The organism is Leisingera sp. ANG-M1 (genome assembly GCF_000813745.1).
GTDB lineage: Bacteria > Pseudomonadota > Alphaproteobacteria > Rhodobacterales > Rhodobacteraceae > Leisingera.
In genome coordinates, this window is record NZ_JWLC01000006.1 from 220007 (window position 1) to 275059 (window position 55053).

Here is a 55053-nt window from a genome sequence, read left to right on the forward strand (position 1 = left end):
ACATAACGCTCATCCACAAGCAGCCAATATCGGCCGGACAGGTCATTGGCGGTCCACTCGGTCTGGCCCGGACGCTGGACCATGGGCAGCGCGGCCAAGCCCTGGTCCCGCATGCCGCCCATGAGCTCCTCTCAGCGCAAACATTCTTCCGGTTACTCCTACAGCAGTTGGATGTCGAACTTCAGTTCCAGCTGCTGGATGACCGGTCAGGGCTGGAACTCTGCCACCGAGGCGGAACGGGCACCGTGCCCATAGCCCGGATGACGGCCTCAACATCCGCGTCTTTGATCTGCGGTACAAAAGTCATTTCACGTGCTCCCAAAGTTCGTTCTGATCGCGAGTGGTGATGCTTTTGACGCCATACTGACAGGCAGGTGTTCCCAAACTATCTTGCAAGAAAAGCAACAAGCAGCAGGGCAATCCCATACGCCGCAATATCCCGCCATCTCTGCCCTGCTGTATTTCGAGGCCGCCGCCCGCTCCGGCAGCTTCACCGCAGGCGCCCGGGCGATGAACCTGTCGCAAAGCGCCTTCAGCCGCCAGATACAGAGCTTGCAGGTACAGACCGGCCAGACCCTGTTCAAACGCGCGCGACAGCGGCTGCAGATGACCGATGCCGGTGCGAAATGCTGATCGACGCAGTGAGGTACCGCCATGGGCGGCCACCCACCCCAAGCGGCTGGTGCAGGGAGAACTGGCCGAGAGCCCGCTGCTTCAGGTGCACGCGCACCGCTGCTTCCTGAGCAGCGCCTGCTATCTGCTGACACCGCAGGCCAAGACCGGCACCAGCCTGATCGAGAGTGTCCGCGACCGGCTGCTGCGCAAAACCGCCAGCAGCACCGGCCGGCAACGCCTTACTCTTCGTGCAGGTGGATTGTCATATCGCAGGCCGCATCGCGCAACGGAATCAGCGGCTGATACTCCGGGCTGCTGTAAAACCGTTCTGCCGCCGTCATGTCCGGGTAGCGGAAAACGGCCGCCACCTCGCCGGAACAGGCCTCGCCGCGCAGCACCCGGGCGAAATTTCCGCGCGCCAGCACTTCAACACCCATCGCTTCCATCAGAGGCGCCGCCCGCTGGACATAATCCCGGAACAGATCCGCATTCCGGATCTTTGCATAAGAGAAATTCAGCACGGGCATACGGACACTCCGGAAACGGCGTTGCTCACCAATCTGCCCGCAGGATTGGCGCCGCCTTCTGATTCCGTCAAAGAAGAACTTGTACCGGCACAATGCCAAGCCCCGGTGCCAAAACGGCGGCGTCACAACTGCCCCCCCAGGCAGCTGCGCCTGCGCGCTCCGGGGTCCGCCCGGCGCAGCCGCGCCGCGCGCCAGCGCGGCGCCGGGCCCAAGGCTGCCAAAGCGCTCCGCCAGGGGCGCCTGCAGGCACGGGAGCCTCCCGGCCGTTTTAGCCGCCGGGCCGCTGTTGCCGTCAGCGGAACACAGCCCTGTACAGCTTTTCCTTGGTGAAGGGTTTGTCCAGCACCTGCACATCGGCAAGCTCCGGGAACCCCGCTTCCACTGCGCTGACCGCAAAACCGCTCATCATCACTGCGTTCAATCCCGGCTGCAGATGGCGCAGCTGCGCCAAAGTCTCCCAGCCGCCGCGCCCCGGCATGCTCATGTCGATCACTGCGCCATCGAAGGGCGGCAGCCCCTGCAGCAGCGCCAGCGCCGCGTCGCAGCCGTCCGCCAGCACCACTTCGCAGCCGCGCAGCTGCAGCAGCCCGGCCACCGCCCGGCGCACAGTCTCTTCATCGTCCACCACCAGAATGCGCCGCGCCTCCGCACCGCGCCCCGCCGCAGCCGGGGCCGCTTGCAGAGCCGCCTCGCCGCCGCAAGCCGGAAAGTAAAACCGGAAGGCGCTGCCCTCGCCTTCGCGGCTTTCCACCGCCAAAGCGCCCTGGTGCCGGCTGATAATTCCAAGTGCCGCGGCCATGCCAAGCCCGCGGCCGCCGGGCTTCGTCGTGAAAAAAGGATCGAAAATCCGGGTCACCGTCTGCCGGTCCATGCCGGCGCCGGTGTCCCGCACCTCTAGCAGCAGGCATTCGCCAGCAGCCATCTCCTGCCCCTTCAGCAGCTTGCGCCGCTCCGCTGCCCCAAGCCGGGTGCGGCGGGTGGTCACCGCAACGGTCCCGGCGCCGGGACCGATGGCCTCCACCGCATTGAAGACCAGGTTCATCAGCAGCTGGCTCACCTGCGCCGGATCCATCCGCGACGTCAGCGCCCCATCCGCCAGGTCCAGCGCCACCGCCTTGCCCATTTTGCGTTCAACGGGAACCAGCGCCAGCGTCTCCTGCACAATCGCGTTCAAATCGCAAACCGACTGCTCATGGCTGCTGCCGCCCCTGGCATAGTTCAGCAGCTGCCGCACCAGCGCCGCCGAGGCCTGCAGCCCCTGTTCCGCCACTTGCATATGCTCGTGCGCCGGATGGCCGGCCTCGAGATGCGCCAACGCCAATTCAGTGCGCCCCTGCATCGACGCCAGCAAATTGTTGAAATCATGCGCAATGGTGCCCGCCAATAGGCCAAGGCTCTCGGTCTTGTGCTTGATCAGCAGCGCCTCTTCTGCCCGGGCGCGCTGCCGCTCGGCCTTGCGGCGGCGCAGCTCCAGCCCGATACGGGCCGCAAACAGCGCGATCAGATCCGTCTCCAGCTTACGCTGCTGGATCTCCCGGTCATGCTGCAGTGCAAAATGGCCGATCACTGCGCCATCGGCATCTTTCAGCGGGATTCCCAGATAAGAATGCAGGTTCCGGGTCCGGAAATGCGCCTGGCCGGGAAAGGCCTCCTGCAGCCCCTCCGGCACCAGAAACTTCTCCCGGCCCTTCAGAAACGCGCAAGGGGTGCCCTCGTACGGCACAACCGCATCCTCCACCTCAGCCATCTGCTGCCCTTCAAAGCAGCAGGCCAGCACCCGGAAGCACTCCGGCTGGTCTTCAAGGCACTCGGCAATGAAGGCAGAGCGCACCTTGAGCGCCCCCTGCAATTGCTCGGCAAGCTGGCGGAAAGCCTCGCGCGGCGACGTGCTCTCAGGCCCTTCGGCCAGCACCGCCAAAGTGGTCAGCGTCTGCAGGCTCGCGATCTCGGCCCCAAGACGGGCGGCGAAGGCCTCCATGGCTGCCACCACCCGGCGGCCGAACCCGTCTTCGATCTCCTGCCGCCAGGACGCCTGGACCAGGCCGATCGCCTCGCCCTCGGCATTTTTCAGCGCCACTCCGATATAGCTCTGAATGCCTTCTTCGATGAACATCGCATCATCCGGGTACAGTTCCTGAACCCGGCAGGGGAACACATGCGGATCGCCGCTCAGCACCACATCGTGGCAGGGCGTCACGCAGCTTTCATATTCGAAATCCCCCAGCTGCAGCCCATCAAAGTAACTCGCCAGAACCTTGATGCGCTCGGTCTCCATGACCCGCAGCTCGCCCACGGTGACCAGATCGGCGCCGAACACAGCCGCCAGCTGATCCACAATTGCCTGGCAAAATTCCAGCCCGCTGAGCCGTGCCAGCACCTCCAGATCCAAACCGCAGCCGTCCCCAAACGGCAGTGCCCCTGCTGCATCCATAACCTGTACTCCTGCCATCCCTGCGCGTGCCGGCTTCCTGGCCCGGCCCGCTGGCAATACTCACTAACTCCCTGTCCCTGTTTCTTAGGTAAACCGCCTCCCTGCTGAAGGCGTTTCCCGCACCCCGGTCATTTCAGGCAATCTGGAACACAACTGCCCCGCAACACGATGCTGCGCAAAATGCGGCCGTATAGTCAACATTTTGTAGTGCTGACACCTAATTCTAACAGAAAAAGCCGCAAATCCAGAGCAAAGGATCTGCGGCTTTTTAAGGAAATACCTGTGCAGGCCTATTGGGCCCACAGCGCGGCAGACCGGATCAGAAGCGCGGATCCTCGTCGTCTTCCTCGTCGTCGCCGCCGCCGGACGGCAGATTGAAGAAGCTGTCGGCATCGAGGATTTCCTCGTCCTTCTTCTCTTCCTCATGGTCAGAGCTGCCGCCCAGAGTGAAGGTTTCCAGCCCCTCGATGGCGCTCGGGATCTTCGGCTCGGCATCCATCTCCAGCGACTGCTCGGTGGAGACCAGCTTGCGGCGCTCGTCATCGCTCATCACGCCGCCTTCAGCCGCTTTCTTGGCCGCGGCTTTCTGGACTGCGGAGTCGAGCTCGGACTGTTTGCACAGGCCCAGCGCCACCGGATCGATCGGCTGCATGTTGGCGATGTTCCAGTGGGTGCGCTCGCGGATCGACTGGATGGTCGGCTTGGTGGTGCCCACCAGCTTGGCGATCTGGCCGTCCGACAGCTCCGGGTGGAACTTGACCAGCCACAAGATCGAGTTGGGGCGGTCCTGGCGCTTGGACAGCGGGGTGTAGCGCGGGCCGCGGCGCTTTTCCTCGCCGGCTGCGGCCGGGTTGAACTTGAGCTTCAGCTTGTGCAGCGGATTGGCCTGCGCCTTGTCGATCTCTTCCTGGGTCAGCTGGTTGTTGGCCATCGGGTCGAACCCTTTGACGCCAACCGCCACTTCGCCGTCGGCGATGCCCTGGATCTCCAGCTCGTGCATGCCCACGAAGTCCGCAATCTGCTTGAAACTGATCGTGGTATTGTCCACCAGCCACACGGCGGTTGCCTTGGCCATCAACGGTTTTGCCATGTGCTCATCTCCTTAAAACACTCAGGTCCCCGGATACATCTCTCCCGCCGCCTGAAAGGGCGTCCCCGGCTGGCGGGGCAGGTTTCCGTTGTCGGGGAACTTCCGCCCTATATAGTCGGCATCGTTGCATAAGGAAAGAGGCCAATGCGCAAGTTGTTCACAGGGGTATTTGCGGCTGTCCTTGCCTTGCTGCCCGTCCTTGCGCCCGCCGAGGGCGAGCCTGCGGGCAAGTTCGACTACTACGTGTTGGCGCTCAGCTGGTCGCCGAACTGGTGCGAACTAGAGGGCGACTCCCGCGGCGCGGAGCAATGCGAGGCCCGCCACGATTACGGCTGGACCGTGCACGGTCTCTGGCCGCAGTTCCACCGCGGCTGGCCCAGTTACTGCCGGACGTCCGAAGCCCCGCCCAGCCGCGCGATGAGCCGCAGCATGGCGGACATCATGGGCAGCCCTGGCCTCGCCTGGCACCAGTGGAAGAAACACGGGACCTGCACCGGCCTCAGCGCCGCCAGCTACTACGCCCTGACGCGCGAGGCCTACGGGCGCGTCACCCGCCCCGCGGTCTTCCGCAGGCTGGAACAGGCAGTCACCCTGCCCGCATCCCTGATCGAGGAAGCGTTCCTCAAGGAAAACGCCGCTCTGACGCAGGACAGCCTCACCATTACCTGCCGGGACGGAAGGATCCAGGAGGCCCGCATCTGCTTGTCCAAAGACCTGCAGCCAGTACCCTGCGGCCGGGATGTGATCAAAGACTGCACCCTGAAAAACGCCCGTTTCGCACCGGTGCGCTGACCGGGTAGGGGCGCTGCCCCTCTTGGCTTCCGGCCAATTCACCCCGGGGTATTTGGAACCAGAAAGAAGCCCTGGCCGCGCAATTGCCAGGCTCTGTGATCAGCTGTGCGGTCTCATCTTCCTCTTGCCCAAAAAATCCCCGCCGGAGGCAGGCGCCGCCAGGCGCCACTCCCCTCGCGCGGCAATAAATGGCCTGTGAAGCACACTTTACCCGGTTTTGTGCTACTATCAGGATAAGTGCCGCTCCCGGCCCCGCATGAGCCCTGCCTGAACGGCACTTCCGTTGTGGTCAGTGAGGAGGAGAACGCATGGCAAAAACAATCGGAAACCCACTCAGCTGGCTGTTGCAAGGGGCTGAGACAACCGGCGAGCATATTGGCCATACAGTCGAAGAGATGGGGGGCGCAGGCGTCAAGGAAATCCCGGAGGCCCGGACCTTGACCATGGACGATATCATCCATTCTCTGGCAGCCGGTCTGGAGGATTTTGCCGCCTGCCGCTCGGACGCGATGTTCCTGGTGCTGTTCTACCCGCTCATTGGCATCGCCATGGTGGTGATGAGCCTGTCGATGAATCTGCTGCCGCTGATCGTGCCGATGATCATGGGCTTTGCCATCCTCGGCCCGGTCGCTGCGGTTGGCCTTTACGAGATGTCGAGGCGCCGCGAGGCCGGCGCCGAGCCGCAATGGCTGGATGCCTTTGCGGTGCTGCGCTCGCCCGCCTTCGGCGCCATCCTGGTGCTCGGCCTGTATCTTGCGGGCCTGTTCATGGTCTGGCTGGTGGCCGCCGACATGATCTACAGCCGCACCCTGGGGCCGGAGCCGCCGGAATCTATCGCCAGCTTCGCAGCCGCGGTGGTGACCACCCGCGAGGGCTGGATCATGGCCATTGCCGGCGGCGCCGTGGGGGCAGGATTTGCCTTTGCCGCATTGGCGGTGAGCCTGGTCTCTTTCCCGCTGCTGCTGCACCGCCATGTGGGCCTGCCGGTGGCAGTGGCCACCTCGCTGAAAGTGTTCCGCAAAAGCCCTGTGGTCTGTCTGACATGGGGCTTCATCGTCGGCACCGCGCTGCTGCTGGGATCGATCCCCTTCCTGGTCGGGCTGATCTTTGCAGTGCCGATCCTGGGGCATGCCACCTGGCACCTGTACCGCCGCGCAGTGCAGTAAAGGGCAGTATCAAACAAGAAAGGGCCGGCGCATCTGCCGGCCCTTCTGTTTTGCAAGGTTCCGCAGCTCAGCCCACTTTCAGGACAATCTTGCCGATGTGGCCCGAGCTCTCCATCCGGGCATGCGCGGCTGCGGCCTCCTCCAGCTCAAACTCGCTGTCCATCACCGGCGCCACCTTGCCGGCGGCAAGCAGCGGCCAGACAGCCTCGCGCAGGTCCTGGGCAATCTGCGCCTTGGCCAGATCGCTTTGCGGCCGCAGCGTGGATCCGGTCAGGGTCAGCCGCTTCACCATCATCAGAGCAAAGTTCAGTTCCACCTTCGGCCCCTGCAGGAAGGCGATTTGCACCAGGCGGCCGTCCTCGGCCATCGCCTTGATGTTGCGCGGGATGTAGTCGCCGCCGACCATATCCAGTACCAGATTGGCGCCGCCTTCCTCGCGCAGCACCTTGACGAAATCCTCATCGCGGTAATTGATTGCACGCTCGGCACCAAGGTCCAGGCAGGCCTGGCATTTCTCGTCCGATCCGGCGGTGGCAAACACCCGGGCACCGAATTCGCGGGCCAGCTGAATGGCCGTTGTGCCGATGCCCGACGAGCCGCCGTGCACCAGGAAGCGCTCCCCGGCCTTCAAGCCGCCGCGGGTGAAGACGTTGGACCAGACGGTAAAGAAGGTCTCAGGCAGGCAGGCCGCTTGTTTCAGATCCATCCCTTCCGGCACCGGCAGGCAGTGCGCCGCAGGCGTTGCCACATATTCCGCATAGCCGCCGCCCGGCAGCAGGGCGCAGACCTGATCACCCGCCGAAATCCCGTCAACGCCTGCGCCCACGGCCACCACCTCGCCCGAAGCTTCCAGCCCCGGCAGGTCGCTGGCGCCCTTGGGCGGGTCATAGGCGCCGGCGCGCTGCAGCGCATCGGGGCGGTTCACGCCGGCATAGGCCACTTTGATCACCACTTCGCCGTGGCCCGGCTGCGGCACCGGGCGCTGGCACAGCTGCAGCACTTCCGGCCCGCCGGGTTTGGTGATCTCCACCGCGCGCATCATCTCTGTCATCGGAATATGTCCTCCTGATCCTTGCCCCTGCCTAGCATCCGGCCCGGTGCCCGCAAACAGCAAAGGCGCCGCAGTTGGGGCGGATTGCGGAGTACCACCGCAAGAAACCGAGAGTATGATGCAGCTGCCCGCTAATAAGAACAAACACCGGCCGCAAACGGATTAATAGAAATCGCAACGCAAATGCCAAGCAGCGCTCGCTTTGCTTCGGAACAGATAGATTGACCCGCTATCTCCAAAACCGATCCGGCCCTTGGCAGTCGAGTCGATCTGCAGCACAAAGTCTTCGTTGTGTTGGGCCCTATCCCATTGCGATCCTTGGATCCAAGTCGGCCAACCGCCGATTTTAACCGGGTAAGCACTCTGCAATTCAAATGCACGCTTAGAACTCGGATTATCGTAGAACCAGGCCGATGTGTCAGACCAAGCGACGCGATCTGGAATTTCGGCCGCAAAATCTTCCCACGAAGGTTGCTGAGGCACTGGTGTTTGCCATCGCACAGGAAAGGTGACGAGAGCGTCGCTCTCTCGATAACCCGGCCCCAGCGGAACCAGTCCGTCCATTCTGGTATAGGTGGACACCTTGAAGTCTATGCCCTCCACCGCTTCGGACAAATTGCCTTCAAGGTCGAGCCAGAGCGTCAGCAGTTCGGTATTTTCCAATCCGGGGATGGACATTTCGACTTCATCAGTTCTTATCTGAAGAAGCGCCTGCATAGGCTTTCCGCTCCGGCCCAAGGGAACTTCTTCACCCGGCGCCGCCAGCGCGCAGCCGCCCCACCAACTAGAATGTCTGTTTGTCGTCTTTGGACGGAATCCTCCCAGTTCACCAAAGACAGCAGGGCGAAGCATAAGATGCAGCGTACGGTCAGCTTCTCGCGCTTCGGTTGGGCTCGGTGGCACTTCGGTATTTCGGATACGCCCCAACAAATGCAACAGGCGCCCTCGCAGATAGCCGGTCCAACTCGCGCGAAGCGGCGGAATATTGGGGGCAGTCATAAAAATCCTAGCTTCAAACAAAACCTGAGTAGGCCCGAGCGGCCTGACTACCCCTGAGAGCAGTCAGCTGGATAGTCAAGAGGACTACCGCTTCAAAGAAAAGTACGGCCCGTCTCACCGCCGCGGGTCAATCGACCCCGGCAGATCATCGCGGCCTTTCGGCGGTTTAATCTGCTCGGCCAGCCAGTTCGGCCCCGCCAAAAGCGGCTTCAGCAGCGGGTTCTTCTGCAGGCCGGCCTTCAACTTCTCAAAGTCCATCACATTATCAATGCGCCGGTCCAGGAAGTCCCAGGTTGCCTGATGGTCCAGGCTGTCATCGCCCAGCCAGTAGAGAACGGTGGCGGAATAGACGCCCGCCAGCGAGGCGCGCTTGGTGTACCAGTTCAGATCGTCGGAGCCATCGCCCAGCGCCTCCCAGATCAGGTCGCAGGTGCCCCAGATTGCCTTGACGCCATCACCCGCATACTGCGGCAGCGTCAGCAGCGTGGTGCCGCGGCGCACCGCCTCCTTGTCGTCGACCGCCTCCAGCCGGAACCGAACGGCTGCCGCCACCTTATCGCGGAAGCGCAGGCCCGACAGATCCTCGGCCTCCAGCCGCGCCAGCATCAGCGAATCGCCCCGCGCGTGATAGGCCAGCGCCAGATCCACACCGCCGCGCGGGCAAACCGCATGGCCCAGCACCTCGGGCACATCCGCATCCTGGCAGGCAGCGCGGAAGGTCACCTCGGACCAGCCGTCAAAGGGCACATGCATCAGCGCCGCATCCAGCAGTTTTTCCTTGATATCTTCCTGTGCGTGATCCTGGTCTTCAGCCATGGCACCCTCCCGCTGGCAGCGTTCTGACACGTCCTGACACCCTACTAGACAAATTAGACGCGCTTTGCTATACGGCCACCTCCTGCAATTTCCTTGCAACTCAAAACTTAGAAAGGTGGTGAAAACCACATGCAGGTTAGTGTTCGCGACAACAACGTCGATCAGGCGCTTCGTGCCCTGAAGAAAAAGCTGCAGCGTGAAGGCGTCTTCCGCGAAATGAAGCTCAAGCAACATTTCGAAAAGCCGTCCGAGAAAAAAGCGCGCGAGAAAGCTGAAGCGATCCGCCGTGCCCGTAAACTGGCACGCAAGAAAGCCCAGCGCGAAGGTCTGCTGTAAGCACACCTTGCTCTCCAGCTTTGGACAGCACGACGGCAGATCCTGTGATCCGCCGGAAAAACTCAGACGACCCCCGCGGCCCTGCCCGGGGGTTTGTCATTTCTGCCTCCTCCGGATGCACCGCTCCCAAACGTAGGCACTGTGCCGATGAGACACTCCGCCTGCCCTAGGTTCGTTCGAATTACATCTTTAGGGTGTATTCTTTAAAAGATTTCTGCTATACAGAGATCACGGCAGGGTAAATCTGATGCGTTTCCCTAACCATTGTCCCGCCGTCCGGGCTTGGAACACCCGGTTTATTGAAACCCGGAGCAGGCCGCGTCCCCCCCATCAATACCGGCGCCTGTCTTGGTCCCTGCAAACAAGGCACTGCCTCTCCGGGTTTCCTTTAATCCCCCAATGCCGCCAAGTTCCGGCCAAGGAACCGGTAAGCCTGCCGTGCAGCAGCGCAGCCCGGGCCGAATCCGCGGCGCCTGCCGCCCGCTGCACTCTCGGCGCATCTCCGCCACCCGCCGTGCCGCCGCCTCGGCAGCGGGGAATGGGCCCGGCACGCGCAGTTTTCCGCGTATCAGCCGCCATGCTTCGGGCAGAGCTTTGCCGCAAACCGGCTTGGGCACAGGACTGCCCTTTTAGCGCCTTAAAATTCCGTTAACGGGATAGGGCACCGCCGCTCAGCCGGCCCACTCACGGAGCAGTCTTAATGTCACAGGCAAGTGAACTCGAGCGCCAGATGCTCGACCTGATCAACGCCGAGCGCACCTCGCGCGGGCTCAACCCGGTGCAGCTGGAGCTGCGTCTCAACGATTCAGCTGAAGAACACAGCGAATGGATGCTGCAGCAGGATGTGTTCTCCCACACCGGCGCCGGAGGCTCCAGCGCGGGCGACCGGATGGAAGATGCGGGCTTTCAGTTCTCGGGCAGCTGGACCTGGGCCGAGAACATCGCCTGGCAAAGCGAACGCGGTGCGCCCGGCCTCGCCGATGATGTCATCGACCTGCACAATTCCCTGATGAACAGCCCAGGCCACCGCGCCAACATCCTGAACGCCAACGTCGAAGTGATCGGCATCGGCATCGAGCAGGGCAACTTCAACGGCTGGGACGCGGTGATGGTCACCCAGAACTTTGCCCGCACCAGCGCACCCCTTCAGCTGGACGATGGCTCTGGCGGCGGCTCAGGCGGCGGCGATACAGGCGGCAATAACCCGCAGGCGACCGAAGGCAATGACACGCTGACCCTTTCCAGCGCCGGCAGTTTGAACGGGCTGGGCGGCCATGACGAACTGACCGGCAGCAGCGGCGGCGACGATCTGCAAGGCGGCAGCGGCCGCGACACGGTCAAAGGTGAAGGCGGCAATGACGAACTGCGCGGCGGCAATCAGAACGACCGCCTGTTTGGCGGCAGTGGCAACGACAGCCTCTATGGCGGCTATGGCCAGGACCGGCTGCAGGGCAATGGCGGCCACGACGATCTGACCGGCGGCGGCGGCAACGACAGGCTGTGGGGCGGCAACGGCTCCGATACCCTGAAAGGCGGCAGCGGTGCCGACATGCTGCACGGCGGCAAAGGCAACGATGTGCTGACCGGCAACAGCGGCGGCGACCGGTTTGTCTTCACTTACGGAGACGACACCGTGACCGATTTCAACGTCGGCACCAGCGGCGAGCTCATCGACCTGCGCAAGGCCGATGGCATCAGCAGCTACAACGATTTGATGAGCAACCACACCAGCCAGACCTCCCAGGGCCTTCTGATCACTGACAGCACCGGCGACAGCCTGCTGCTCAGCGGCATCACGGCTCAGGAGCTGAACTCAGGCGACTTCCTGTTCTGAGTTCCAATCCCCACCGGGCACCAGCGGACAGGGCGCGCCAGCCGGCGCGCCCTGTCCTGCTTTTGAAGCTGTGCTTCAATACACTTTCGGCACATACAGCTCGTCGGGCAGAATCTGCCGCTCGTAGTCCGGGTTGTACTCCCGGTCCGGCAGCGCCACTTTCTCGTGCTGCACTTCCTCGTAGGGGATTTTGGTCAGCAGATGCTCGATGCAGTTCAGCCGCTCGCGCTTCTTGTCGTTGCCCTCGACAATATACCAGGGCGCCTCGGGGATGTTGGTGCGCGCCAGCATCTCCTCCTTGGCCTTGGTGTACTGCTCCCAGCGGATCCGGCTCTCCAGGTCCATCGGCGACAGCTTCCACTGTTTCATCGGATCATGGATCCGCATCATAAACCGCAGCTGCTGCTCCTCATCGGTGATCGAGAACCAGTATTTCAGCAGGATGATGCCTGAGCGCACCAGCATCCGCTCAAATTCCGGAACGTCCTGGAAAAACTGTTCTACCTGATCGTCCGAGGCAAAGCCCATCACCCTCTCGACGCCTGCCCGGTTGTACCAGGAGCGGTCGAACAGCACGATCTCGCCGCCTGCAGGCAGATGCGGCACATAGCGCTGGAAATACCACTGGCTCTGCTCGCGGCGGTTCGGTGCCGGCAGCGCCACCACCCGCGCCACCCGCGGGTCCAGCCGCTGGGTGATCCGCTTGATCACCCCGCCCTTGCCGGCGCTGTCGCGGCCCTCGAACAGGATGCAGACCTTGGCGCCGGTATGCTGCACCCAGTCCTGCACCTTGATCAGCTCGGCCTGCAGCCGCAAAAGGTTGCGGAAATAGACCTGCCGGTCAAGCATCTCCGGATGCTGCGCGCGGTAGATCTTGCGGATCTCCTGGCTCAGCATCGGCTCGGAGAACTCAATCTCAATGTCCTCGTCCAGCGTGTCCTGCAGCTCCGCTTCCAGCCAGTCGAGGGATGCGGTCTCAAATTCGCGGGTCACGGGCGGGTTCCTTCCTTGGTCAGTTGTGCAAGCGCCCCCTTTACAGGCAGCCTGTAAAGGTTTGATGTCAGCCTTTGGAAAGGGGCGGGCATTCCTCAGGCAAGCGGAATTCCCGGCAAGGTTCAAGCGCAAAAGCCGCCGCTCCCTGCTGCTAATCCGGTGGAACTGCCCGCATTGACCTGATTATCTGCGCCCCATGACCTTCATAGTGAACGCCTTTCCGCAAATCTGGCCCTGGCTGATTCTGATGGCCGCCCTCGCCGCCGGCTGGAGCGGCGCCCGCCGCAGCTCATTTCTGCTGCTGGCTGCAGCCGCTGCCTTTATGATGGCAAAGGGCCACCTTTCGATAGCAGGTCTGGCCTTGATCGGGACCGGCCTGGGTGCAGCCGCCTTGCTGCCCCGCCTCACTGGGCGCGCTGCCGTCGCCGGGCACGGCCTTCTGATCCTGGGATGCCTGACGCTTGGCATGCATATTGTCCCCGGCGTTCACAACCTGCTGATTCTCGACCAAATTACTTCTGGCCCGGACAGCGCCCCCTATTCGCTGCACCTGAACCTCGACAAGCCGCTGGTTTTCTTCGCCCTGCTCCTAGCATGGCCGCCACTATTGCAATTTTACTTACGCCCGGCGGCACGCCGGGCCGCGCCCTCCCCTCCCCCCGGGAGGGCGCTTCGCACCCACCCAGGCTCGGGCGCGGCCCTTCCCGCGAAACAGCTCCCATCAAGCAACTTGGCGATTCTGGCTGGCTTGCTGCTGCTCACTGCCGTGTTCCCGCTGGCCCTCGCCGCCGGCGCCCTGCAGTTGGAGCCGGGCCTGCCCGCATGGACCCTCCTGTGGATTCTGTCGAATCTGCTGCTCACCTGCCTTGCCGAAGAAGCCTTCTTCCGCGGCTACATTCAGCAGGGCCTCACCCGCCGTTTCGGCGCCGCCGCGGGGATCATTGCCGCCAGCCTCCTGTTCGGCTTCGCCCACATCGGCGCCGGACCCGCAGTGGCGGCGTTCGCCACGCTGTTAGGCCTGGCGTGCGGGCTGGGCTACTGGGGCAGCGGGCGGTTCCGCATACCGGTGCTGATGCATTTTGCCTTCAACCTCGCCCACCTGTTGCTGTTCACCTACCCCGGCCCGGCCTGAGCACCGGCACCTCCCGGTGCACAGGGGGTGTACAGGCGGTGCACGAAAATCACCCCCGCCATTATAGGATCAAACCGGCAGCGCCGTGGTCTTGAATACGGTGCGCAGCGCAAAGCTCGACTGCATCTGGGCCACCCCGGGCAGCCGCGCCAGATACTGGCGATGGATGCGGGCAAAATCCTCGGTATTCTCGGCCACCACTTTAAGGATATAGTCCGCGGTCCCCGCCATCAGATGGCACTCCAGCACATCCGGGATCCGCGACACTGCCTTTTCAAATGCATCCAGCACTTCATCCGCCTGGCCGGACAGGGTAATCTCGACAAAGACCGTGGTCGGCACCGCCATTTTGCGGGCATCCAGCAGCGCCACGTAATCGCGGATATACCCCTCCGCCTCCAGCCGCTGCACCCGCCGGTGGCAGGCCGATGCTGACAGGTTCACGCGCTCCGACAGATCGGCGTTGGAGATCCGCCCCTGCTTTTGCAACACCGAGAGAATGCGACGATCTGTTTCGTCCAGCGACATTTTGCGAAGATCCTTGCTGTATATTGCCTATATAAACGAAGAATCTTCGAAAGCCATGTTTTAATTCTGCTCAAAAAAGCAGCACATTTTGTCGCACCTCCCCCAGACTCGCAGGCAGAGAGTTTGGAGGAGATACTCAAATGAAAATCGGCTGCCCCACCGAAATCAAACCCCAGGAATTCCGCGTCGGCATGACCCCGGATGCGGCCCGCGAAGCCGTCAACTGCGGCCACGACGTCGTCATCCAGAAAGGCGCCGGCATGGGCGCTGGCTTCACCGACGAAGACTACGCCGCCGCTGGCGCTGTCATCCTGGACACCGCTGAAGAGATCTTTGCCACCGCCGACATGATCGTGAAGGTGAAAGAGCCCCAGGCGGTTGAGCGCAAGATGCTGCGTGAAAACCAGCTGCTGTTCACCTACCTGCACCTGGCACCCGATCCGGAGCAGACCCACGACCTGCTGGAAAGCGGCTGCACCGCCATCGCTTACGAGACCGTCACCGACGACCGCGGCGGCCTGCCGCTGCTGGCGCCGATGTCGGAAGTTGCCGGCCGCCTGGCACCGCAGGTCGGCGCCTACACCCTGCAGAAGGCCAACGGCGGCCGCGGCGTGCTGATGGGCGGCGTCCCGGGCGTTGCTCCGGCTAAGGTTGTCGTGATCGGCGGCGGTGTTGTCGGCACCCACGCCGCCAAGGTCGCTGCAGGCATGGGCGCAGATGTCACCATCCTGGACCGTTCGCTGACCCGTCTGAAGTACCTGGACGACGTCTTTGGCCGTGAGTTCAAAAACCAGTACTCCACCGCCGGCGCCACCGCCGAGCTGGTGCGCGACGCCGACATGGTGATCGGTGCGGTTCTGATCCCGGGTGCCGCAGCGCCGAAACTGGTGTCCCGCGCGCAGCTGTCTGAAATGAAGCCAGGCGCCGTGCTGGTGGACGTTGCCATCGACCAGGGCGGCTGCTTCGAAACCTCCCGCGCCACCACCCACGCCGATCCGATCTATGAAGTCGACGGCATCATGCACTACTGTGTGGCCAACATGCCGGGCGCCGTGGCACGCACCTCGACCCAGGCTCTGGGCAACGCCACCCTGCCCTTCATGCTGAACCTGGCCAACAAAGGCTGGCGCCAGGCCTGCGAGGACGACCCGCACCTGCTGAACGGCCTCAACGTGCATGCCGGCAAACTGACCTACTACGCGGTTGGCGAAGCCCTGGGTCTGGACGTGCTGTCGCCGAAGCTTGCCCTGAAGCAGTAATCCAGCCAGCCAAGGCAACCAAATTCTGCAAAGCCCCGCCATTCCGGCGGGGCTTTTTCCGTTTGGGCTCGGCCTGCGCGCAGCCCAAGGTCTCTCTGCCGCATCCGGAATACCGGGAAAACTGATGCACCCTATGCGAACAGGCCAAGGCAAACTTCCGTAAATTTTCAAAGTTGACAAATTACTCTGTATTGTTATTTGTCAAAATTGAAAATTAACGGAGATGCCATGCCCCGCCCCAGTTTGCAGGACCAGCGATCCGAGGAGATCCTCGACGCCTATCTGACATGTGTAGCCCGGTTCGGGCTTGAAGGCGCAACGCAGGAAAGGATCGCTGCCGAGGCAGGCGTAAAGCGGCCCTTGCTGCGCCATTACCTCGGCAACCGCGATCAGATGGTTGCCGCTTTGAACACCCATGTTGTTGACTCCTTCAACCTCCTGACAGGTCGGCTGGACGCGACTCTTGCCGGTATCACCAGTGCTGCAGAGCTGACCGATCTGCTGTTTGCCGAAGACGCCGGAAACGACCCGCGCTTGCTGCTTGCCTGGCAGGCACTGTCCGTCTCGGCGGCCGGCCAGCCAGAGATGCGCGCAGCCCTGCTGGATAGTCTGCAGCAGTTTCTGGATGTGCTCTCCGCCGCCCTGCACCGGATTGCGCCCGCGGCGGATCCTGCCCGGGTCCGGGCTGTGGCGCAGGGGATTTCCTCCAGCTTCGTGACTCTGGACTCCCTGTCGCCGCTCAACCCGCCTGCGGGATGGCGGCAGGAGCTGAAGCAAGCGGCCCTGCTGCTCGCCGGCACCCTGGAACATAGCCCCCGGGCGGGCGGCTCATGAACCGCCAGCGACTTCTGAACTACATCGCCTTCCCCGTCCTGACCGGCGCCGCTGTACTGGGCATTTACTGGATTTGGGGCCTGCTGTTCCTGTGGTGGCTGGTGCCTGCTGTGATCAGCGGCCAATCCTTCTTTGTCTTTGAAATCAGCCGCAGCGAAGACCCCCTGCTGTTCTGGGCGGTGGCCGCTCTCTGGGCTCTGTTCGGAGTGATGATGATTGCTGCCAGCCTGTTCCCGCAATACGCCGCCTGGCTTGTCTGAGGATGTGCAAATGACTGCCATGTACCACCGCCTCCCCGTCTCCGCCTACACCAGCCAGGACTGGTTCGACCGCGAGCAGGCGCTGATCTTCTCGCGCAGCTGGCGCTATGCCGGCCTGGCCGAGGACGTGCCGGAACCGGGCCACTATATTGCGGTGCAGGCCGGCCTCAACAACCTGTTCATCGTGATGGGCCGCGACCGCCGCCTGCGTGCCTTCCACAACATCTGCCGCCACCGCGGCACCCAGCTGATCCGCGCAGTGGGCAAGTCGCAAAAGGCGCTGACCTGCCCCTATCACGACTGGACCTACGATCTGGAAGGCAACCTGGTTTCGGTCCCCGATGAGGCCCGCGAATACCCGGGCGGCCTCGACAAAAGCTGCCTCGGCCTGAAACCCGCCAGCGTCGATATCTGGCGCGGCATGCTGTTCGTGCACCCTGACCCGCGGGCCCCCGGCCTGGCCGAATGGTTCGGTGCCGTCGACCCGCACCTCGGGCCGCATAAGTCAGACCAGCTCGCAGAATACCCCGAAGCCCGCCAAACCTATGAAATCAAGGCCAATTGGAAGATCGTCGTGGAGAATTACATCGACGTCTACCACCTCAGCCACCTGCACGCGAACACGCTGCATATGTACGACCACGCCAAGGCCGAATACGGCTGGAAAGGCCCCCACTACCACTTCTGGGAGCCCCCCAGCGCGGCTTATGCCAAGGACCTGGAAAAGAACCTCCCCACCCCGCGGGTGATCCCGCAGCCTCATACCGGCACCTGGGTCCCGATGCTGTTCCCCGGCATCGGCATCGGCGCCAGCGAGGACAGCTGGAACCTCTTCATCATCACCCCGCTGGGCCCAAAACTGACCCGGGTCGAAAACCGCACCAAGCTCGCCAGCGCCTCGGAGTGGGAATTCAGCAAGCAGGCCTGGAGCAGCCAGGGTTTCTGGAAGAATTTCGGCGGTCCGAAATACAGCGGCAGCGACGCCTCTGGCGAAGACGACCCGATGGCCTCCGGCGATTTCACCGCCGAGGATATCTACGCCTGCGAGCAGCAGCAAAAGTCGCTGCAAAGCCCCTACTTCGAGGTTGGCCCGGCCGCGGCAGGCGAAAGCCCGGTTATCCGGCATCAGCAGGCGGTGCTGGACTTTCTTGCAGCGCAGGAGACCCCGGCGCCATGAGCGGTTTCCACAGCCTGACAGTAGCCGGTATCCAGCAGGAAGCCGGCGGCAGCGCAACCAGCGTGACATTTGACCTGCCGCCGGCGCTTGCGGAGACCTTCCGCTGGCAGGCCGGGCAGCACCTGCCGGTTCGCTTTGAAACCGGAGGCCGGGAGTACCGCCGCTGCTACTCCATCTCCAGCCCGCCCGGCGCACCGCTGCGCATCACCGTCAAGCGGGTCAAAGGCGGCGTGGTTTCAAACCGCATTTCAGACAGCCTCGCACCCGGCAGCACGGTTGAGGCAATGCCGCCCGCAGGCCGGTTCGTGCTCGCCCCTGCCGCCTTGGCCCGCCGGACCCACTACTTCTTTGCCGCCGGCAGCGGCATCACCCCCCTGTTTGCCATGATCCGCGCCGTCCTGGATCACGAACCGCACTCGGCCGCCCATCTGATCTATGGCAACCGCTCGGCCCGCGGCATCATCTTCCGGGAAGAACTGGAGGCACTCGCCGCAGCCTTTCCGGACCGCTTTACCCTGCGCCATGTGCTGTCCTCTCCCCGTCTGTGGAGCGGGTTCACCCCCTGGCGCAGCGGCCGCATCACCCGCGATGCCATCAGCGCAGCCTTTGCGGGCACCCCGCCGGTGGCGCAGGATGTGCAGTACTGGATCTGCGGCCCGGGAACGATGAACGCCGGGATACGTAAGGCTCTGATGGAGCTGGACGTGCCAGCCGGCCGCATCCGCATGGAAAGCTTCGGCCTCAGCAGCCCCTCCGGCAGCACCGGACCTGCCGGCGTCGCCGCTACCGCATCCGTGACCGTGAACGGCAGCCGCCGGGAGATTCCTGTTGCCGCCGGGCAGACCTTGCTCGAAGCCGCCCTGGCCAGCGGCCTCACCCCGCCGCACAGCTGCCAGTCCGGAGTCTGCGGCGCCTGCCGTGCCAGGCTGACCTCAGGCCGGGTGGAAATGCGCGCGCAAATGGCCCTAAGCAGTTCCGAAGTGGAACAGGGAGACATCCTGACCTGCCAAAGCCTGGCCGAAACCAGCGAACTGGCGGTTGTTTACAAGGATTGACCCTGAACAAAAAAGGCCGGGCGCGATGCCCGGCCTTTCCAAGTCGTACAGCCTTTGGCCTTAGTGGCCCAGGATCTGGCTGAGGAACAGTTTCGTCCGGTCGCTCTTGGGGTTGTTGAAGAACTCTTCCGGTTCGTTCTGCTCCACGATCTGGCCCGCGTCCATGAAGATCACCCGGTTCGCCACCTGGCGCGCAAAGCCCATCTCGTGGGTCACGCAGAGCATCGTCATGCCCTCTTCCGCCAGTTCGATCATGGTGTCGAGCACCTCCTTGATCATCTCCGGGTCGAGGGCCGAGGTCGGCTCGTCGAACAGCATGATCCGCGGCATCATGCACAAGCTCCGCGCAATCGCCACCCGCTGCTGCTGGCCGCCCGACAGCATGCCGGGGTATTTGTTGGCCTGCTCCGGGATCTTCACCTTCTCCAGGAAATGCATCGCCCGCTCCTCGGCCTCTTTCTTGGGCGTCTTGCGGACCCAGATCGGCGCCAGGGTGCAGTTCTCCAGGATGGTCAGATGCGGGAACAGGTTGAAGTGCTGGAACACCATCCCCACTTCGGAGCGGATTTTGTCGATGTTTTTCAAGTCGTTCGACAGTTCGGTGCCATCGACGACAATCTTGCCCTGCTGGTGCTCTTCCAGCGCATTGAGGCAGCGGATCAGCGTCGATTTGCCGGAGCCCGAGGGGCCCGCGATCACGATCCGCTCGCCCTGATTGACGGTCAGATTGATGTCGCGCAGCACGTGGAACGAGCCGTACCACTTGTTCATGCCATTGATTTCGATGGCGACCTCGTCGCTCACCTGCATCTTGGAGCGGTCGATTTGACGGTCGGACATAAGTTCAGACATTGCGGGTCTCCTGGGTCGCGGTGATGGCGGCGGCAAGATCCATCACCGCATTGCCGACGGATTTGAACAGGGTGATTTCTTCGGCGGTGCCGCGCCCGGCCCGGCCCTGGGTCAGGGCATGAAGGTCGCCGAGAATATCCGCTTGGGCGATGGCGCCGGTTTCCAGGGGCGTCTTCAGCTCGCCCGCCTCAATGGCGGCAAACCTGGTGTCCACGAACAGCCGGGCCCGCTGCAGGGCGCGGTCGTCGGCCTCGCGCATGGCCGGGGTAAAGGCGCCGATCAGGTCCACATGCTGGCCCGGCTGCAGCCAGTCGCCCATCAGCAGCGGCTCGGTAGCCAGGGTGGCGGCGCTGATGATATCGGCCTGCGGCACTGCTGCGGCCAGATCGCTGACGGCCTCAGCATCCCAGCCTTTGGCGCGTAATTCCCCCGCCAACCGTTCCGCCGAGGCGGAAGAGACATTCCAGATCCGCACCTCGTCGACCGGACGCACATTGCGGAACGCCTCCGGCAACTGCGCCGCCACCTTGCCGGAACCGAGGATCAGCAGTCTGCGGGCATTCTCCCGCGCCAGGTGTTTAGCGCCGAGCGCCGAGGCGGCTGCCGTGCGCCGGGCGGTCAGCACCGCCCCGTCCAGCAAGGCCAGATGCGCGCCGGTGGCGCGGTCGAAGACCAGCACCGATCCGGCGATGGCGGGCAGGCTGCGGGCTGCATTGCCGGGAGTGGCGGTCACCACCTTCACGCAGCCCACGGTACCGGTCCAGGCAGGCATCAGCAGCAGCGTGGCGTCCGGTTCCCCTTGCATCTCCATCGTATGGTGATGGCGGTCCGGCGCCGCCAGACCGCTGGCAAACAGCGCCTGCATCTGCCCGATCAGCGCCTCAAAGGGCAGCGCTGCAGCGGTGGCCTCAGCATCAAGTATCTTCATGGCTCAGCTTTCAAAACGGGAGGGAGAGAACAGCGCCGGGTCAACCCCGGCCTCCGCCACATCTGCGGGCATATCCGCACCGGTCAGCAGCGCGGCAGCGATCTGCCCCACCGCGGGCGAGGTCTGGATGCCGTAACCGCCGACGCCCGCCAGCCAGAACAGGCCGGGCACCTGGCCGGAGAAACCAATCACCGGCAGCCGGTCGCTGGCAAAGGTCCGCAGCCCTGCCCAGCTGTGCGCCACATGGGAGACTTCCAGCGTGGTGCATTCGCTGAGGTAGTGAGCCGCATAGGCGATATCGAGTTCCTCGGGCCAGGCGTCATGCGGCGCAACCGGGGTTTCATCCGCCGGGCTGACCATCAGCTGGCCCGCGTCGGGCTTGAAATAGAAGACCTCGTCGATTTCGTTGACCTCGGGCATGGCGGAGACGTCGTAGCCCGGCACCTTGACGCTGATCGCGGTGCGGCGGTGCGGGGTGAGGCCCAGAGGCTTGGCGCCGAACAGCGCTGCCACGGGATCGGCCCAGCCGCCCGCGGCGTTGACCACGGTGCGGGCGCGGATTTCACCGCTGGCGGTTTCCAGAACCCAGTGGTCCCCGTCCCGGCGGGCAGCGGTGACGGCGGCGGACTGGCGCACCTTTGCGCCTTTGGCCTTGGCGCCACGGATGTAGCTTTGCAGCAGGTTCTCGACCTCGATGTCCCAGCAGTCCGGGTCGTAGAAGGCGGCCTTGACCCAGTCCGGGTCCAGAAACGGCATCTTCGCCAGCGCTTGTTCGACGGTTAGCAGTTCGACTGGCGGGGCGCCTGCTGGCGTATTGGCGCGCTCCTGTTCGTAGACTTTGCGCAGGTGATCCGCCTTTTCCGCCTCGGCAATCAGCAGGTTGCCGCGCGGGCGCAACAGGTCCACGTCTGTGAAGCCTGCCTGCGGCTGCATCATGAACGTGGTGCTGGCCTGGGTCAGCTGTCCGGCTGCCGGGGAGTGGAACCGGCGGGTGAATTCTGCTGCCGAGCGGCCTGTGGAGTGGTAGCCGAGCGAGGCCTCCTGCTCGAGCAGCACAACGGAGCGCTGTCCTTGCAGGAAATAGGCAACCGAAGCGCCGGTGATGCCGCCGCCGATAATGGCGATGTCATGGATTTCAGGCATTGTTCTCATCCAGCGGGAAGACGGGGCGGCGCAGGCGGGTGTAGCTGCGCTGCTTGACGTTGGGGGTGCAGAGGCCGCCCGCGTCGGTGACGATGATCTCAGACGCGATGGGGCCGAAGGCGCCCTTGAAGTGCTGCATGGATTTCACTGCCAGCACTGCTTTCTCAGTGGGTTCGATGCCCACGACCCGGAACACATTCTTGTCCAGCATCTGCATCCGGTCCGAGACGATCATGATGTCGATGCCCCTTACCCGCAGGCAGACACTGAGGCCGGTGGAGCCGGGCAGGCCGGTGAACATCGGCCCCTCGAAGGTGAAGCTGCCGTCGCTGACGGCCATCACCGTGCCGGTCACCTGCAGGGGCCCGCCGCCCACGGATGCGTCGGTTTTGCCGCCGATGGAGAGCGTGGCTTCGGCGCCGATGCCGCGGGCGGCGAGCTCCTTGGCGGCTGCGGGGTCATAAAGCGCCCCGGCTGCCGCGTTTTCAATGCCGGCCTCCAGCATCGCTGCGATCAGTGCGGTGCAGTCGCTGTAGCCGCCGGAACCCGGATTGTCGGAGAAATCCGCCACCACAACCGGGCCCGTGCCGGATGAGGTGCGTTTCAGCCGGGTTATGCAGTCTTCCAGCGGCACCGGCAGGTCCCACTGGTCGCGGAAGTCCCAGATGCGGCTGCAGATCCGCTTGGCGGCAGCGGCGGCGGTTTCTGCTGCGGCCTGGGTGGTGTCATAGGTGACCAGAACCGAGGGTCCCGCGGCCCAGACATCGGCATCGGTGAAGCCTGCGTTGATGGCCACGTTCAGAATGCCGGGCGCCTGTTTTTCGCGTTCCGCGTCTTCCAGCAGGCGGCACATGGGGCCATCTTCGGTGGTACGGCCGTCGTCGCATCCGACCAGCATCGGCGGGCGGCGGATCAGCAGTTTGGGGGTGATTTCCCCTTCCAGCGTTTGGTGCAGCAACTCGCAGGCCTCCACCCCCACCTCGTGCATGTCCACATGCGGATAGGTGCGGAAAGAAACGGCGATTTGCGCCTGATCCGCCAGCTCGTCGGAGATGTTGGCGTGCAGGTCCAGGGTCACGGCCAGCGGGATATCATCCCCTACAACCGCCCGGACCGCGCGCAGGAACTGGCAATCGCCATCCTCGTCCGTCTCGGTCACCATTGCGCCGTGCAGCGCCACAAACACACCATCGAACGGCACTTGCTCCTGCAGGCGGCGGGTGCATTCGCCGGTGATCTCTGCCCGCGCGGCCTCGGTCACCGGGCCGTTCGGCTCGGCATGGGCGGCGGTGATATAGACAGGGTCCCAGCCGCGCGCTTCGGCAACTTCGATGGCGCCGCCGACCTCGGAGCCGGTGCCGCGGAAGTTCTCCGGGATTTCATCGCCCTTGAACCAATGGGAGGCGCGGAAATCGTCCATCCCTGTGCGCATCACGGTGAAGGTGTTGCTTTCGTTGATGAACTCGATGATGGCAACGCGGTGGGTCATGCCGCCTCCTTCCGCTGCGCGGCGCGGGCGCAGATGTATTCCAGTGCCAGCGAGGCGCCAAGCAGGGCGGTGGTGCCGGTGGGGTCATAGGGCGGTGAGACCTCGACAATGTCCATGCCCACGAAATTCATGTCCACGCTGCCGCGCAGGAACTGGATGATGTCATTCGGGGTGAGCCCGTCCACCACCGGGGTTCCGGTGCCGGGGGCATAAGCCGGGTCCAGGCTGTCGATGTCGATCGACAGATAGGCCGGGCGGCTGCCAACCACCTCGCGCACCGTTTGCAGCGCGCCGCGCCAGCCGTGCTCATGCAGCCAGTCGCGGTAGAGCACGGTCATCGGGTCGTCGTGGTCATAGAAGGTGCGGATGCCGATCTGCACCGAGTGGTGCGGGTCGATCAGCCCGTCCTGGATCGCGTGGTGCACGAAAGTGCCGTGGTCGAACCAGTCGCTTTGCTGGGTGTCGCGGTGGGCGTCGAACTGCACCAGCGCCAGGGGCCCGTGCTTCTCGGCATGCGCTTTCAGCGCGGTGTAGGTGGTGCAGTGGTCGCCGCCCAGCATCAGCGTGCTGGCGCCTGCATTGGAGATATGGCGGGCCATGGCAATGGCGCTGTCGCGCATCTGCTCCGCCTGGCCGCGGCGGAAGGGCACGTCGCCGCAGTCCACCACTGACAGGATATCGAAAGGATCAAAGCCCCAGGGCCAGACCTCGCCCCAGGCCAGCTGCGTTGAGGCTTCGCGCAGCGCGCTCGGCCCCAGCCGGGCGCCTGGGCGGGCGGAGGTGGTGAGATCAAAGGGGATGCCATAGACGCCGATATCAACGCCTGTCATATCTACCGTCGGGCGGCGGCGCATGAAGGTGCGGATGCCGGAATAGGGCATCTCCACATGGGTGCCGTCGGGGCCGGTGGCGGTCTGGAACACGCCTTCGCGGCCGAACAGAATGTCATCTGCCTGTGTTTTCATTGTTGTTATCCTTTGGTTTGCAGCCAGACATTGCGGCCTTCCATCCAGCGCCACAGCGCCTCGATCACCAGCACCACCAGCAGATAATTGGCAGCCGCGATGTAGAAGACGCTGAGGTCGAAGGTCTCGCCGAACAGATAGCGCGCCTGGCCCATCACATCGCGTACGGTGATCACGCTCACCAGTGCCGAGGCTTTCAGGAGCAGCACCAGCTCATTGCCGAAGGCGGGCAGCATGCGGGCCACGGTGATCGGCAGGATCAGCAGGCGGAAGCGCTGGAAGCGGTGCAGGCCCATGGCCAGGCCGGCCTCGATGGTGCCCTTGGGGATCGCCAGGATGCCGCCGCGCAGGATCTCGGCCTGGTAGGCGGCGGAATTCAGGGTGAAGGCCAGAAGGCCGCAGTAATAGGCGTCACGGAAGAACCACCACAGCCCCAAGGCTTTGAATTCCTTATGGAACTGTCCCAGCCCGTAGTAGATGATGAAGATCTGCACCAGCAGAGGCGTGCCGCGCACCAGGTAGATGTAGCCATAGGCGAGCCGCGACAGGAAGCGGTGCTTGCTGAGCCGGGCTGCCGCCAGGGAGACCGCGACGAAGAAGCCAAGGACAAAGCCTAGGATCGTCAGGCTGACGGTGTTTTGCAGGCCTTGCACCCAGAGATCGGCGTTTTCGGTCAGATGGTCCAGCATCTCAGCGCCCTCCCACCAGATTGCGGTTGGCGCGGGCCTCCAGAACGGTCTGGATCTGCCCGGAGATAAAGGCCAGCACCACATAGACCAGCGCCAAGACCGAGTAGAAGAAGAACGGCTCGCGGGTGGTGGCAATGGCCATATTGGCGTAGCGCATCATGTCGTTCACGGCGATGATGGAAATCAGCGAGGTGTCTTTCAGCAGGATCAGCCACAGGTTCCCGAAAGCGGGGATTGCGTGGCGCCACATCTGCGGCAGGATCACCAGGAAGAACGCCTGGCCGCGGTGCAGCCCCATGGCGGCGGCGGCTTCTGATTGGCCTTGACCGACAGCCTGATAGGCGGTGCGGACCACTTCGGAACCCAGCGCAGAGAACACTAGCGTCAGAGCCACAACCCCGGCAGCAAAGGCGTTGAGCGAGATGTTGGCATCCTCAACAAACAGGCCGGCGCCGAGGTTCAGCAGGCTTTGCAGCTGGTAGTAGATGATGATCAGGGTGAGGATCTCGGGCAGGCTGCGGAACACGGTGGTGTAGCCATTGGCCAGGCGGCGGACCCATTTGGATTTGGCGTGCTTGCCCCAGGCAATGACGAAGGACATCGCCAGCGCGCAGGGGGCGGTCACCAGCGCCAGCGCCATGGTGACCCAGAAGCCGCGCAGCAGCTCATCCCCCCAGCCTTCGTCCCCGAAGGCGAGCAGTGAAAACAGTTCGGTCATGGAGGACGCTCCCTAAGCGTTCCGGTAAGGGCGGGCCCGCATGGTGCAGGCCCGCGCCATCTTAGTTGCTCAGATGCTCCGAGGCTTTCTTGGGCTGGGTCATGATGTCGAAGGCAAAGTATTCGCCGCGGATCTTGTCATAGGTGCCGTCCTCCACGATCGCGTCCAGCGCCGCGTTCAGCGCGTCGCGCAGGTCGGTGTCATCCTGGCGCACTGCAACCCCGGTGCCCTTGGCGAAGTCCGGCAGGAAGGCCTCGCCGACAAACTCGCAGCAGCCGCCTTCGTCGCTCTTCAGCCAGTCGCCCAGCACAAACTGGCTGGCCAGAACCAGATCAACGCGGCCGGTTTCCAGGTCCAGCAGCGCGTCGTCCAATTTCGGATAGAGCTTCAGCTCGCTGTCCGGGAAGTAGTCTTCCAGGATATCCACCTCGCCGGTGGCCGACTGGGTACCGATCACCAGCCCCTTGAGGTCGGCAGGCAGGGCGTTTTCCAGCCCGTGGCCTTCAGCGGCAACAAAGCGGATGCCGTTGAAGTAATAGGGATTGGTGAAGCTCACGATCTTGCTGCGCTCGTCGGTGATCGACATCGAGGCGATGATGGTGTCGAACTTATCCGCGTTCAGCGCCGGGATGATGCCGTCCCAGTCGGTGGTCACCCACTCGCATTTGACTTCCATCCGTTCGCACAGGGCGTTGCCGATGTCGATGTCGAAGCCTTTGATCTGGCCGGCGCTGTCGAAGAAGTTGAACGGCGGGTAGTAGCCTTCGGTGCCCATGCGGACCACTTTGTCCCCGGCCAGGGCGGCGGTGGCGCAGACAGAGGTGGCAATGGCCGTCATCGCGAGTTTTGCAAACATGGTGTCCTCCCGGTGGTTTGCTGATCTGGTGCAGGAGGATTCCCGAGGTTGGCGCCTAACTCAAATTTATAGTTTTGAGATATGGTATTTATCAGATTTATTCTCTAGCGTTCCGCCATGAGTGACTTTGCCCGCAATCTGGACTGGAACCTGCTCTATACCTTCATGGTGGTGGTGCAGAACGAGAGCATGACCAAGGCCGCCGAGGAGCTCTTGCGTTCGCAGCCGGCGGTCAGCCTGGCGGTCAAGCGGCTGGAGGCCAGCACCGGCAAGCGGCTGCTGACCCGTACGGGCAACCGGCTGGCGGTGACCCCGGCAGGGCAGGCGCTGTACGAGCAGGCGAGCGAGATTTATTCTGCGATTTCAAGGCTTCCTCTGACGTTCGAAGCCGCACCGCGGGCACTGACCGGCAAAATCACTGTCGCCTCGATTGACCAGGTCGAAAGCGATGTCCTGAACGCCCGCCTGACCAGGTTCTTTGCGGAATACCCTGGCGTCGAGCTTGAGATCCTGCTGGCAACCACCGCGGATGTGATCCGGATGGTCGAACTGGGCACTGCCACCTTCGGCATCTGCGACGGCGTTATTCCCAAAGGCTTCACCAGCCTGGAGCTGGTGAACGAACGTTTCGGCCTCTACTGCGGCGCCGGTTACCACTTGGCCGGGCGCACCGGCCTGGCCCCGATGGACCTGCGGGGAGAACCCTTTATCGGTTTCACTGCCGATGTTCTGGGCGGCAGCCATATGGGCGACGTCACGGCCTTCCGCGCCCGCGCCTCTATCGGCCAGCACGTGCGCGGCCAGTCCAGCCATGTGAACGAGGTCCGCCGGATGATCGAATGCGGTCTGGGCATTGGGTTTCTTCCGACCCATCTGGCCGATCCTTTTGCCGCCCGGGGCAGCCTGTTCCGCTTGCCGCCTTACGAGAATGAACCCTGCGCCATGGTCTACTTGATCGCAAACCCCGCGATTGCCTTGTCAGAAGCGGAACAGCTGCTGCTGGAGCAAATGCTGTTGGAGCTTCCAGCCAGCTGATGGCTGCCAGACCATCCGCACCGCTGCGCTGTCCTGCGGGGCCTCTCCTGCCGGTTGAGCCTTCACCGCGGGAACTTTCCCCGCTGCGCCCTATTGCCACAGCCTCCGCATTCCGGGACAGTCAGCAGCATCACAGAAACCGGCAGGGACAGCGGACATGGAACAGATGATTGAACAAGCAGGCGTATACTGGCCTCTTGCGGTGAGCGGCGCCAAGGCCCTGGCGGTCTTGATCCTCGGCTGGATTGCCACCGGCTGGATCAGCGGCGCGGTGCGGCGGCGCATCAACAAGACGCCGCAGCTCGACCCGACACTGGGCAACTTTGCCGCCAGCGTGATCCGCTGGGCGCTGCTGGCTGTGGTGCTGGTCGCCGTGCTCGGCATTTTCGGCATCCAGGCCACCAGCCTGGTCGCCATGCTGGGTGCTGCCACCCTGGCCATCGGCCTGGCGCTGCAGGGCACTCTCAGCGATCTGGCAGCCGGCTTTATGCTGATCCTGTTCCGCCCCTACAAGATCGGCCAGTATGTGGATATCGGCGGCACCTCAGGCACGGTGAAGGACCTGAACCTGTTCGTGACCGAGCTGGCCACGCCTGACAACGTGCAGATCATCGTGCCCAACGGCCAGGCCTGGGGCTCGATCATCACCAATTTCTCGCATCATGCGACCCGTCGCGTCGACATGGTCTTCGGCATCGACTACGGCGACAGCGCCGATGCGGCCAAGGAGATCATCCTGGCCCAGGCCAAGGCGGATGAGCGCGTGCTGCAGGATCCCGAACCCTGGGTGCGGGTCACCAACCTGGGCGACAGCTCGGTGGATCTGACGGCACGGGTCTGGTGTGACGCGGCAGACTATTGGGAAGTGAAATTCGCCCTGACGCAAGGCGTGAAAGAAGCGTTTGACGCCCAAGGCATCTCGATCCCCTATCCGCATTCGGTGGAGATCAAAAAGGAAGGCTGAGGCCCTCCCGCCCGTCTTCGGCCCTGACGGGCCTCATCCCGTTGGGCCCGGCGCCCCGCCTGCGGCGGGGCGCCTTTGCCTCCTGGGGCAAATGCTCATCTGCTCCGCGCCGCCTGCATCGCCCGGACCGCCGCATTGCGGGCCCTGGCCTCGCGCGCCCGGTCCTGCACCCGGTTCTGCAACTGCTCCGGCGGGCTGCCCGCACATACGGTAACCCCATCCAAATCGGCAAAAGCCCATTGCGCCGCCAGCAGCTGGTAGGTCTTGAGATCCCAGCCCGACGTGTCCGCGACAAAGCGCAGGCGCCATGTGCCGCGCACCTTGACCGGCAGCCGCAAGCGGCGGACCTGCGCCATGGCTTCGTGCCCGTTCAAAGCAGTCCGCACCCCCTGTGTCCGCAGCTTCTTCATCCGCTCCACCAGCCCAGCCGCATCCCGTGTGCGGCGGCCTGCAAAGACCACCTCGACCTCAGCTTCGGGTTTGACGATCCCCTTCACCACCAGATCGCCGCGGCTGTTACGGCTGAAGACCGGCACCAATTCAACCTCCACATCCCGTACTTCGCGTTTGAACAGTCCCGAATCCTCGTACTGCGGGGTGATTTGCGATGCTGGTTTGCGCCGGTTTGTCATGTGAACTTCCAGGCCCGCTGCCGAAGAACAGGGGTCTTTGCCTTTTGTCGTGCGTTATCAGATTTGTTAGGCCGCGCCCGTTAACGAAGGGTTGAATTCGCGCCGGCGCTGAAAATTTGCGGCAAAAATCAAACCATTCAAGGACTGCGGACACCGCCGGGTTGCACCGCCGGCAACTGGCGGAACCGCGCCGCGCACCAGCGCGGCGCCACGCCCAACGCTGCAATGCGCTTCGCCAGAAGCGCCTTCAGGGGCGGGAGCACACCGCTGCGAGGTCACCGCCCGCCGATCGGGCGCGCATGCACCACAGAGGAGCCGCCCCGGTACTGGACCTCTTGCCGGAACTCATACCCCGCCTTCCCGGCCAGCCGCAGCGAAGCCGCGTTTTCCGGGTTAAGCAAGCAAAGCGTCTCCGGCCAGAGCCGCGCTTCATCGGCCCAGGCGTGCGTCCGCAGCACCGCTTCCGCACCATAGCCCTGCCCTTGCGTATGCGGCGCCAGCACCCAGCTGGCCTCCACCGCATCCCCCAAGGCAGGCATGCATTGCCGCGGAGTGACAAAGAATCCGGTCTCGCCCAGATAGCGCCCGCTCCGCCGCTCGGTGATCACCCAGACCCCGAACCCCAAAGCCTGCCAATGGCCGTGATGAAACAGCAGCTTGGCCCAGGCCCCCTCCGGCGTCTCCTCCGACGGCTGGATATAGCGCACTGTCTCCGGCTCCGCCCAGAGGGCCGCCACATCAGCAAAATCCTGCACCCGGTGGGGGCGCAGGATCAGTCGTTCCGTCTCCAGAACCGGAGGCGTCATCCCGGCAGCTTGCCGGTCAGCACGTAATTGAGGATCTCCACCACCTGGCGAGGCTCTTCCGCCACCGCCAGCGCCGCTGCATGCACCTCTTTCAGCGCATGCTGATGCTCCGGCGGGCTCAGCACGATGATCGACTTGCCCAGTGCCGCTGCATAACCCGCATCAAAGGCCGCGTTCCACTGCTTGTACTTGTCGCCAAAGCGCACAACCACCACATCGGCATCCGCAATTCCCTTGCGGGTGCGGATTGCGTTCACCATCGCGCCTTTGTGGTCGTGCCAGTATTTGTTCTCTTCCGCGCCCAGCACTGCCACGCCGCAATCGTCGCTGGCGTCATGATCGGTGACCGGCGCGCCAAAGCTCACCTCCAGCCCCTTGCAGCCTTCGATGATCTGCTCCCGCCAATCGGTGTGAATCTCGCCCGAAAGATAAACCTTCAATGCCACGTTTTGTCCTTTCCTGCGCCAGCCTCGGGGACTGCAGCCAGGGCGGCCGCAACCTCTTCGTCGCTGGTCTGAGTAAAATCCCTGTAATGCGCGCCGACCGCCCAGAACTCCCGGGGGCTCAGCAGGCAGACCAGAGTATCTACCAGCGGGCGCAATTCGTCCACCGCTTCCGGCGGCGCCACCGGCACCGCCAGCACCACCTGGGCAGGCTTGCGCTCCTTTAGCCAGAAATGCGCCGCCATGAAAGTGGCGCCAGTGGCAATCCCGTCATCCACCACAACCGCAGCGCGCCCCTCCAGCGCCACCTGCGGCCGCCCCCGGAGGTACAGCGCGCGGCGGGCCGCATTCTCTTCCCGTGCCTGCGCCACCTGGAGCGCAAAATCCTCCGGCTTCATGCCGGTTGCCTGCAGCAAGGCGCCATTGAAAATGGGATTGCTGCCCTCTGCCAAGGCCCCCGCTGCCAGTTCGGGATTGGAGGGCATGCCGATCTTGCGCACCAGAAGCAGATCCATCGGCGCCTGCAAGGCCTGGGCAACCGGCAGCGCCACAGGCGCCCCGCCCCGTGGCAGCGCCAGCACCACAGGGTCCTCAAGCGGCATCTCAGCCAGTTTTTCGGCCAGCTGAAGCCCGGCGCTGATCCGGTCCTCGAACATGTCAGCCTCCACCCCGTTACCTAGCGCAGCCCCGGCAAAGGCAAAGGCAGGAACTCAAACGCGCCGCGCCACCAGATAGCGGCTGGGCACGGCCGCAGGGAAATTGCCCGCCTCTATGATCTTGAACCCGGCCCGTTCAACCGCCGCTTCCAGCGTGCGGATGTCCAGAAAATCCACATGACTGGGTGCCTGGCCCGCCAGCCGCATCAGCGGAATTGCCACCTGAAACAGCCAGTATTTCCAGCTGCCCCGCTTCTCGCCCAGGCAAGGGGTCTTCGAGATCATCAGCCCGCCTGGTTTCACCCGGGCTGCTGCGCCTTCCAGAACCGCCTCGAGATCCGGCAGCAAATGCAGCAGGTTATGTGCCAGGACAGCATCAAACGGCCCCTCAGGCGCCGCACTGGCGCTGCAGCAGCGGAACTCAATATTGCTGGCGCCCGCGTCCCAGGCCCGCTCCCGGCCAACCTCCAGCATGGCTTCGGACAGATCGGTTGCGGTGACTTTGCCGGCACTGCGCGCAAGCTCGATCGCGGTGGAGCCGGTGCCGCAGCCCAGTTCCAGCACGCTGTCCCCGGCCCCCAGATACGAGCGGGTCCGTTCCAGCGTGTACCGGTAGGCCTCCTCGTCGCGGATCTTTGACTTGGCGTATTTCGGGGCGATCTTGTTCCAGAAACGGGCGTCAGCACTCATCACAGCTCTCCTTGCGTGCGCCAACCCTATTCATGCAGGAACCACGGATAAATTGCTGAAATCCGCAAGATCGTTATACATATTTGCATGAATGGCCCCGACTGGAACCATATCCGCGCCTTTCTCGCCACCGCCGAAACCGGTTCGCTCTCCGCAGCCGCAAGGCAGCTTGGCCTGACGCAGCCGACTCTCTCCCGCCAGGTGGCGGCCCTGGAGGAACAGCTGGGCGTGCTGCTGTTCGAGCGCCTCGGCCGCGCCCTGGCCCTGACTGACGCGGGGCACGAACTGCTGGAGCACAGCCGCAAGATGGGCGAGGCCGCTCAAGGTCTCAGCATCGCGGCCACCGGCCAGGCGCAATCCATCGAAGGCACCGTCCGCATCACTGCCTCGGATGTGATGTCCGCCTATGTGCTGCCGTCAGTGCTGCATCAGCTGCGCCAGCGGGCGCCGAAGCTCACCGTCGACGTAGTGGCCGCAAACGACATCCGTGATCTGATGCGGCGCGAGGCCGATATCGCCATCCGCCACGTGCGCCCCGAACAGCCCGAGCTGATCGCCCGCCTGGTGCAGGAGGCCACCGGGCATTTCTATGCCGCCAAGACCTATCTGGACCGGCGCGGGCGCCCGTCTTCGCTGGCAGAACTGGCGGCCCATGATTTCGTCAGCTTTGGCAACACGGGCCGGATGATCGAATATCTGGTCCCGATGGGTATCCCCGTCACCGCAGAGAACTTCCGCATCGGCTCCAACAGCGGCCTGGTCGCCTGGGAGCTGGTCCGGCAAGGGTTTGGCGTCACCCCGATGTCGGATGAGGTTGCCGCCGCCGCACCGGAAGTGGAACGGCTGGTGCCTGGCAGCGATGCCATCACCTTTCCGGTCTGGCTGACCACTCACCGCAAGCTGCACACCAGCCGCCGGATCCGGCTGGTCTTTGACCTGCTGGCAGAATTCTTCGCCGCAAGGTGAAACGAAAAAGGCAGCGCCCCCAAGGGTGCGCTGCCCAAATGTTTTCCGGGAAATCCTGGTCCTGCCTTAGCCGCGCAGAGTGCCGCCCGTGGCCTTGGTTACTTTGGCGATGATCTTCTCGCTCACAGCCTCGATGTCCTTTTCCTTCAGCGTCTTGTCGCTGGGCTGCAGCCGCACGGTGATTGCCAGCGACTTCTTGCCCTCGCCCAGGGAACCACCGATGAACTCGTCAAAGACGCGCACGTCTTCGATCAGTGCCTTGTCGGCACCGGCTGCGGCATTGACCAGGGTCAGCGCCTCGACACCCGCGTCCACCACAAAGGCAAAGTCACGCTCAACCGCCTGCAGGTCGCTGATGTTCAGCGCCGGGCGGGTAGCCGAGGATTTGCGCGGCAGCGGGATTTCATCCGGCCAGATGGTGAAGGCCACGGCCGCGCCCTTGATGCCCATCTCCTTCAGCACTTTGGGGTGCAGTTCGCCAAAGACGCCCAGGGTCTTTTTCGGACCCAGGCAGATGCGCCCATGACGGCCCGGGTGCCACCAGGCCGCGCCTTCGCGCAGCACCTGCACCTTGGCCGGCGCGCCGATCGCGGCCAGCACTGCTTCGATGTCAGCCTTGGCGTCATAAAGATCCACCGCGCGGGAGGCGCCATGCACGTCCTTGGGCCCGGTGCGGCCAACCAAAAGGCCTGCGATCTGGTTCACCTGCTCGCCCGGCTCACCGCCGGTAAACGCAGGGCCTGCCTCAAACAGTGCCAGGTCCATATAGCCGCGCGCCTGATTGCGGGCGGCGGCCTGCAAGAGGCCTGCCAGCAAATCCGGGCGCATATGCGACATTTCCGAGGAAATCGGGTTGGCCAGCATGGTGGCATCATCGCCACCGCCGAACAGAGCCGCCGAAGCCTTGTCGATGAAGCTGTAGCTCACCACCTCATTGTAGCCGAGGCTGGCGCAGGTGCGGCGGGCCATCTGCTGGCGGCGCTGCTGCGGCGTCATCACCGGCTTGGGGATGCCGTCGGTCAGACGCGGCAGCGGCTTGCCTTCCAGCTTGGTCAGCGAGGCGATCCGCGCGACCTCTTCCACCAGGTCGGCTTCGCCCTGCACATCCGGGCGCCAGCTGGGGACGTGGGCCATATTGCCCTCCAGGCGGAAGCCCAAGCGGGTCAGGGTCTGGCGCTGATCGCTCTCCGGGATCTCCATCCCCACCAGCGACTGCACCCGGTCGGCGTCCAGCTTGTAGGCACGGGAATGATCCGGCACGTCACCGGCGATCACCACCTCAGACGGCTCGCCGCCGCACAGGTCCAGGATCATCTGGGTCGCGCGGTGCAGGCCTTCGATGGTGTATTCCGGGTCGACGCCGCGCTCAAAGCGGTAGCGCGCGTCCGAGTTGATCTTCAGCGCCCGGCCCGCCATGGCGATCTGAACGTGGTCCCAGAACGCGCTCTCCAGGAACACATCCACGGTTTCCTCGGTGCAGCCCGTTTCTTCGCCGCCCATGATGCCGGCGATGCTTTCTGGGCCATTGGCATCCGAAATCACCATCTGGCCCGCAGCAAAGGTATAATCTTTTTCGTCCAGCGCCTTCAGGGTCTCGCCGCCAGCGGCGCGGTGCACCCGCAGGTCGCCGGACACCTTGGCGGCATCAAACACATGCAGCGGGCGGTTCTGGTCGAAGGTGAAGAAGTTGGTCACATCCACCAGCGCCGAGATCGGGCGCAGGCCAATCGCCTTCAGACGGTCCTGCAGCCACTGCGGGGAGGGTCCGTTCTTCACGCCCTTGATCAGGCGGCCGGCAAACAGCGGGCAGCCGTCCAGCGTGTCCTCGTCAATGGTGACTTTGACGGGGCTTTCGAAATCGCCCGGGATCGCCTCGAAGGCGCGGGTCTTGAGGGTACCCAGGCCGCGCGCAGCCAGGTCGCGGGCAATGCCGTAGACGCCCAGCGCATCGGGGCGGTTCGGAGTGATTGCGATCTCGATGACCGGGTCGACTTTGGCCGGATCATTTTCGGCCAGCCAGTCGACAAAGCTATCACCGACATTGCCCGAGGGCAGTTCGATGATGCCGTCATGCTCTTCCGACAGCTCCAGCTCGCGCTCGGAGGCCATCATGCCAAAGCTTTCCACGCCGCGGATCTTGCCGACGCCGATGGTGATGTCGAGGCCCGGGATATACATGCCCGGCTTGCAGACCACCACGGTAATGCCTTCGCGCGCGTTCGGCGCGCCGCAGATGATCTGCAGCTCGCCCTCGTCGGTATCCACCTTGCAGACCCTCAGCTTATCGGCGTCGGGGTGTTTCTCGGCATGTTTCACATAGCCGAGTTTAAAGTCCTTCAGCGCATCCGCCGGATTGACGACCCCTTCAACCTCAAGGCCCAGATCGGTCAGGGCATCGGTGATCTCTGCCACCGAAGCGTCGGTGTCGAGGTGGTCTTTCAGCCAGGAAAGCGTGAATTTCATCGGTCAGAATCCGCCTGTAATCTCGGGTCCATTGGCGTGTAGCGGATTATCCCGCGGGGTGGAAGAGGCCGCTTGGCCCGCGGGAGCCCCAGCCTATGTGCCCGTTACCATAGCGACCCAGTTGGCCAGTTCCCGCAGCCTTGTTTCCGGCGCCAATGCCTGGGGCGAAGTACCCAGCCGCGCCGCTGCTCCCGCGTCTGTTTCCGCCGCCGCGCAATCTGCCGCCAGCGAAGCGTGGCCGCAGAACACCGCATTCTCCTGCACATTGCGCCCGACATCGGTGATCCTCAGTTCGGGATGGTACTGCGCGCCCCAAAACCGCACTCCGCCCTGCTCATAGGCCATCGCCTGCACCGGCGAATGCGCATTCCCCGCCAGCAGCACCGCGCCTTCGGGCAGGCGCTGCACCTCATCGCGGTGGATGCATGGCACCGCCCAGCCGTCCTGCCGCCCGGCCAGCATCGGATGCGCCCTACCCGCCTCGGTCCGCTGCAGCTCCCGCGCCAGCCCGACCTCGATCCCGTTTGGCGAGGCACCCACGGCTCCGCCCAGCACCACACTGGCCAACTGCAGCCCGTTGCACGACCCCCAGATGGGCCGCCCGCTGTCCAACGCCAGTTCCATCGCCGCACGCAGCGGTGCAGCCTCAGGCGCGTCCACAGACCAAGGGACACCGGAGCCGGTGAAGACAATGCCATCTACCGCGGCGAAAACCTCCTTGGCCGCCGCCCCGGCATAAGGCGCGCAGATCCGGATCTCCGCCTGCGGTGCCACAGCAGCAAAGCTGCGGACAAAGGCGGCTGAACCCGCATCGCCGCCCGCCGCCATCTCCGGCGTGTTTCCTTCCGCGATCAGAATAACGGTCATCGGCCTCTCCCTGCGCTCCCTGCCTGCCCCATGCACGCGCAGATTGCACCCGATTGCAAGCCCGGATGCCCGACCCGGCCCGGTTTCAGGGATAAGACGGCGCCAGCCCCAAAAGCTCATCCAGCTGCCGCCCGATCCAGCCATGCGGGATGAAATGGCCGCCGGGGTGCGTATCCAGCACCACCTGCCCGCCTGCGCAATCGCGCCACTCCACGCGGCTGAGCTTCAGGAAATCCACCACCTGCCAGTCGCCCGCGCCCTGGCCCGCACCGCAGTCCAGCCGGGCGCGCCACAGGCCCATCGGCACAGTATCCGCACCATAAGCGTCATTGGGAAACGGCATCACTGTATCGCTCACCCCATGCACATGGCGCACCTGGCGCGGCGCCTCGGGGCAGGTCTCCCCAGGCGGGAACGCCCCGGCAATCCCCAAAAGCGCCGCCACGTGGTTGCCGCTCTCACACACATAGCGCCAGGCCATAGCCGAGCCATAGGAATAGCCCGAGACAAAGATGTTCTGCATATCCACCGGATAGCGCTTGGCCACATCTTCCAGCACCCGGTTGGCAAAACCGACATCCTCTGTCCCGGAAGACCAGAAATCCCAGGTCTTGCGCCGCCCGTTCGGCGTCACCAGCAGCACCCCGCGGCGCCGGGTCGAGGCGCCCACCCTGTCGCTCCGCTGCGCATTCACCCCGGTCCGCGCCCAGCCGTGGAAATGCAGCAGCACCGGCAGCGGCGTAACCCCGTCCCACCCGTCCGGCGCCATCACATGATAGGACCGGTCCTCCAGCGCGCAGGCGGTCTCGCCATGGCAGTCAGAGGCCTGCCACGGCCCCATAGCGGAGGCTGAGGACGCCCACAGCAGGGCGGCGGCGAAGGAAAGAGCTGCTCGGATCATTTGCCCGAGACTAGCCAAGACCGCCCCAGTGTCACGTCACATGTTTGTGGGCGCTCCGTCCCAAGCTTCACCGGGCTCAGAGGTCAGACCTAACTGGAAAATCTGTCCGGTCCGAAGGCGCTGATCCCTGGCTCCTGCGGACGGCCCGCGATCACATCCGCGACCAGCCGTCCGGTTGTGGCTCCAAGCGTCAGCCCCAGCTGGCCGTGACCAGTTGCAAAGCACAGATTGGCCAGTTTCCCGGATCTGCCGATAACCGGGCGGGTATCCGGCGTGAAAGGCCGGCGGCCCATGCGCCGCTCCCGTCTTTCCGTCTGCAACCCCGGCAGCACCCTGCGGGCACGGCTGACCAGCACATCCGCGCGGCGCCACTTGGGCGCCGCGTCCAGGCCGGCAAACTCCACCGTGCCGGCCACTGCCAAGGCATCGTCATACGGCGTAATCCCGAACCCGCCCGACGGGTAAAAGACAGTGTGTTTCAGATCGACGCCCGGGTCCAGCAGGGCGGTTGAGTAGCCAATCACACCTTCCAGCTGCAGCCGCACCCCCAGCTGGCGGGCCAGCCCTTTGGACGCGGTGCCGGCGGCAATCACCACCTCGTCCGCTGCAAGGCGCCCGCCGCCCGCCGCAAGCACATGGGTGAGCCGTGCGCCGTCGCGCTCAAACCCTGCGCAGGCTTTCGGCAGCACCGTGCCGCCGCGCTGCACAAAGGTCTCCATCAGAACTTGCACCAGCCGTTTGGGATCGGTGACAAAGCTCCAGTCCCGCAGCACCGAAGCGTATTTGAAATCCGCGGCAATGGCCGGGTCTATCTCATGGGCTTCCTGCCCGCTGATGTCGTCGATAGTGCAGCCCAATTCGCACGCCAGATCAAAGGCAGCGCCCATGGTCGCCTTGTCCCGCTCATCGTCAAACAGCTTGATCACCGGGCGCTCCATCAGCAGCTCCGGAGCGCCAATGTCCTCAAGCTGCGCTTTGAAGTCGGCGGTGGCGGCGAAGGTCAGCCGCGCCAGATCGGTGGCAATGGCCCGCATCCGGGACGGTATTGAGTTGGCAGTGAAGCGGGCAAACCAGGGCAGCAGCCCCAGCGCCGATGCCGGACGCAAAGACAGCGGCGCCTCGGGGTCCAGCAGCCAGCCCGGCACTTTCATCAGCATGCCCGGCTGCGACAGCGGCACCACCTCCCCCACGGCAATGCAGCCGCAGGAGGCCCAGCTGGCGCCTTCGCCCACCGGGCCGGGTTCCAGCACGGTGACGCTGTGGCCCTCGGCCTGCAGCGCCAGCGCGCAGGAAATGCCGACAACGCCGCCGCCCGCAATCACCACCCGTTTCATGCGGGCTGTGCCAGCTGGTTCAGCTGCGCCAGCAGCTCGGTGCTGACCTCAACGCCGTCCGCTTCTGCCGACGCGCGTTTCTTCAGCCGCCCGTCGCCAGGAACCCGTGCGGCGCCATTGCCCTCGATCTCAGCGCAGATGCGGGTGATGTACGCGCCAAAGGCCGCATTGCCAAAGCGGCTTGGGTCAATGGCAATCAGGGTGGCGCCGCCCTTGATGTTCAGCGCGCCGAAGGATTCACGCTCCTGATTGTCGACGGACAGGGTACCGCCGGCCAGCGCCGCGCCCAGCACCTCGATCATGAAGGCAATCGCAGCCCCCTTGTGCTCGCCAAAGGGCAGCAGGCTCCGGGTTTCCAGAATGGCATTCGGGTCGGTGCTGGCATTGCCCTCGGGGTCCAGCCCGGCGGGCCGCGGCAGATCGTGACCTTCAGCGGCGGCCATGCGGATATCCATCAGCGCCACCATCGAGGCCGCCTGGTCCCAGACCACCGGTTCACCACCCTCGCGCGGGCAGGCAAAGGACATCGGATTGGTGCCGAACACCGGCTTGACGCCACCCTGCGGCACCACCATCGACAGCGAGTTGATCACGGCCAGCGCCACCAGCCCGGCCTCGGCCAGCGGCTCGGTGTCAAAGCGCAAACCGCCCAGGTGGTGGCAATTGGAACAGGTAAAGGCGGCAATGCCGTTTTCCCGCGCCAGGGCAATCAGCTCATCGCGCGCGGCCGCCACAGCGATCTGGTAATACCCGTTGTCCGCATCGCCGCGCAGCACGCCCGGTGCGATCTTTTCAACCGACGGCGCCGCGGCGCCATTAGCATAGCCCGAGGTAAAGCTTTGCGCATAGACCGGCAGCATCCGCAGCCCGTGGCTGCGCGGGCCATCGCGTTCGGAAGCGGTGACAATATCTGCAATCACATCGCTGCCCGCCGCGTCCATCCCCGCGGCCACAAGGACAGATTTGGCCAAACCCCGCACCTCGGCGAGTGAGAGCGTTTTTGTCGAAGATGCGGTCATGGGCTCAAATCCTGTCCTTGTGTCGGGTCAAAGGGGCGCTTTGGCGCCCGCTCGTGTCAGGCTTGGTACAGTGCGCGCTTTTTGGCAACAAATTCATCCAGCTTGCCGCGCTGATCGTCCGGCATCGGCGGCTGCACGTATGTCTCCAGCATCCGCCGCGCCTCTTCGCGGCCCACCAGCTCCGCGGTTTTGGCGCCTTCCGCCTCCCACTGCTCGAAACTGTCGTTGTTCTGCAGCGGGTTCATGTGCATCGGGTTTTCGCGGGTATGATCGGTGCCCAGGAAATGGCCGCCGGGGCCGATCGTCTCGATATCGCCCAGGAGCGCATCCAGGTTTTCTTCCTGCAAGCCGCTGAAGAACCGGTGGAAGTTCTCGAGTTGCAGCGTGTCCTGCACCCATTTCGAATAGCTGACCCCCAGCGCGCCTTCCAGAAAGCCGGCCGAATGAACGATGTAATTCGCGCCGCCCAGCAGCACCGGCCACATGGTGTTGGCGGTGTCGAAGCCGGCCTGCATGTCCGGCGATTTCGAGCCGGTCCACATAGTGCAGGTCCGCCAGGGCACGCCGTAAAACCGCGCCATCTGGCCGACCAGCAGGTTCATCAGGCCGGGCTCGGGCGAACCCATCATCGGGGCGCCGGTCTTCATCGAAACGCCCATGATCGCCACCCCCAGAACCATCGGCGCACCGCGGCGGATGATCTGGCTGTAGGCCATGCCCGCCAGGCTTTCGGCAATCAGCAGCGCCACACCGCCCTGCGGGCTGGCAGGGGCCGAAGCGCCTGCCAGTACAAAAGGCGACAGCAGGCAGGGCTGGTTGGCAGATGCATAGACCCGCAAAGACTGCAGCATGGTCTCATCCCAGACCAGCGGCGTGTTGCAGTTCAAAAGTGCAGCCAGCACCACGTTGCTGTCGACAAATTCCTCGCCAAAGACGATGCGGACCATCTCCACCGTGTCGCGCGCCGCCTGCTCCGACAAAACCGAGCCTTTGATCGGCTTGTCGGTCAGCGTCAGCGCCGCATGCACCAGCTCCAGATGGCGCTCCGGCACCGGCACGTCCTGCGGCTCCACCGGCAGAATGCCCGGAACCATCATCGACTGGCTCATCTGGCTCAGCTTGAAGAAGTTATGCGCATCCTCCAGTGTTGAGGGGCGCCGAACGCCATCCAAGTCATAGACAAAGGGCGCGCCATAGGCATTGGCAAAGACCGAATGCCGGTTGCCCACCCGCAGCGAGCGGTCCGGGTTGCGGGCGGCATAGCCCCATTCCGATGGCACCGAGGAGATCAGCTCCATCAGCATATCGCGGCCGATGCGCACCCGCTCGCCCTGCACATCGGCGCCGGCGCGCTTCCAGTCCGCCAGCGCCACCGGGTCGCGGAATTCGATGCCGGTGGTCTCCAGGATCGTCATCGCCGCATTGTGGATCTTCTCCACCCCTTCCGGACCCAGGAGGTCAATGGGGCCGACCCGGCGGTTCAGCGCGGGCAGATAGACCGGGGCCGGGTTGGTGCGGGCTTTGACGCGCGCAGCCCGTCCGCCCCGGGCGCCGCGCGGCGCCCGTGTGTTCAGTTCCGTCATGTCATGCTCCTGTGGCTAGGCCGGGATCAGGCCCGGGCGCGTGCGCTGGTTGGGTCGACCGCGCAGATGCCGATCACCTCAGCCTCGCGCATCTCGTTGTGGACCATCACCTGCAGGCGGGTGCCCTCAGCGGTGAGCTCCTGCGGCACCAGCGCCATCGCGATGTCGTGGTTGCAGTAGTAGGAGAACCCGCCCGAAGTCACACGGCCCACAAGCGTGCCGTCCCTATAGACGCTCTCATCCGCCATCACTGAAGTGTCGCAGAACGGCAGCTTCAAGGTAACCAGCGTGCTGTAACCGCCCGCCTCCTTCTGCCGGACCAGCGCATCGCGGCCGATAAACTCACGCCCCTCAAGTGCTACAAAGCGGTCCAGCCCGGCCTCAAACGGCGTCATGTCCTTGCAGATCTCCCGGTTGATCGCGCGGTAGGATTTCTCCAGCCGCATCGATTCCAGCGCCTCCAGACCAAAAGGTTTCACACCCGCCTTCAGCAGCTGATCGACCAGATGCCGGTTGTAGCCCACCGGGTGATGCAACTCCCAGCCCAGCTCGCCGGTGTAGGAGACGCGCAGCAGATGGACGCCCTTGGCATAGCCCACCTCGCCCATCTGAGCGGTGAGCCAGGGGAAGGCTGCGTTCGACAAATCGTTGTCGGTCAGCTGCTGCAGGATCTCGCGGGATTTCGGCCCGGCCAAGGCAATTACACCCAGCTGTTCCGAGATGTCCTCCATGATCACCGAGCCATCATCCGGCAGCAGGCGCGACAGGTAATCCCAGTTGTAGACCTGCCCGTTCGGGGTCGAGACCAGGTAGAAGTCGTTCTCGCCATAGCGGACGATGGTGTATTCGCCCTCCATGCCGCCCTGCGGGTTCAGCGCCACGGCCAGGGTCATGCGGCCGACCTTGGGCAGTTTGTTGGCCATAATCCCGTCCAGCCATTTGGCAGCACCGGGGCCGCGCACGGTGAACTTGGTCATCGGCGACATCTCGATAAAGCCGGCCTCCTCGCGGGTGACGCGCACCTCTTCCTGCACCAGCTCCATATGATTGGTGCGGCGGAAGCTGTGCTCAGGCGTGGCTTCAGCGGGCGATTTGGCAAACCAGCGCGGGAATTCATAGCCGTTGAAGGTGGTCCAGACCGCGCCCTGCGCCGTCAGCAGGTCATAAGACGGCATCGTCTTCATCGGCCGGGCCGAGGGGAAGTCTTCACCCGGAACATGCGCATCCATATGGGTGCCCCAGGTCTCGCGCACCTTGTCCATGGTCCAGCGCTTGGAGGCATAGTCGCCAAAGCGGCGCGGGTCGATTTCGGACATGTCGATGCCGGGATGGCCGTCAACGATCCAGCGTGCCAGCCGCTCGCCCATGGTGCCGCCCCACAGGATGCCGCCGGGCACGCCCTCGGCCAGCCAAAGGTTGTCGTGGCCCGGCGCCGGGCCGCACAGCGGCAGCTCGTCCGGGGTCATCTGGAACGGTCCGCGGGTGTTGGCCTTGATGCCGACCTCGCCCAGGGCAGGCACCCGCTCCAGCGCGCGCTCCCACTGGGTTTCCACCGCCTCGAAATCCTCGGGCAGCAGGTCGGCGCCGAAATCGGCCGGAACCTTGTCCTCGGCAAACAGCTTGAGGTCCTTTTCGAACTCATACGGCCCGAACTGGAAGCCCCCCACATCCTCGCGCAGATAGGCGCCGTAATCCTCGTCGCGCAGGATCGGGAATTCCGGCAACCCTTCGGTGCGGCGTTCCTTCAGCAGCGGCACGGTCTCAGTCGTCCAGTACTGGTGCACAATCGGGATGCAGGGCAGGTCCAGCCCCACCCGGCGGGCGTTCTCGCGGGCATAGTTGCCAGTGGCAAAAATCAAATGCTCGCAGGTGATCTCGCCCTTGCTGGTAGTCACTTTCCAGTGGCCGTTGTCCAGCTTCTCATAGGCCTGCGCTTCGGTGTTCTGATAGACCGTCGCGCCCTGATCTCGCGCCAGCTTGGCCAGGCCCATAGTGATGTCGGCCGGATTCACGTAGCCGTCCTGATCATGCAGGATGCCGCCGCGGATGTTTTCGCTCTGCGCCAGCAGCGGGTGGATCTCCTTGATCTCCTCCGGCGTCACCAGGCGGCAGGGCACGCCCGCAGCCTCGGCGATGGAGATATAGGACTGGAACTCATCCCAGCGTTTTTCAGTGTTGGCGACCCGCAGCTGCCCGACCTGGCGCAGGCCAACGGAGGAGCCCAGCTTCTTCTCCACCTCGCCGTAGATGCGGATGGTTTCCATCGTCATCTTGGAGATGTTGTGCGAGCGCACGAAGGTCACCAGCAGACCCGCGGCATGCCAGGTCGACCCTGAAGTCAGTGTGGTACGCTCCAGCATCACCGCATCACTGCAGCCGTGCTGGGTCAGCCCGTAAAGGATCGAGGCTCCGACACAGCCGCCGCCGACGACCACCACTTTTGCATGCGACTTCATAGACCAACTCCTGTTTGCGGATGTCCGGCAGCCTCGGCTGCTGCGGCAGAATTCCTGAGTGCCTCCCCCGCCAGGCACGGACCCTAAGCCGGGGAGTGATGCTGCATTCTGCCGTCATTCCCGCATCCGGCAATTGCAAAAAATTTCATCTTGGCTTAGCTGAATTTGCCCAAAGACTCGAAAAGAGACATGTTGCAATCAACATTTCCGGCCCAAGGATAAAGCCGCCTTGCCCAACCGCCCCTACGACCTGCCCCGGATGAGCTCCCTGGTCAGCTTCGAAGCCGCCGCCCGCAACACCAGTTTCAAGCTGGCAGCCACAGAGCTGAACGTCACCCCCGCCGCGGTCAGCCACCAGATCAAGGCGCTCGAGCGGGAGCTGCAGTGCAGCCTGTTCAACCGCTTTCACCGCGGTGTCGAACTGACGGAAAGCGGCGCCTATCTGCTGGTCGCTTTGCAAAGGGGATTTGAGGGGATCAACGACGCCTTTGAGCAGCTGCGGGCCCAGCACGGGCGCAGCTCGGTGACAATCCGGTCCAGCACCGCGGTCAGCTCGCTGTGGCTGACGCCGCGGCTGGCGCATTTCTGGAAAAGCTACGAGCATATCTCGGTGGCGCAGATCGTCAGCGATACGGAAAGAGCCGCCGGCGACTGCGACCTCAGCCTGCACTACGGCGATATGTCCCGTGACAGCGGCCACTGCCGGGCGTTGTTCCGGGACCGGATCATGGCGCTGTGCAGCCCGCGGTTTGCCGCCCGGCACCGGATCGGCAGCATCGCCGAGATCGCCGATGTCCCGCTGATCCACCTCGATTCGCTGGAAACCGGCGGCACCGACTGGCAAGGCTGGGCACACGCCCTGGGCTATTCAGGACCGCTGAAATCCACCCACCGCGTCAACAATTATGTCATCGCGCTGCAAGCCGCACAGGATGACATGGGAGCCGTGCTCGGGTGGGAGGGCCTGACCGCGGATCTGGTCGCATCCGGCAAGCTGGTCAGGCTGCTGCCCGACACGATTTCGGCGCCGCTGGAATTCTATGCGAAGCTGCACAACCAGGCCTCCGACCGGGCCAAGCTCGTGTTCGACTGGCTGTCCGGCACTTAAAACAGGCCCGCCGCAAGCACCCGCAACCAAACAGGACACCCGCGGCACCGGGCACATACCGGCAAGGGCTGCCGCGCGTTCCGACCCTGCCCGTTTGCTGCTTCCCGCTTTGATTTTGAAATTCTCCCGCCCTGCACCATACTTAACCGCACATTTGTCAGGGAGGTGGCGATGACGGCTGAGCATACCGGTGTCCAAAGAGCATTCTTTGTCATTGCCGACCTGTCGGGTTACACGAAATTCATGGCAGGCACCCCGCTGGAGCACTCCAAGGGCATTCTCGACGCCCTGTTCGGCAGCCTCATCCCCGCCATCCGCGCGCCGCTTGCGGTCTCCGGCCTGCAGGGCGACGCGGTCTTTGCCTATGCCTTCGAAAGCGAAGTGATGACCAAGCAATTCATCCTCGATTTCGCCGAGCAGCTCTACTGCATCTTTGCCCGCGAGAAGGAGAAGATGATCCTCAACACCGGCTGCACCTGCGAGGCCTGCAGCAAGATCGAGGACCTGGAGCTGAAACTGGTGGTGCATCACGGCGAATGCATCCAGCAGGACACCCGCGGCAGCCATGAGCTGGCCGGTCCGGATGTGATCGCCGCCTTCCGGCTTCTAAAGAATTCAGTCACCGAGCGCACCGGCCTCACCGCCTATACGCTGCTGTCCTGCGACGCGCTGCGCGCCATGGACCTGGTTGATTTCTTCGATGACAGCGAGTTCCACAGCGAGGAGATCAAGCATATCGGCGCGGTCACCTATGTGGTGCGCGACATGCGCGTGGCCTGGCAGCGCCGCCGCTCCACCGAGCGCAGCTTTGTCGGCGCCGCCGATGACCTGCTGTTTGACGAATGGATCGTGCCGCTGGCCGTCTCGCCCGAGATCGCCTTTACCATCTGCACCCGCCCCGACCTGCGCACCGAATGGCTGGGCGCCGACAGGATGGACCTTCTGAACACCAACAAGGGCAAGATCGAACCCGGCACGATGTACCACTGCTACCACGGCGACGCGCTGTTTCCCTATGAGGTGCTGGACTGGAACCCCGGCGAATATGTCACCGGCCGTTACAACCTGCCAATGGGGCTGATGATGTATGAGACCATCGAAATGGAAGAGGTCGGAGACGGCACCCTGATCAAGCTGCGTTACGCCAAGGCACGCTCCCCCAAGCTCTTGGGCAAGCTGATGGCCGGCATGATCAACCGAAAGCTCCGCGGCTTCATCATCCCGGACAAGGAAAACCGTCTCTCCAGAATCAAGGCGCTAGGGGAACGGCTGGGCGGAACCGCCCCTGCCCCCGCCTGAGGCCAGCGCGAGCCGCGCCCCCGTCTGACCGCGGGGAGGCGAACCAACGATCATGTTTGGTAGTTTATCCCGGCAAAGTCCGTAGAACTTCAAACTTCGCGCCTGCGTCACCAAATCGCCTGCCCGTGCGGGCGGTCTCTCGGCCTTGCTCCGCGCTAACGATCTAGTTCAACTGTTCCTGAATTTCACGGAGCATTGCGCCGGACCCGAGGGTGGGCGTATCGCGCCTGCGCCGTACTGAAAGCACGCCTTCGGCATGACAGGGCGGGTCGGGCGCGATGCGGGGCTGCGCCCCGCGGCATTATTCACAATTTCACACCAAGCTTTTCCGCAGCTTCTTGTTTGACGTATGCCAGAGCCAAATCTCTCATCATTGCCAGCGACATCCCGCCTACCTTTGCAGCACCGTCTTTCGTTTTCTTCCAAACTGTGTCGCTGCGAATTGCAGACAAGTAATCGTGTCCCGAATTAGTGAGCCGATACACACTGTCGGAAACTTCCATCACTAAATCGGCATCGCACAAGAGCTGTACATGACCTAAGTGCCTTCTCTCGTCCGCACTCATTCCGAGAGTCTCTGGTACAATAACCAGCCAGTCCTCCTGTTTTTCAAATTCAAACAATATCGATCGAAAAAGATCGTCGTCTCGTTGCATCTGTCACTCCTAAAACAATAGGGCGCTTAATAAGCGCCCTAATTCATCATGCAAAATCTTCACTCCATTACCTAGACAAACCGCCATGCAGGGCCGGCATGTCGAGGCTCTGGAAGCCGTAGTGGCGCAGCCAGCGCAGGTCGCTGTCGAAGAAGGCGCGCAGGTCCGGGATGCCGTATTTCAGCATCGCCAGACGGTCGATGCCGATGCCGAAGGCAAAGCCCTGATAGATCTCCGGGTCGATGCCGCCGGCCGCGATCACCTTGGGGTGCACCATGCCGGACCCGAGGATTTCCATCCAGTCGTCGCCCTCGCCGATCTTCAGCGTGCCGCCTTCCCAGGAGCAGCGGATGTCCACCTCTGCCGACGGCTCGGTGAAGGGGAAATGCGAGGCGCGGAAGCGCAGCTCGACGTCATCCACTTCAAAGAAGGATTTGACGAACTCCTCCAGCACCCACTTGAGGTTCGCCATCGAGATGTCCTTGTCCAGCGCCAGGCCTTCGACCTGGTGGAACATCGGCGTGTGGGTCTGGTCGTAATCGGCGCGGTAGACACCGCCCGGGCAGATGATGCGCAGCGGCGCGCCCATCTTCTCCATCGAGCGGATCTGCACCGGCGAGGTATGGGTGCGCAGCACATGCGGCGGGCGGTCGTCGCCTTCCGCGCGGTGCATGTAGAAGGTGTCCATCTCGGCGCGGGCCGGGTGGTGGCCGGGGATGTTCAGCGCATCGAAGTTGTACCAGTCGGTATCGATCCGCGGCCCTTCGGCAACCGAGAAGCCCAGCTCGGCAAAGATCGCGGTGATCTCTTCCTGAACCTGGCTGATCGGATGCAGCGAGCCGGTGCGGCGGGCGCGGGTCGGCAGGGTCACGTCCAGCCACTCGGTGCGCAGGCGCTCATCCAGGGCGGCATCTTCCAGGCCCGCTTTCTTGGCCGCCAGCGCCGAGTTGATCTCATCCTTCAGCGCATTCAGCGCCGGGCCCGCCACCTGGCGCTCTTCCGGGGTCATCTTGCCCAGCTCGCGCATCTTCAGCGCCACTTCGCCCTTTTTGCCCACGGCGGCCACACGGATCGCCTCCAGCGCGGCTTCATCCGCAGCATCCGCAATCTGACCCAGGTATTTGGCTTTAAGATCGTCCATGACGGCCCCTCGAATTGTGCTGACGCCCTGCTATCACAAGGGCCGCTGAAAGCAAGAGGGCCAAGGCGGATGCACCGGCGGATGTGCTGCCGGCGGCAAAGGAGTTTCGGTAAGCATGGTCTTGGGCAAAGACAGGATTAGGCTATGCCTGCCTAAACCAGCTTTGCTTCCCAGTCTGAAGACACGGCGCGGCTGAAGAACCCCGGAACGCTAACCTCCAGTTCAATGGGTGACATGCAGCGCTCCATAAGCGGGGACCAGGCCCATTGCCCCTCCGCTTTCCCGATCAACCCTGCGTTCTTGCAAAGCTGCGCAAAGCCAGGGTCCAGCTCAACCACCGAAGACGCCACCGGCCCGTCCGGCCCTTCCAAACTGGCCATGCCCCACTCATCTTGGTTTTCACACCCGAAGAAGGCGTAGACCATGTACTCGAACTCTTCCGCTCCAAGAGTGCGGCTTTCCAGCAAGTGCCGCCGGATTTCGTCACACGGCACAGCCGCTTTGAAAAAAGCGGTTTCTCTGTACCTGATGACTATCCCCAACTGCTCCAGCCCCCAGGCCGCGCGGCTGTATGCTGCAACATTTGCCCAAATGAGCGCGCCAGCAAGGCCGCTGAACTGCGCGAGGCTATCAAACGCCCCGCTCTCGTTTATCTCCCCTCCTTCGCTGGACAAAATTTCCTTCCAGTCGTCAAAATCGGGTTGCGAGAAAAATCGCGTGAGCCTGAGCAACACATAGCCCGCCATTTCAGCGGCCAATTCAAACTGCGCTTCAGAAAGCTGGTCTTTGTACATGGTCGGAACCGCCCGGAATTGAAATCTTCATCAGCTTGATACGCTGCCTGCCTTCAACTTCCTGATACCTGAGTATTTACCCTCTGCCCACAAAAGGCTCTGCAAATCACCCCCGCGCGGGCGCAAACCGCTTGCGGTATTCACTCGGCGACAGGCCGACAATCCGCTGGAACAGCTTGCGGAAGGCGGAGACGTCCAAGTACCCCGCCTCCATCGCAATGCTCTCAATGCTGGCGGTTGACAGCTCCAGCCGCTCCCGCGCCTTGGCGACGCGCAGCTGCTGCAGGTATTCCGACGGCTTATGCCCGGCGGCGGCCTGAAAGCGGCGCAGAAAGGTGCGCTCCTCCAGCCCGGCTGCGGCGGCCATCTGCGGCACCGTCACCGGTTCTGGGTAATGCGCCTGCAGCCAGTGCTGCGCCTTCAGCACCGGAGCGTCGCCATGGCTCAGGTCCGGGGCAAACAGGTTGTAATAGCTCTGCTCGCGCCCGCCCGGGTCGATCAGGAAGAATCGCGCCGTCTCCAGCATCACCGCCAGCCCCAGGAACCGCGCCACCAGCCGCAGTCCAAGATCGGTCCAGGCCATCAGCCCGCCCGCAGTGATCACATCTCCATCGTCAATCAGCAGCCGTTCGGCCTGCAGATGCACTTGCGGATAAGCCTGGGCAAAGGCCGGCGCCAACGCCCAATGGGTGGTCGCCTGCCGCCCATCGAGCAACCCCGTCTCCGCCAGCGGAAAGGCCCCCGCGCAGATCGAGCAGACCAGAGCCCCGCCCCCGTGCTGGCGCGCCACCCAGGCTGAGACCATCGCCAGCGCCTCGCCTTCCGGCCGCGGCCCCAGACAGGGCGGCAGGATCACCGCGTCAAACTGCTCATCGCCTTCGAACTCCTCGACAATCTCCACCCGCAGCCCCCGCGCTGCCTGCTGCATCCCGCCGGCCGCCTGCAGCAGGTCCTGCAGCCCCAGCACCGCCGCCCGCTGCGCGCAGGGATAGGCCGCCAGCCCGATCCGTATCTCTGTGCCCGATGCCATTTGTCTGATCCAACCCGCTTTATGTCATTTCCGCCAATCACATCTGGGCACGCCCCGGGCCTATACCAACCCCATGCTCACAGAAACGGAGACAGAAATGACCAAATCCGCATTGATCCTGATCGACATCCAGAACGACTACTTCCCCGGCGGCAAATGGGAGCTGCACGGCATCGAAGCCTCTGCCGCCAACGCCCGCCGCCTGCTGGACCAGGCCCGCGCCCAAGGCCAATTCATCGTCCATATGCATCACGAATTCGCCTCGGACGACGCCCCCTTCTTCGCCCCTGGCAGCGAAGGCGCGCAGATCCATGCCTCGATGCAGCCCGCCGATGGCGAGCCCACCGTGCTCAAGCACCATGTGAATTCCTTCCGCGACACCAACCTGAAGCGGCTGCTGGACGAGAACGGCATCACCGATGTCACCATCGCCGGCGACATGAGCCACATGTGCATCGACGCCGCCGCGCGCGCCGCCGCCGACTATGGCTATGCGGTCACCGTGGTCGAAGACGCCTGCTCCTCCCGCGATCTGGAATTCAACGGCGCAACCATCGCCGCCGAAGACGTACACAAGGCCTATATGTCGGCGCTTGGCTTTGCCTATGCCGCCATTGTGACCACAGACGCCTATCTTGCCGCCTGATCCTGGAGCAGATTGCCCCCATGACCACGCTATATCACGCCCCGCTCACCTGCTCCCTCGCCGCCCGCTTTGCCGCGGCCGAGGGCGGGGTGCCGCTGAACATCGCCTATCTGAACCTGCGCACCAAGGAACTGGAGCGCGGCGGCTTGCTGTATGACGTGAACCCGCTGGGCCAGGTCTCGGTGCTGGAGTTGGAGGACGGCTCCAGACTCACCGAGACCGCCACGGTGCTCCTGTGGATCCAGTCGCAGTCGCAGAACCCGGAGTTCCGGGTCGACCCGCAGGACCCGGACTATTTCCAGCTGCTGCGCTGGACCAACTTCTGCGCCACCGAGCTGCACAAGGGGTTGTTCCGGGTGGTGTTTTACCAGGAGGCCACCGAAGCGGTCAAAGACCGCGTCCGCGACCTCGCCCCCTTGCGTTTTCAGATGCTGGAAGACCACCTGGCCACCCGCCCCTATCTGCTGGGAGACCGTTTCACCGCGGCGGATGCCTATCTGGCCTGGTTCTTCGTCCTCTCCGGCAACGCCCGCCTGGACCACAGCGCATATCCCAACCTGGAGGCCTACCGCCAGCGCGCCCTAGCCCGCCCGGCGCTGCGGGAACTGATCGAAAGCGACCGCGTGAAGGACAAGGAACTGGATCAGCAGATCATCCCTGACTGATGCGGCCTGGCCCGGCTTCCAACTGTTTGGGGGCCGGGAAATAAATTTCCGCGCGCAGTACAGCTGCAGGTCAGTCTTAAACGGTATTAGCGTGTTTTTCCCGCTGTGGTTTTCGAGATATCGATTTCGAAATGCCTGCACGGAGAGCGCCTCGAAAACTCTTCTTCGATTTGGCGCAATGTCCGTCTTTGACCGCCATAAGGCACCATCTCCCCGGCTTCCTCAAATCCGGCCCAGTGATACGCGCTGTGCTCAAAGTTAAGTGCCACTTCAGCAGTTTCGCTCACAAAAGCCACAAAGACCGGGGCGATATTTATAACATTCTGGGTAACCCCGTAATAGGTTTCGCAGATATCTGTCGCAAACAGCCTCTCGGCCTCAAGCCCGGCTTCTTCCTTCAGTTCCCGAAGCGCTGTTTCCCACGCCTTTTCCTCCCCCTCTATGCGGCCGGAAACCTGGGACCATTCCCCAGCCAAGGTCTGGGTCCGCTTCAGAAGAAGCACTTGATGCCCGGCCCCGGCGGCCCGCAAAACAAAGAGAAATACGAGAGATGACCTTACAGGAATTTCCGCCACTGTAACTTCCCTGAATTGAGTGACCACAAAAACTTTGCTTAGCTTGGGCAGGATCAAATCTCAACGTTTGCTTAATCACGCGTCGTCAGCTTTCATCCGCCTCAGCTCCGCCACGCCTCCTGCGGCAGCTTCAGCAGATGCTGCTGCAGCCATTGACCGGCCTGCCCCAGCACCCGCTGCGACGTCCAGACCACATCAATCCCCGCCAGCGCGTCGCTCTGCTGGAAGCCATAGCGCAGCCGCACCAGCGCGCCGCTTTCCAGATGCGCCTTGACTGCGGGCAGCGGCAGCTCGGCCCAGCCCAGCCCCTGGAGCAGCAGCGGCACAATCACGTCCGGGTTGCCCGCGCACCAGACCGAGGCGCTGTGCGCCTCGCCGATCAGCCACTCGGCCTCCTGCGAGCGGCTGTGCAGCACCAGCTGCCGGTGCGCCCGCAAATCCCGGTGCGCCAGCACTCCATGCCCCGCCAAAGGATGATCCCAGCCGCAGACCGGCACCACCACCGTGTGGCCGACGCCGCGGAACTGGAAGCCGCCGGGGTAGCTCTCCTGCTCGGTCATCAGCCCCAGATCGGCGCGGCCCTCCTTCAATAGCTTGGCCGTTTCATTCGGACCGGTTGGCAGGATCTCCAGCGCCACATGCGGGAAAGTTTCGGCAAACTGGCGCAAAGCCTGCCAAAGCGGCGCCAGATTCAGCCCCTGCTCGACCGCAAGGCACAGGCTGTCCTCCACCCCTTCCGCCATTGACGCCGCCTTGGCAGCAAACTCCCGGTGCCCCAGCAGGATGCCGCGCGCATGCGGCAGCATCTCGCGGCCCGCTTGCGTCAGCACCGGCGAGCGGCCGCTGCGGTCAAACAGCTGCAGCCCGCAGTCGATCTCAAGGTTGGCAATGGCAGTGGAGACCGCCGACTGCGCCTTGCCCATCCGCCGTGCCGCGGCCGAGAAAGACCCCAGCTCCGCCGCCAGCACAAAGGCCTGCAGGTGTTCGGGAGACATCATCACTCTCCTATCTGAAAACCAGATACTTACTGACTGGAAGTATCACTGTTTCCAGATAGAAAAAAGCAAAACACCCTGATTCACCGATGGAGCTCAAGAATGGCAGGCACAGTTGCAATGCGCACAGCAAAGGACCGGCTGCGCTATACCATCAGCTTCGAGCTTTTGCTGATGGCGATCCTGGTGCCCGTTGGTGCCGCCTTCTTTGACAAACCGCTGAGCGACATCGGCCTGCTCGGCGTGGTGCTGTCGGTGAAGGCGATGCTGCTGAACCTGGTCTACAACTGGGTCTTCGACAAGGCCGACGCCAAGGCGGGCCGGGTCAGCAGCGAGCGCTCCACCCTCGGCCGCCTGCTGCACGCCACCGGGTTCGAGGCAACGCTTCTGATGACCTCCCTTCCCCTCTATATCTGGTGGCTCGGCCTCGGCCTGTGGCAGGCATTGGCCACCGACCTGACGGTGACCTCCTTTGTAGTGGTCTACACCTACGGCTTCACCCTTGCCTATGACCGGCTGTTCCCGGTCGCTGCGGCCCCGGCTGGCGGAACCTAGCTTGCCGCCCGGCCTGCCCTCCGGATCTGTGCTATACTGGGGCCGCGCAGCTCAGCGCACCCCATCAGCAGCACCGGAGGACAGCCATGGCACATGTGGATTGGTATATCGAAGGCCGCAGCTTCGGGAACTGCAACTGCAACTACGGCTGCCCCTGCCAGTTCGAGGATCTGCCCACCCACGGAAACTGCACCGGGTTCGAGGTGATCCACATCGACAAGGGGCATTTCGGCGCGACCGATCTGGCAGGCACCCGCGCCGCCCTGCTCTATGCCTGGCCCGGCCCTATCTTCGAAGGCAAGGGCGCGCTGCAGGCAATCATCGACGACCGCGCCACGCAGGCCCAGCGCGATGCCCTGGTCACCGTGATGCTTGGCGGCGAGACCGACGAGGAGGCCACCCACTGGTGGGTGTTCCGCGCCATGTGCGACACTGTGCACGAAACGCTGGTCAAGCGGATCGACTACGAAGCCAGCATCGAAAACCGCACCGCCAAGCTGGATATCGAAGGGCTCGTCACCTCCACCGGCCGCCCGATCCAGGCCCCGCACGGCGGCGGCGAACACCGGGTCCGCATCGATATCCCCGGCGGGATCGAGTTCACGCTGGCCGAGATCGGCAGTGCCTCTACCAAATCCAATGCAGCAATCAAGCTGGACCTGGACGACAGCTATGGCCAATGGGCCATCATCCGCCACGGCCCGCACGGGATCGCCGCCTGAAGCTGCGCCGCAATCCTTCGCCCTTGAGGATCAAAGATCCGCATCACGGGTGACGCCCTGCAGTCAATTAAAAACCGCCGCCTGTCCGGGCGGCGGTTCCTTCATCCGGCAGCGGCGCAGGCCAGCATCAATTGGTAAGCTTCACCGCGGTGCCGGTGGCACTCCGGCAGCCCCAGCTGAGCGCGCAGACACCAACTTCACCGATCTCCGTATTGATGACCGCGTCGGCCCCCAGCTTCGCAGCTTCGATCCGCAGCTTCTGTTCCGCCTGAGCAACTGTCGGCGCCGGGTGGAAAGCAGTTGCCTTGCCCACCGAAGTTTTCACAGCGCCAAGAACCTGGAAGCTGCCGCCGTTGATGGTTGCACCGCGTTCAAGGGTGATCTGGTCAACCGGGGTCGCCGCGGTCTGCGCAGCCGCTTGCGCCTGCTTGTCCAGCTGCGCCGGATAGCTGAATTCATCGGCGCACGCGGCCAGCGCCAGAACTGGCAGGATAAGGAGTGCTTTTTTCATGAAGGTTCTCCGCAGTAACGTGTTGATCAGGCCCGTGCTCACAGAAGGCCTCTGGAAGGTCGTAGGGGTGGCCACGGCCACAGCACAACATTCAGGTAAGCCCGCCACATGCTCAGACCGCAAAAGTTGCACAAAAGCAACGAACTTGCAGCGCGTCAGACCAGCCGCTGCATCATCCCCTGCAGCGACTGGCGGCTGGCGTAGCCAAGCCTTTGCGCCACCCGGCCCAAAGCCTCTCCCCGGGCCACGGCCCGCAGCGCGATCTGGCAGCGCAGCCGGTCCCGCCAGCCGCCGAAGCTCAGGCCGGTTTCCTGCAGAAACCTGCGGGTAAAGCTGCGCCGGCTCATCCCGGCCAGCGCCGCCCAGTAGTCCAGCGTCTGGCAGCCGCCGGGATCCGCCATCAGCGCATCGCAAACCCGCCGCAGCCGGGCATCCGCCGGGTAGGGAAGTGCCAGCGGCGACTTTGGCGCCGCGCCCAGCTCAATCAGGATCAGCTGGCTCAGATGATGCGCCCGCGGCGGCAGCGGCCAAGGGTTGTTCATACCGCAGAGCGCCGCGATCAGCCCCGCCAGCAGCGGCTCCACGGTGACCGCCCGGCACTCCGCCATTGCTGCGGCCCCAGGCTCGCCCGGGTGAACATACAGCGACTGCAGCTGCACCTCTCCCGCCATCCGGATCTCATGCGCCATCCCCGCCGGCACGATCAGCCCGGACCCTGCAGGCACCGCCCAGCTGGTGCCGTCCGCCTCTGCCATCATCAGCCCTGCCACTGCATAGACCAGCTGGTGGCGCGGATGATCGTGCCAGGCCGAGACATAGCCATCCCGATAGGTCCGCGCATAGGACACCACCCCATGCGGCAGCTTTTGCACCGCATCAGACGAGGTTTCCCTGCGCCGCCGGAGATCCGCAGTTTGGCCCATTTGCCTGAAAACTGGCCCCATTGCCACGAAAGGGCAAGCTAAAACGCAACCCATAGGAGGCAGCCCATGCAGATACTCACCAG

The 55053-nt window shown here is 63.8% G+C and carries 57 protein-coding genes (1 of these 57 running past the window's edge); 21 read left to right on the top strand and 36 right to left on the bottom strand.

Going from position 1 to position 55053, the window contains the following annotated elements; genetic code table 11:
• The first annotated feature begins 390 nt into the window (after nt 1–390).
• Nucleotides 391–633, top strand: coding sequence for a helix-turn-helix domain-containing protein (locus tag RA19_RS04880; protein WP_039160065.1), 243 nt, complete (start codon nt 391–393; stop codon nt 631–633).
• Nucleotides 634–854: 221 nt separating this feature from the next.
• Here the strand turns inward: RA19_RS04880 and RA19_RS04885 are convergent, their stop codons facing one another.
• The 3 genes from RA19_RS04885 to RA19_RS04895 all read right to left on the bottom strand — a co-directional run bounded on the left by RA19_RS04885 (nt 855) and on the right by RA19_RS04895 (nt 4663).
• On the bottom strand, nt 855–1142 hold the full coding sequence (locus RA19_RS04885; RefSeq protein WP_039160068.1) for a DUF1330 domain-containing protein: 288 nt from the start codon (nt 1140–1142) through the stop codon (nt 855–857).
• A gap of 292 nt (nt 1143–1434) precedes the next feature.
• Nucleotides 1435–3573: a hybrid sensor histidine kinase/response regulator gene (locus tag RA19_RS04890; protein WP_039160069.1), complete on the bottom strand. Its 2139-nt coding sequence runs from the start codon at nt 3571–3573 to the stop codon at nt 1435–1437.
• A 319-nt stretch (nt 3574–3892) separates the two neighbouring features.
• A complete protein-coding gene (locus RA19_RS04895) occupies nt 3893–4663 on the bottom strand; it encodes a DUF1013 domain-containing protein (RefSeq protein ID WP_039160070.1) in 771 nt (256 codons plus the stop codon).
• Nucleotides 4664–4807: 144 nt separating this feature from the next.
• Here RA19_RS04895 and RA19_RS04900 point away from each other — a divergent pair, with 144 nt between their 5' ends.
• Together RA19_RS04900 and RA19_RS04905 are read left to right on the top strand one after the other, a co-directional pair.
• Complete coding sequence (locus RA19_RS04900; protein ID WP_039160071.1) at nt 4808–5455, top strand: ribonuclease T2 family protein; 648 nt, start codon at nt 4808–4810, stop codon at nt 5453–5455.
• 308 nt (nt 5456–5763) lie between these two features.
• Nucleotides 5764–6621 (top strand): DUF2189 domain-containing protein, encoded by an 858-nt coding sequence (locus RA19_RS04905; RefSeq protein ID WP_039160073.1) that lies wholly within the window; start codon nt 5764–5766, stop codon nt 6619–6621.
• 67 nt (nt 6622–6688) lie between these two features.
• Here the strand turns inward: RA19_RS04905 and RA19_RS04910 are convergent, their stop codons facing one another.
• The 3 genes from RA19_RS04910 to RA19_RS04920 form a co-directional block, all read right to left on the bottom strand.
• Nucleotides 6689–7672 carry an NAD(P)H-quinone oxidoreductase gene (locus RA19_RS04910; protein WP_039160074.1) on the bottom strand — a complete coding sequence of 328 codons (984 nt, stop codon included), beginning with the start codon at nt 7670–7672 and terminating at the stop codon, nt 6689–6691.
• A 162-nt stretch (nt 7673–7834) separates the two neighbouring features.
• The gene (locus tag RA19_RS04915) at nt 7835–8671 is read right to left on the bottom strand and encodes a DUF1963 domain-containing protein (protein WP_082020448.1); all 837 of its coding nucleotides are present in this window, start codon (nt 8669–8671) and stop codon (nt 7835–7837) included.
• Nucleotides 8672–8785: 114 nt separating this feature from the next.
• Complete coding sequence (locus RA19_RS04920; protein ID WP_039160076.1) at nt 8786–9487, bottom strand: COQ9 family protein; 702 nt, start codon at nt 9485–9487, stop codon at nt 8786–8788.
• A gap of 129 nt (nt 9488–9616) precedes the next feature.
• Between RA19_RS04920 and rpsU the strand changes: the two genes are divergently transcribed.
• Together rpsU and RA19_RS04930 are read left to right on the top strand one after the other, a co-directional pair.
• The gene (gene rpsU / locus RA19_RS04925; RefSeq protein WP_005614280.1) at nt 9617–9823 is read left to right on the top strand and encodes a 30S ribosomal protein S21; all 207 of its coding nucleotides are present in this window, start codon (nt 9617–9619) and stop codon (nt 9821–9823) included.
• A 700-nt stretch (nt 9824–10523) separates the two neighbouring features.
• Entirely contained in the window at nt 10524–11657 is a 1134-nt protein-coding gene (locus RA19_RS04930) for a CAP domain-containing protein (protein ID WP_039160078.1), read from the top strand.
• A 75-nt stretch (nt 11658–11732) separates the two neighbouring features.
• Here the strand turns inward: RA19_RS04930 and ppk2 are convergent, their stop codons facing one another.
• Nucleotides 11733–12650, bottom strand: a complete 918-nt coding sequence (ppk2, locus tag RA19_RS04935; RefSeq protein WP_039160080.1) for a polyphosphate kinase 2 — start codon at nt 12648–12650, stop codon at nt 11733–11735.
• A 196-nt stretch (nt 12651–12846) separates the two neighbouring features.
• Here ppk2 and RA19_RS04940 point away from each other — a divergent pair, with 196 nt between their 5' ends.
• Nucleotides 12847–13782: a CPBP family intramembrane glutamic endopeptidase gene (locus RA19_RS04940; protein WP_039160082.1), complete on the top strand. Its 936-nt coding sequence runs from the start codon at nt 12847–12849 to the stop codon at nt 13780–13782.
• 69 nt (nt 13783–13851) lie between these two features.
• On the opposite strand, the gene RA19_RS04945 is transcribed toward RA19_RS04940, so the two are convergent.
• Complete coding sequence (locus RA19_RS04945; protein ID WP_039124941.1) at nt 13852–14310, bottom strand: Lrp/AsnC family transcriptional regulator; 459 nt, start codon at nt 14308–14310, stop codon at nt 13852–13854.
• A 140-nt stretch (nt 14311–14450) separates the two neighbouring features.
• Between RA19_RS04945 and ald the strand changes: the two genes are divergently transcribed.
• From ald to RA19_RS04970, 5 genes are all read left to right on the top strand, one after another.
• On the top strand, nt 14451–15569 hold the full coding sequence (gene ald / locus RA19_RS04950; protein ID WP_039160084.1) for an alanine dehydrogenase: 1119 nt from the start codon (nt 14451–14453) through the stop codon (nt 15567–15569).
• Between the two features lie 228 nt (nt 15570–15797).
• Complete coding sequence (locus tag RA19_RS25660) at nt 15798–16403, top strand: TetR/AcrR family transcriptional regulator (RefSeq protein WP_052261644.1); 606 nt, start codon at nt 15798–15800, stop codon at nt 16401–16403.
• Nucleotides 16400–16663 carry a hypothetical protein gene (locus tag RA19_RS04960; protein ID WP_052261645.1) on the top strand — a complete coding sequence of 88 codons (264 nt, stop codon included), beginning with the start codon at nt 16400–16402 and terminating at the stop codon, nt 16661–16663. Before RA19_RS25660 ends, RA19_RS04960 begins: the two co-directional genes overlap by 4 nt.
• A 10-nt stretch (nt 16664–16673) precedes the next feature.
• Nucleotides 16674–17840: an aromatic ring-hydroxylating oxygenase subunit alpha gene (locus tag RA19_RS04965; protein WP_039160086.1), complete on the top strand. Its 1167-nt coding sequence runs from the start codon at nt 16674–16676 to the stop codon at nt 17838–17840.
• Nucleotides 17837–18895, top strand: coding sequence for a ferredoxin--NADP reductase (locus RA19_RS04970; protein WP_039160088.1), 1059 nt, complete (start codon nt 17837–17839; stop codon nt 18893–18895). Before RA19_RS04965 ends, RA19_RS04970 begins: the two co-directional genes overlap by 4 nt.
• A gap of 60 nt (nt 18896–18955) precedes the next feature.
• On the opposite strand, the gene RA19_RS04975 is transcribed toward RA19_RS04970, so the two are convergent.
• The 8 genes from RA19_RS04975 to RA19_RS05010 all read right to left on the bottom strand — a co-directional run bounded on the left by RA19_RS04975 (nt 18956) and on the right by RA19_RS05010 (nt 26535).
• Complete coding sequence (locus RA19_RS04975; protein WP_039132239.1) at nt 18956–19747, bottom strand: amino acid ABC transporter ATP-binding protein; 792 nt, start codon at nt 19745–19747, stop codon at nt 18956–18958.
• A complete protein-coding gene (locus RA19_RS04980) occupies nt 19740–20675 on the bottom strand; it encodes an ornithine cyclodeaminase family protein (protein ID WP_039160090.1) in 936 nt (311 codons plus the stop codon). Before RA19_RS04980 ends, RA19_RS04975 begins: the two co-directional genes overlap by 8 nt.
• 3 nt (nt 20676–20678) lie before the next feature.
• Nucleotides 20679–21818: an NAD(P)/FAD-dependent oxidoreductase gene (locus RA19_RS04985; protein WP_039160091.1), complete on the bottom strand. Its 1140-nt coding sequence runs from the start codon at nt 21816–21818 to the stop codon at nt 20679–20681.
• Complete coding sequence (locus RA19_RS04990) at nt 21811–23307, bottom strand: M81 family metallopeptidase (RefSeq protein WP_039160093.1); 1497 nt, start codon at nt 23305–23307, stop codon at nt 21811–21813. The genes RA19_RS04985 and RA19_RS04990 overlap by 8 nt, the downstream gene beginning before the upstream one ends.
• The gene (gene speB, locus RA19_RS04995) at nt 23304–24272 is read right to left on the bottom strand and encodes an agmatinase (RefSeq protein WP_082020449.1); all 969 of its coding nucleotides are present in this window, start codon (nt 24270–24272) and stop codon (nt 23304–23306) included. Before speB ends, RA19_RS04990 begins: the two co-directional genes overlap by 4 nt.
• Before the next feature lie 5 nt (nt 24273–24277).
• Complete coding sequence (locus RA19_RS05000; protein WP_039160096.1) at nt 24278–24961, bottom strand: ABC transporter permease; 684 nt, start codon at nt 24959–24961, stop codon at nt 24278–24280.
• A gap of 1 nt (nt 24962) precedes the next feature.
• Nucleotides 24963–25679, bottom strand: a complete 717-nt coding sequence (locus tag RA19_RS05005; protein WP_039160098.1) for an ABC transporter permease — start codon at nt 25677–25679, stop codon at nt 24963–24965.
• 61 nt (nt 25680–25740) lie between these two features.
• Nucleotides 25741–26535 (bottom strand): transporter substrate-binding domain-containing protein, encoded by a 795-nt coding sequence (locus tag RA19_RS05010; protein WP_052261646.1) that lies wholly within the window; start codon nt 26533–26535, stop codon nt 25741–25743.
• Nucleotides 26536–26652: 117 nt separating this feature from the next.
• Between RA19_RS05010 and RA19_RS05015 the strand changes: the two genes are divergently transcribed.
• Complete coding sequence (locus RA19_RS05015) at nt 26653–27570, top strand: LysR family transcriptional regulator (protein ID WP_039160101.1); 918 nt, start codon at nt 26653–26655, stop codon at nt 27568–27570.
• Nucleotides 27571–27727: 157 nt separating this feature from the next.
• Entirely contained in the window at nt 27728–28534 is an 807-nt protein-coding gene (locus RA19_RS05020; protein ID WP_039160103.1) for a mechanosensitive ion channel family protein, read from the top strand.
• Between the two features lie 95 nt (nt 28535–28629).
• On the opposite strand, the gene RA19_RS26905 is transcribed toward RA19_RS05020, so the two are convergent.
• The 5 genes from RA19_RS26905 to RA19_RS05045 all read right to left on the bottom strand — a co-directional run bounded on the left by RA19_RS26905 (nt 28630) and on the right by RA19_RS05045 (nt 31761).
• Nucleotides 28630–29166 carry a hypothetical protein gene (locus tag RA19_RS26905; RefSeq protein ID WP_039160105.1) on the bottom strand — a complete coding sequence of 179 codons (537 nt, stop codon included), beginning with the start codon at nt 29164–29166 and terminating at the stop codon, nt 28630–28632.
• Between the two features lie 275 nt (nt 29167–29441).
• Complete coding sequence (locus RA19_RS05030; protein ID WP_039160107.1) at nt 29442–29972, bottom strand: GNAT family N-acetyltransferase; 531 nt, start codon at nt 29970–29972, stop codon at nt 29442–29444.
• On the bottom strand, nt 29969–30418 hold the full coding sequence (locus tag RA19_RS05035) for a YtoQ family protein (protein ID WP_039160110.1): 450 nt from the start codon (nt 30416–30418) through the stop codon (nt 29969–29971). The genes RA19_RS05030 and RA19_RS05035 overlap by 4 nt, the downstream gene beginning before the upstream one ends.
• The gene (locus RA19_RS05040) at nt 30409–31071 is read right to left on the bottom strand and encodes a phosphoribosyltransferase (RefSeq protein ID WP_039160112.1); all 663 of its coding nucleotides are present in this window, start codon (nt 31069–31071) and stop codon (nt 30409–30411) included. Before RA19_RS05040 ends, RA19_RS05035 begins: the two co-directional genes overlap by 10 nt.
• A 54-nt stretch (nt 31072–31125) precedes the next feature.
• Nucleotides 31126–31761, bottom strand: coding sequence for a class I SAM-dependent methyltransferase (locus RA19_RS05045; RefSeq protein ID WP_039160114.1), 636 nt, complete (start codon nt 31759–31761; stop codon nt 31126–31128).
• An 87-nt stretch (nt 31762–31848) separates the two neighbouring features.
• Here RA19_RS05045 and RA19_RS05050 point away from each other — a divergent pair, with 87 nt between their 5' ends.
• On the top strand, nt 31849–32727 hold the full coding sequence (locus RA19_RS05050; protein ID WP_039160117.1) for a LysR family transcriptional regulator: 879 nt from the start codon (nt 31849–31851) through the stop codon (nt 32725–32727).
• A 66-nt stretch (nt 32728–32793) separates the two neighbouring features.
• Here the strand turns inward: RA19_RS05050 and pheT are convergent, their stop codons facing one another.
• The 7 genes from pheT to RA19_RS05085 all read right to left on the bottom strand — a co-directional run bounded on the left by pheT (nt 32794) and on the right by RA19_RS05085 (nt 43350).
• Complete coding sequence (gene pheT / locus RA19_RS05055; protein WP_039160119.1) at nt 32794–35190, bottom strand: phenylalanine--tRNA ligase subunit beta; 2397 nt, start codon at nt 35188–35190, stop codon at nt 32794–32796.
• Between the two features lie 93 nt (nt 35191–35283).
• Nucleotides 35284–36057, bottom strand: coding sequence for a type 1 glutamine amidotransferase (locus tag RA19_RS05060; protein ID WP_052261647.1), 774 nt, complete (start codon nt 36055–36057; stop codon nt 35284–35286).
• 85 nt (nt 36058–36142) lie between these two features.
• Nucleotides 36143–36958: an alpha/beta hydrolase family esterase gene (locus tag RA19_RS05065; RefSeq protein WP_039160120.1), complete on the bottom strand. Its 816-nt coding sequence runs from the start codon at nt 36956–36958 to the stop codon at nt 36143–36145.
• A gap of 89 nt (nt 36959–37047) precedes the next feature.
• Nucleotides 37048–38292 carry an NAD(P)/FAD-dependent oxidoreductase gene (locus tag RA19_RS05070; RefSeq protein ID WP_039160123.1) on the bottom strand — a complete coding sequence of 415 codons (1245 nt, stop codon included), beginning with the start codon at nt 38290–38292 and terminating at the stop codon, nt 37048–37050.
• A complete protein-coding gene (locus RA19_RS05075; RefSeq protein WP_039160125.1) occupies nt 38289–39311 on the bottom strand; it encodes an Ldh family oxidoreductase in 1023 nt (340 codons plus the stop codon). Before RA19_RS05075 ends, RA19_RS05070 begins: the two co-directional genes overlap by 4 nt.
• 56 nt (nt 39312–39367) lie before the next feature.
• Complete coding sequence (locus RA19_RS05080; protein WP_039160128.1) at nt 39368–40894, bottom strand: trimethylamine methyltransferase family protein; 1527 nt, start codon at nt 40892–40894, stop codon at nt 39368–39370.
• A 26-nt stretch (nt 40895–40920) separates the two neighbouring features.
• Nucleotides 40921–43350 (bottom strand): GcvT family protein, encoded by a 2430-nt coding sequence (locus RA19_RS05085; protein ID WP_039160130.1) that lies wholly within the window; start codon nt 43348–43350, stop codon nt 40921–40923.
• Nucleotides 43351–43609: 259 nt separating this feature from the next.
• Between RA19_RS05085 and RA19_RS05090 the strand changes: the two genes are divergently transcribed.
• Together RA19_RS05090 and RA19_RS05095 are read left to right on the top strand one after the other, a co-directional pair.
• Complete coding sequence (locus RA19_RS05090; protein ID WP_241479023.1) at nt 43610–44458, top strand: LysR substrate-binding domain-containing protein; 849 nt, start codon at nt 43610–43612, stop codon at nt 44456–44458.
• A gap of 171 nt (nt 44459–44629) precedes the next feature.
• Nucleotides 44630–45757 (top strand): DUF2652 domain-containing protein, encoded by a 1128-nt coding sequence (locus tag RA19_RS05095; protein ID WP_039160136.1) that lies wholly within the window; start codon nt 44630–44632, stop codon nt 45755–45757.
• Nucleotides 45758–46062: 305 nt separating this feature from the next.
• Here RA19_RS05095 and RA19_RS05100 read toward each other — a convergent pair whose 3' ends face one another.
• The 4 genes from RA19_RS05100 to RA19_RS05115 form a co-directional block, all read right to left on the bottom strand.
• On the bottom strand, nt 46063–46413 hold the full coding sequence (locus RA19_RS05100) for a DUF2513 domain-containing protein (RefSeq protein ID WP_039160138.1): 351 nt from the start codon (nt 46411–46413) through the stop codon (nt 46063–46065).
• Between the two features lie 67 nt (nt 46414–46480).
• Nucleotides 46481–47554, bottom strand: a complete 1074-nt coding sequence (gene pheS, locus RA19_RS05105) for a phenylalanine--tRNA ligase subunit alpha (RefSeq protein ID WP_039160140.1) — start codon at nt 47552–47554, stop codon at nt 46481–46483.
• A gap of 152 nt (nt 47555–47706) precedes the next feature.
• A complete protein-coding gene (locus tag RA19_RS05110; protein ID WP_039160141.1) occupies nt 47707–48348 on the bottom strand; it encodes a hypothetical protein in 642 nt (213 codons plus the stop codon).
• Nucleotides 48349–48454: 106 nt separating this feature from the next.
• Nucleotides 48455–49378: a GlxA family transcriptional regulator gene (locus RA19_RS05115; protein ID WP_039160143.1), complete on the bottom strand. Its 924-nt coding sequence runs from the start codon at nt 49376–49378 to the stop codon at nt 48455–48457.
• Between the two features lie 97 nt (nt 49379–49475).
• Here RA19_RS05115 and RA19_RS05120 point away from each other — a divergent pair, with 97 nt between their 5' ends.
• Together RA19_RS05120 and RA19_RS05125 are read left to right on the top strand one after the other, a co-directional pair.
• A complete protein-coding gene (locus RA19_RS05120; RefSeq protein WP_039160144.1) occupies nt 49476–50024 on the top strand; it encodes a cysteine hydrolase family protein in 549 nt (182 codons plus the stop codon).
• 20 nt (nt 50025–50044) lie between these two features.
• On the top strand, nt 50045–50689 hold the full coding sequence (locus RA19_RS05125) for a glutathione S-transferase family protein (RefSeq protein WP_052261648.1): 645 nt from the start codon (nt 50045–50047) through the stop codon (nt 50687–50689).
• Nucleotides 50690–50775: 86 nt separating this feature from the next.
• Here the strand turns inward: RA19_RS05125 and RA19_RS05130 are convergent, their stop codons facing one another.
• Together RA19_RS05130 and RA19_RS05135 are read right to left on the bottom strand one after the other, a co-directional pair.
• Nucleotides 50776–51321, bottom strand: a complete 546-nt coding sequence (locus RA19_RS05130) for an NUDIX hydrolase (RefSeq protein WP_241479024.1) — start codon at nt 51319–51321, stop codon at nt 50776–50778.
• Nucleotides 51322–51365: 44 nt separating this feature from the next.
• Complete coding sequence (locus RA19_RS05135; protein WP_052261649.1) at nt 51366–52259, bottom strand: LysR family transcriptional regulator; 894 nt, start codon at nt 52257–52259, stop codon at nt 51366–51368.
• Between the two features lie 102 nt (nt 52260–52361).
• Between RA19_RS05135 and RA19_RS05140 the strand changes: the two genes are divergently transcribed.
• The gene (locus RA19_RS05140) at nt 52362–52814 is read left to right on the top strand and encodes a PACE efflux transporter (RefSeq protein WP_052261650.1); all 453 of its coding nucleotides are present in this window, start codon (nt 52362–52364) and stop codon (nt 52812–52814) included.
• Between the two features lie 86 nt (nt 52815–52900).
• Nucleotides 52901–53536 (top strand): DUF1326 domain-containing protein, encoded by a 636-nt coding sequence (locus RA19_RS05145; protein WP_039160151.1) that lies wholly within the window; start codon nt 52901–52903, stop codon nt 53534–53536.
• Between the two features lie 127 nt (nt 53537–53663).
• Here the strand turns inward: RA19_RS05145 and RA19_RS05150 are convergent, their stop codons facing one another.
• Together RA19_RS05150 and RA19_RS05155 are read right to left on the bottom strand one after the other, a co-directional pair.
• Nucleotides 53664–54047, bottom strand: a complete 384-nt coding sequence (locus tag RA19_RS05150) for a hypothetical protein (RefSeq protein ID WP_052261651.1) — start codon at nt 54045–54047, stop codon at nt 53664–53666.
• 155 nt (nt 54048–54202) lie between these two features.
• On the bottom strand, nt 54203–54970 hold the full coding sequence (locus RA19_RS05155) for an AraC family transcriptional regulator (protein ID WP_039160153.1): 768 nt from the start codon (nt 54968–54970) through the stop codon (nt 54203–54205).
• Nucleotides 54971–55036: 66 nt separating this feature from the next.
• Between RA19_RS05155 and RA19_RS05160 the strand changes: the two genes are divergently transcribed.
• Nucleotides 55037–55053: the start of a pyridoxamine 5'-phosphate oxidase family protein gene (locus tag RA19_RS05160; RefSeq protein WP_039160156.1), read on the top strand. Its footprint extends 586 nt past the window's final position; only the first 17 of its 603 coding nucleotides appear in the window; the start codon lies at nt 55037–55039; its stop codon lies off the right edge, out of view.

Excerpts from the sequence above, each read along its gene's own strand:
- RA19_RS04885 (WP_039160068.1), bottom strand. The coding sequence starts at position 1,142 with ATGCCCGTGCTGAATTTCTCTTATGCAAAGATCCGGAATGCGGATCTG.
- RA19_RS04890 (WP_039160069.1), bottom strand. The coding sequence starts at position 3,573 with ATGGATGCAGCAGGGGCACTGCCGTTTGGGGACGGCTGCGGTTTGGAT.
- RA19_RS04895 (WP_039160070.1), bottom strand. The coding sequence starts at position 4,663 with ATGGCAAAACCGTTGATGGCCAAGGCAACCGCCGTGTGGCTGGTGGAC.
- RA19_RS04900 (WP_039160071.1), top strand. The coding sequence starts at position 4,808 with ATGCGCAAGTTGTTCACAGGGGTATTTGCGGCTGTCCTTGCCTTGCTG.
- RA19_RS04905 (WP_039160073.1), top strand. The coding sequence starts at position 5,764 with ATGGCAAAAACAATCGGAAACCCACTCAGCTGGCTGTTGCAAGGGGCT.
- RA19_RS04910 (WP_039160074.1), bottom strand. The coding sequence starts at position 7,672 with ATGACAGAGATGATGCGCGCGGTGGAGATCACCAAACCCGGCGGGCCG.
- RA19_RS04915 (WP_082020448.1), bottom strand. The coding sequence starts at position 8,671 with ATGACTGCCCCCAATATTCCGCCGCTTCGCGCGAGTTGGACCGGCTAT.
- RA19_RS04920 (WP_039160076.1), bottom strand. The coding sequence starts at position 9,487 with ATGGCTGAAGACCAGGATCACGCACAGGAAGATATCAAGGAAAAACTG.
- rpsU (WP_005614280.1), top strand. The coding sequence starts at position 9,617 with ATGCAGGTTAGTGTTCGCGACAACAACGTCGATCAGGCGCTTCGTGCC.
- RA19_RS04930 (WP_039160078.1), top strand. The coding sequence starts at position 10,524 with ATGTCACAGGCAAGTGAACTCGAGCGCCAGATGCTCGACCTGATCAAC.
- RA19_RS04940 (WP_039160082.1), top strand. The coding sequence starts at position 12,847 with ATGACCTTCATAGTGAACGCCTTTCCGCAAATCTGGCCCTGGCTGATT.
- RA19_RS04945 (WP_039124941.1), bottom strand. The coding sequence starts at position 14,310 with ATGTCGCTGGACGAAACAGATCGTCGCATTCTCTCGGTGTTGCAAAAG.
- ald (WP_039160084.1), top strand. The coding sequence starts at position 14,451 with ATGAAAATCGGCTGCCCCACCGAAATCAAACCCCAGGAATTCCGCGTC.
- RA19_RS25660 (WP_052261644.1), top strand. The coding sequence starts at position 15,798 with ATGCCCCGCCCCAGTTTGCAGGACCAGCGATCCGAGGAGATCCTCGAC.
- RA19_RS04960 (WP_052261645.1), top strand. The coding sequence starts at position 16,400 with ATGAACCGCCAGCGACTTCTGAACTACATCGCCTTCCCCGTCCTGACC.
- RA19_RS04965 (WP_039160086.1), top strand. The coding sequence starts at position 16,674 with ATGACTGCCATGTACCACCGCCTCCCCGTCTCCGCCTACACCAGCCAG.
- RA19_RS04970 (WP_039160088.1), top strand. The coding sequence starts at position 17,837 with ATGAGCGGTTTCCACAGCCTGACAGTAGCCGGTATCCAGCAGGAAGCC.
- RA19_RS04975 (WP_039132239.1), bottom strand. The coding sequence starts at position 19,747 with ATGTCTGAACTTATGTCCGACCGTCAAATCGACCGCTCCAAGATGCAG.
- RA19_RS04980 (WP_039160090.1), bottom strand. The coding sequence starts at position 20,675 with ATGAAGATACTTGATGCTGAGGCCACCGCTGCAGCGCTGCCCTTTGAG.
- RA19_RS04985 (WP_039160091.1), bottom strand. The coding sequence starts at position 21,818 with ATGCCTGAAATCCATGACATCGCCATTATCGGCGGCGGCATCACCGGC.
- RA19_RS04990 (WP_039160093.1), bottom strand. The coding sequence starts at position 23,307 with ATGACCCACCGCGTTGCCATCATCGAGTTCATCAACGAAAGCAACACC.
- speB (WP_082020449.1), bottom strand. The coding sequence starts at position 24,272 with ATGAAAACACAGGCAGATGACATTCTGTTCGGCCGCGAAGGCGTGTTC.
- RA19_RS05000 (WP_039160096.1), bottom strand. The coding sequence starts at position 24,961 with ATGCTGGACCATCTGACCGAAAACGCCGATCTCTGGGTGCAAGGCCTG.
- RA19_RS05005 (WP_039160098.1), bottom strand. The coding sequence starts at position 25,679 with ATGACCGAACTGTTTTCACTGCTCGCCTTCGGGGACGAAGGCTGGGGG.
- RA19_RS05010 (WP_052261646.1), bottom strand. The coding sequence starts at position 26,535 with ATGTTTGCAAAACTCGCGATGACGGCCATTGCCACCTCTGTCTGCGCC.
- RA19_RS05015 (WP_039160101.1), top strand. The coding sequence starts at position 26,653 with ATGAGTGACTTTGCCCGCAATCTGGACTGGAACCTGCTCTATACCTTC.
- RA19_RS05020 (WP_039160103.1), top strand. The coding sequence starts at position 27,728 with ATGGAACAGATGATTGAACAAGCAGGCGTATACTGGCCTCTTGCGGTG.
- RA19_RS26905 (WP_039160105.1), bottom strand. The coding sequence starts at position 29,166 with ATGACAAACCGGCGCAAACCAGCATCGCAAATCACCCCGCAGTACGAG.
- RA19_RS05030 (WP_039160107.1), bottom strand. The coding sequence starts at position 29,972 with ATGACGCCTCCGGTTCTGGAGACGGAACGACTGATCCTGCGCCCCCAC.
- RA19_RS05040 (WP_039160112.1), bottom strand. The coding sequence starts at position 31,071 with ATGTTCGAGGACCGGATCAGCGCCGGGCTTCAGCTGGCCGAAAAACTG.
- RA19_RS05045 (WP_039160114.1), bottom strand. The coding sequence starts at position 31,761 with ATGAGTGCTGACGCCCGTTTCTGGAACAAGATCGCCCCGAAATACGCC.
- RA19_RS05050 (WP_039160117.1), top strand. The coding sequence starts at position 31,849 with ATGAATGGCCCCGACTGGAACCATATCCGCGCCTTTCTCGCCACCGCC.
- pheT (WP_039160119.1), bottom strand. The coding sequence starts at position 35,190 with ATGAAATTCACGCTTTCCTGGCTGAAAGACCACCTCGACACCGACGCT.
- RA19_RS05060 (WP_052261647.1), bottom strand. The coding sequence starts at position 36,057 with ATGACCGTTATTCTGATCGCGGAAGGAAACACGCCGGAGATGGCGGCG.
- RA19_RS05065 (WP_039160120.1), bottom strand. The coding sequence starts at position 36,958 with ATGATCCGAGCAGCTCTTTCCTTCGCCGCCGCCCTGCTGTGGGCGTCC.
- RA19_RS05070 (WP_039160123.1), bottom strand. The coding sequence starts at position 38,292 with ATGAAACGGGTGGTGATTGCGGGCGGCGGCGTTGTCGGCATTTCCTGC.
- RA19_RS05075 (WP_039160125.1), bottom strand. The coding sequence starts at position 39,311 with ATGACCGCATCTTCGACAAAAACGCTCTCACTCGCCGAGGTGCGGGGT.
- RA19_RS05080 (WP_039160128.1), bottom strand. The coding sequence starts at position 40,894 with ATGACGGAACTGAACACACGGGCGCCGCGCGGCGCCCGGGGCGGACGG.
- RA19_RS05085 (WP_039160130.1), bottom strand. The coding sequence starts at position 43,350 with ATGAAGTCGCATGCAAAAGTGGTGGTCGTCGGCGGCGGCTGTGTCGGA.
- RA19_RS05090 (WP_241479023.1), top strand. The coding sequence starts at position 43,610 with ATGAGCTCCCTGGTCAGCTTCGAAGCCGCCGCCCGCAACACCAGTTTC.
- RA19_RS05095 (WP_039160136.1), top strand. The coding sequence starts at position 44,630 with ATGACGGCTGAGCATACCGGTGTCCAAAGAGCATTCTTTGTCATTGCC.
- RA19_RS05100 (WP_039160138.1), bottom strand. The coding sequence starts at position 46,413 with ATGCAACGAGACGACGATCTTTTTCGATCGATATTGTTTGAATTTGAA.
- pheS (WP_039160140.1), bottom strand. The coding sequence starts at position 47,554 with ATGGACGATCTTAAAGCCAAATACCTGGGTCAGATTGCGGATGCTGCG.
- RA19_RS05110 (WP_039160141.1), bottom strand. The coding sequence starts at position 48,348 with ATGTACAAAGACCAGCTTTCTGAAGCGCAGTTTGAATTGGCCGCTGAA.
- RA19_RS05115 (WP_039160143.1), bottom strand. The coding sequence starts at position 49,378 with ATGGCATCGGGCACAGAGATACGGATCGGGCTGGCGGCCTATCCCTGC.
- RA19_RS05120 (WP_039160144.1), top strand. The coding sequence starts at position 49,476 with ATGACCAAATCCGCATTGATCCTGATCGACATCCAGAACGACTACTTC.
- RA19_RS05125 (WP_052261648.1), top strand. The coding sequence starts at position 50,045 with ATGACCACGCTATATCACGCCCCGCTCACCTGCTCCCTCGCCGCCCGC.
- RA19_RS05135 (WP_052261649.1), bottom strand. The coding sequence starts at position 52,259 with ATGTCTCCCGAACACCTGCAGGCCTTTGTGCTGGCGGCGGAGCTGGGG.
- RA19_RS05140 (WP_052261650.1), top strand. The coding sequence starts at position 52,362 with ATGGCAGGCACAGTTGCAATGCGCACAGCAAAGGACCGGCTGCGCTAT.
- RA19_RS05145 (WP_039160151.1), top strand. The coding sequence starts at position 52,901 with ATGGCACATGTGGATTGGTATATCGAAGGCCGCAGCTTCGGGAACTGC.
- RA19_RS05150 (WP_052261651.1), bottom strand. The coding sequence starts at position 54,047 with ATGAAAAAAGCACTCCTTATCCTGCCAGTTCTGGCGCTGGCCGCGTGC.
- RA19_RS05155 (WP_039160153.1), bottom strand. The coding sequence starts at position 54,970 with ATGGGCCAAACTGCGGATCTCCGGCGGCGCAGGGAAACCTCGTCTGAT.